32 protein-coding genes, 1 tRNA gene and 9 pseudogenes are annotated in these 40790 nt (G+C 59.8%); 10 read left to right on the plus strand and 32 right to left on the minus strand.

Going from position 1 to position 40790, the window contains the following annotated elements:
• Positions 1–105: 105 nt before the first annotated feature.
• The 12 genes and pseudogenes from fghA to QN224_RS31685 all read right to left on the minus strand — a co-directional run.
• Positions 106–702 (minus strand): annotated as a pseudogene (gene fghA, locus QN224_RS31630) (S-formylglutathione hydrolase); the annotation flags it as partial.
• Between the two features lie 84 nt (positions 703–786).
• Entirely contained in the window at positions 787–1914 is a 1128-nt protein-coding gene (locus tag QN224_RS31635) for an S-(hydroxymethyl)glutathione dehydrogenase/class III alcohol dehydrogenase (protein ID WP_283979891.1), read from the minus strand.
• Positions 1915–2062: 148 nt separating this feature from the next.
• Entirely contained in the window at positions 2063–3265 is a 1203-nt protein-coding gene (locus QN224_RS31640; RefSeq protein ID WP_283979892.1) for an FAD-dependent oxidoreductase, read from the minus strand.
• A gap of 10 nt (positions 3266–3275) precedes the next feature.
• Entirely contained in the window at positions 3276–3587 is a 312-nt protein-coding gene (locus QN224_RS31645) for a MocE family 2Fe-2S type ferredoxin (protein ID WP_283979893.1), read from the minus strand.
• A 67-nt stretch (positions 3588–3654) separates the two neighbouring features.
• The gene (locus QN224_RS31650; RefSeq protein ID WP_283979894.1) at positions 3655–4671 is read right to left on the minus strand and encodes a sterol desaturase family protein; all 1017 of its coding nucleotides are present in this window, start codon (positions 4669–4671) and stop codon (positions 3655–3657) included.
• Between the two features lie 355 nt (positions 4672–5026).
• Positions 5027–6382 carry a Glu/Leu/Phe/Val dehydrogenase gene (locus QN224_RS31655; protein ID WP_283979920.1) on the minus strand — a complete coding sequence of 452 codons (1356 nt, stop codon included), beginning with the start codon at positions 6380–6382 and terminating at the stop codon, positions 5027–5029.
• A 142-nt stretch (positions 6383–6524) separates the two neighbouring features.
• A pseudogene (locus QN224_RS31660) lies at positions 6525–7015 on the minus strand (UPF0262 family protein).
• A gap of 255 nt (positions 7016–7270) precedes the next feature.
• Positions 7271–10734: pseudogene (gene pyc / locus QN224_RS31665) on the minus strand (pyruvate carboxylase).
• A 21-nt stretch (positions 10735–10755) separates the two neighbouring features.
• Positions 10756–12417, minus strand: a complete 1662-nt coding sequence (locus tag QN224_RS31670; protein WP_283979895.1) for an electron transfer flavoprotein-ubiquinone oxidoreductase — start codon at positions 12415–12417, stop codon at positions 10756–10758.
• Between the two features lie 9 nt (positions 12418–12426).
• Complete coding sequence (locus QN224_RS31675; RefSeq protein ID WP_283979896.1) at positions 12427–12999, minus strand: hypothetical protein; 573 nt, start codon at positions 12997–12999, stop codon at positions 12427–12429.
• A 64-nt stretch (positions 13000–13063) separates the two neighbouring features.
• Positions 13064–13945 (minus strand): ribokinase, encoded by an 882-nt coding sequence (locus QN224_RS31680; protein WP_283979897.1) that lies wholly within the window; start codon positions 13943–13945, stop codon positions 13064–13066.
• A gap of 53 nt (positions 13946–13998) precedes the next feature.
• Positions 13999–14931, minus strand: a complete 933-nt coding sequence (locus tag QN224_RS31685; protein ID WP_283979898.1) for a dihydrodipicolinate synthase family protein — start codon at positions 14929–14931, stop codon at positions 13999–14001.
• Between the two features lie 181 nt (positions 14932–15112).
• Between QN224_RS31685 and QN224_RS31690 the strand changes: the two genes are divergently transcribed.
• Both QN224_RS31690 and QN224_RS31695 read left to right on the plus strand, forming a co-directional pair.
• Positions 15113–15514, plus strand: coding sequence for a hypothetical protein (locus QN224_RS31690; protein WP_283979899.1), 402 nt, complete (start codon positions 15113–15115; stop codon positions 15512–15514).
• Positions 15515–15648: 134 nt separating this feature from the next.
• Positions 15649–16176, plus strand: a pseudogene (locus QN224_RS31695) (transposase); the annotation flags it as partial.
• Between the two features lie 241 nt (positions 16177–16417).
• Here the strand turns inward: QN224_RS31695 and QN224_RS31700 are convergent.
• From QN224_RS31700 to QN224_RS31715, 4 genes are read right to left on the minus strand one after another with little or no spacing between them, the layout of a single operon-like run.
• A complete protein-coding gene (locus QN224_RS31700) occupies positions 16418–16870 on the minus strand; it encodes a hypothetical protein (protein ID WP_283979900.1) in 453 nt (150 codons plus the stop codon).
• The gene (locus QN224_RS31705; protein WP_283979901.1) at positions 16867–18804 is read right to left on the minus strand and encodes an AAA family ATPase; all 1938 of its coding nucleotides are present in this window, start codon (positions 18802–18804) and stop codon (positions 16867–16869) included. The genes QN224_RS31700 and QN224_RS31705 overlap by 4 nt, the downstream gene beginning before the upstream one ends.
• A gap of 3 nt (positions 18805–18807) precedes the next feature.
• On the minus strand, positions 18808–18996 hold the full coding sequence (locus QN224_RS31710) for a hypothetical protein (protein WP_283979902.1): 189 nt from the start codon (positions 18994–18996) through the stop codon (positions 18808–18810).
• Positions 18993–20963, minus strand: coding sequence for a DEAD/DEAH box helicase family protein (locus tag QN224_RS31715; RefSeq protein ID WP_283979903.1), 1971 nt, complete (start codon positions 20961–20963; stop codon positions 18993–18995). The genes QN224_RS31710 and QN224_RS31715 overlap by 4 nt, the downstream gene beginning before the upstream one ends.
• An 88-nt stretch (positions 20964–21051) precedes the next feature.
• On the opposite strand from QN224_RS31715, the gene QN224_RS31720 reads away from it, so the two are divergent.
• Positions 21052–21357: a hypothetical protein gene (locus QN224_RS31720; RefSeq protein ID WP_283979904.1), complete on the plus strand. Its 306-nt coding sequence runs from the start codon at positions 21052–21054 to the stop codon at positions 21355–21357.
• A 174-nt stretch (positions 21358–21531) separates the two neighbouring features.
• On the opposite strand, the pseudogene QN224_RS31725 reads toward QN224_RS31720, so the two are convergent.
• The 7 genes and pseudogenes from QN224_RS31725 to QN224_RS31755 all read right to left on the minus strand — a co-directional run.
• Positions 21532–21869, minus strand: a pseudogene (locus QN224_RS31725) (transposase); the annotation flags it as partial.
• Positions 21870–21902: 33 nt separating this feature from the next.
• Positions 21903–22442 (minus strand): annotated as a pseudogene (locus QN224_RS31730) (tannase/feruloyl esterase family alpha/beta hydrolase); the annotation flags it as partial.
• A gap of 45 nt (positions 22443–22487) precedes the next feature.
• On the minus strand, positions 22488–22862 hold the full coding sequence (locus QN224_RS31735; protein WP_283979905.1) for a tannase/feruloyl esterase family alpha/beta hydrolase: 375 nt from the start codon (positions 22860–22862) through the stop codon (positions 22488–22490).
• Positions 22837–23250 (minus strand): tannase/feruloyl esterase family alpha/beta hydrolase, encoded by a 414-nt coding sequence (locus QN224_RS31740; RefSeq protein ID WP_336621140.1) that lies wholly within the window; start codon positions 23248–23250, stop codon positions 22837–22839. The genes QN224_RS31735 and QN224_RS31740 overlap by 26 nt, the downstream gene beginning before the upstream one ends.
• Before the next feature lie 231 nt (positions 23251–23481).
• A complete protein-coding gene (locus QN224_RS31745) occupies positions 23482–25011 on the minus strand; it encodes an AMP-binding protein (RefSeq protein ID WP_283979906.1) in 1530 nt (509 codons plus the stop codon).
• Between the two features lie 30 nt (positions 25012–25041).
• Positions 25042–25872 carry a p-hydroxycinnamoyl CoA hydratase/lyase gene (locus tag QN224_RS31750; RefSeq protein ID WP_283979907.1) on the minus strand — a complete coding sequence of 277 codons (831 nt, stop codon included), beginning with the start codon at positions 25870–25872 and terminating at the stop codon, positions 25042–25044.
• A 70-nt stretch (positions 25873–25942) separates the two neighbouring features.
• Positions 25943–27394: an aldehyde dehydrogenase gene (locus tag QN224_RS31755; RefSeq protein ID WP_283979908.1), complete on the minus strand. Its 1452-nt coding sequence runs from the start codon at positions 27392–27394 to the stop codon at positions 25943–25945.
• Positions 27395–27523: 129 nt separating this feature from the next.
• Here QN224_RS31755 and QN224_RS31760 point away from each other — a divergent pair, with 129 nt between their 5' ends.
• From QN224_RS31760 to QN224_RS31770, 4 genes and pseudogenes are all read left to right on the plus strand, one after another.
• A complete protein-coding gene (locus QN224_RS31760) occupies positions 27524–28006 on the plus strand; it encodes a MarR family transcriptional regulator (protein ID WP_283979909.1) in 483 nt (160 codons plus the stop codon).
• Between the two features lie 47 nt (positions 28007–28053).
• Complete coding sequence (locus QN224_RS31765; protein ID WP_283979910.1) at positions 28054–28311, plus strand: hypothetical protein; 258 nt, start codon at positions 28054–28056, stop codon at positions 28309–28311.
• Positions 28308–28364: pseudogene (locus QN224_RS34175) on the plus strand (hypothetical protein); the annotation flags it as partial. The gene QN224_RS31765 and the pseudogene QN224_RS34175, both read left to right, overlap by 4 nt.
• A gap of 41 nt (positions 28365–28405) precedes the next feature.
• Positions 28406–29170: an MFS transporter gene (locus QN224_RS31770; RefSeq protein ID WP_283979911.1), complete on the plus strand. Its 765-nt coding sequence runs from the start codon at positions 28406–28408 to the stop codon at positions 29168–29170.
• A 176-nt stretch (positions 29171–29346) separates the two neighbouring features.
• Here QN224_RS31770 and QN224_RS31775 read toward each other — a convergent pair whose 3' ends face one another.
• Both QN224_RS31775 and QN224_RS31780 read right to left on the minus strand, forming a co-directional pair.
• Positions 29347–30114, minus strand: a complete 768-nt coding sequence (locus QN224_RS31775) for a coniferyl-alcohol dehydrogenase (RefSeq protein ID WP_283979912.1) — start codon at positions 30112–30114, stop codon at positions 29347–29349.
• An 82-nt stretch (positions 30115–30196) separates the two neighbouring features.
• Entirely contained in the window at positions 30197–31669 is a 1473-nt protein-coding gene (locus tag QN224_RS31780; RefSeq protein WP_283979913.1) for a benzaldehyde dehydrogenase, read from the minus strand.
• Between the two features lie 324 nt (positions 31670–31993).
• On the opposite strand from QN224_RS31780, the gene QN224_RS31785 reads away from it, so the two are divergent.
• The gene (locus QN224_RS31785) at positions 31994–33793 is read left to right on the plus strand and encodes a sigma-54-dependent Fis family transcriptional regulator (protein ID WP_283979914.1); all 1800 of its coding nucleotides are present in this window, start codon (positions 31994–31996) and stop codon (positions 33791–33793) included.
• Here QN224_RS31785 and QN224_RS31790 read toward each other — a convergent pair.
• From QN224_RS31790 to QN224_RS31795, 3 genes are all read right to left on the minus strand, one after another.
• The gene (locus QN224_RS31790) at positions 33782–34078 is read right to left on the minus strand and encodes a hypothetical protein (protein ID WP_283979915.1); all 297 of its coding nucleotides are present in this window, start codon (positions 34076–34078) and stop codon (positions 33782–33784) included. The two genes, QN224_RS31785 and QN224_RS31790, sit on opposite strands and share 12 nt — an antisense overlap.
• Before the next feature lie 250 nt (positions 34079–34328).
• Complete coding sequence (locus QN224_RS34180; RefSeq protein ID WP_369292626.1) at positions 34329–34439, minus strand: BBE domain-containing protein; 111 nt, start codon at positions 34437–34439, stop codon at positions 34329–34331.
• 10 nt (positions 34440–34449) lie between these two features.
• A complete protein-coding gene (locus QN224_RS31795) occupies positions 34450–34692 on the minus strand; it encodes a hypothetical protein (protein WP_283979916.1) in 243 nt (80 codons plus the stop codon).
• 197 nt (positions 34693–34889) lie between these two features.
• Between QN224_RS31795 and QN224_RS31800 the strand changes: the two are divergent.
• A pseudogene (locus tag QN224_RS31800) lies at positions 34890–35177 on the plus strand (substrate-binding domain-containing protein); the annotation flags it as partial.
• A 546-nt stretch (positions 35178–35723) separates the two neighbouring features.
• Here the strand turns inward: QN224_RS31800 and QN224_RS31805 are convergent.
• From QN224_RS31805 to QN224_RS31820, 4 genes and pseudogenes are all read right to left on the minus strand, one after another.
• Positions 35724–36917 (minus strand): IS91 family transposase, encoded by a 1194-nt coding sequence (locus QN224_RS31805; protein ID WP_283979917.1) that lies wholly within the window; start codon positions 36915–36917, stop codon positions 35724–35726.
• Positions 36918–36920: 3 nt separating this feature from the next.
• Positions 36921–37824: pseudogene (locus QN224_RS31810) on the minus strand (tyrosine-type recombinase/integrase).
• Positions 37825–38118: 294 nt separating this feature from the next.
• Positions 38119–38194, minus strand: a tRNA-Ile gene (locus QN224_RS31815).
• Between the two features lie 152 nt (positions 38195–38346).
• A complete protein-coding gene (locus tag QN224_RS31820; RefSeq protein WP_283979918.1) occupies positions 38347–39642 on the minus strand; it encodes a PAN domain-containing protein in 1296 nt (431 codons plus the stop codon).
• 186 nt (positions 39643–39828) lie between these two features.
• Between QN224_RS31820 and QN224_RS31825 the strand changes: the two genes are divergently transcribed.
• Positions 39829–40272, plus strand: coding sequence for a hypothetical protein (locus QN224_RS31825; RefSeq protein WP_283979919.1), 444 nt, complete (start codon positions 39829–39831; stop codon positions 40270–40272).
• The last annotated feature ends 518 nt before the right edge of the window (positions 40273–40790 follow it).

Consider the following 40790-nt stretch of genomic DNA (forward strand, 5'->3'; position numbering starts at 1 on the left):
GATCATCTTCTTCCATCACAAGGTGTCCACCTATTTTGGTGGACACCTCATGCATCAGAGCACTCAACAGCAAAAGGTGCGGGGAAATTCGCGCTTACGCTCGTTCGGACGGAGCCCATCTTCCAGGAAGCTGTCAGTCGTCCCCTGATCGACGAGCATTTCCGGAAATCTGCGTCCGTCCTCTATGAGCGCGCAGGCATCGTACTCGCGCCTCCGAGATACTTCTCCAATGCCGGCTTCGACCATCCGGAGACGCTCGGGCGGCTAATCGGGGCGAAGGCCGAGCAGCTTCGGTAACGATCCGGATTCTTGAGAGCGATGGTGATCGCCCCGTGTCCGCCCATCGAATGGCCGAAAATCCCTTGCCGCTCCATGTCGGCGTTGAACTCCTCAGCCACCAAGGCCGGCAGCTCCTGGGTGATGTAGGTGTACATCTGATAGTTCTCGGCCCATGGCTCCTGCGTCGCGTCGAGATAGAAGCCGGCGCCCTTGCCCATCTGGCAGTTTTCGGGCTCCCGGCACCGCATCGCCTCTGGGACTTGTGTCAGGGCAGACGATGATGATGCCGAGATGTGCCGCAAGCCGCCTGGACTCTCCCTTATCCATGACGTTTGCGTGCGTGCAAGTGAGGCCGGAGAGATACCAGAGGACTGGACATGCGCGTTCGGCGGCCTGCGGTGCGACGTAGACGGCGAACGTCATCTCGCACCCGCACGCTTGCGACGGGTGTGAGTAGACGCCCTGTGTTCCGCCAAAAGACCTTTCCGTCGAGATCGTCTTCGTGCGTCAGTAGACCACCATGCCGCGGATGGACTTGCCCGCATGCATCAGCTCGAAGCCCTTGTTGATGTCGTCGAGCGGCATGGTGTGGGTGATCATCGGGTCGATCTGGATCTTGCCCTGCATGTACCAGTCGACAATCTTCGGCACGTCGGTGCGGCCACGCGCACCGCCAAAGGCCGTGCCCATCCAGTTGCGGCCGGTGACGAGCTGGAACGGACGCGTCGAAATCTCCTGACCAGCGCCGGCAACGCCGATGATGATCGATTTGCCCCAGCCGCGATGCGACGATTCCAGCGCCTGGCGCATCACCTTGGTGTTGCCGGTGCAGTCGAAGGTGTAATCGGCGCCACCGATGAGGTCGCCATTGCGCTTCGTCAGATTGACGAGATAGGGAACGATGTCGTCGCCGACCTCCTTCGGATTGACGAAATGCGTCATGCCGAATTTCTCGCCCCAGGCCTTGCGGTCGTTGTTGATGTCGACACCGATGATCATGTCGGCGCCGGCAAGGCGCAGGCCCTGCAGGACGTTGAGGCCGATGCCGCCGAGACCAAAGACGATTGCCGTCGAACCGATCTCCACCTTGGCGGTGTTGATGACCGCGCCGATGCCGGTGGTCACCCCGCAGCCGATATAGCAGATCTTGTCGAAGGGAGCGTCGGGATTGACCTTGGCGAGGGCGATTTCCGGCAGCACGGTGAAATTGGCGAAGGTCGAGCAGCCCATATAGTGATGGATCTTGTCCTTGCCGATCGAAAAACGCGAGGTGCCGTCCGGCATCAGGCCTTGCCCCTGCGTCGAGCGGATGGCGGTGCAGAGATTGGTCTTGCGCGACAGGCAGGAATAACATTCGCGGCATTCGGGCGTATAAAGCGGAATGACGTGATCGCCCTTCTTCACCGAGGTCACCCCCGGGCCGACATCGACGACGATGCCGGCGCCCTCATGGCCGAGGATCGCCGGGAAGAGACCTTCCGGATCCGCGCCCGACAGGGTGAAATCGTCGGTGTGGCAGATGCCGGTCGCCTTGACCTCGATCAGCACTTCGCCGGCCTTGGGGCCGTCCAGCTGCACGGTCATCAATTCGAGCGGTTTTCCGGCCTGAACGGCTACGGCGGCGCGAACGTCCATGTCGAATTCCTTTCAACTTATTACGCGATAGATGATGGGCTTGTGGCTTAGAGTTGCTATCGCGATCATCTTTAGAGTAGTTCGATTTTTGATTGCCGCTTTGTCGTGCAGCCATTTAGTTGACCACGGCTATTTCGGCACATCCACTTCAAGCAAGCTGCGTCCGTTTCAGAAACGATTTAAGGCTTACAGTTGGATCAGCGAGAAGCTTCGTATCCAAGCTTACCTGTGTATCAATAAGCATTTCCGCTAACCGAATGTCTTTGGCGATAGCGCCGCCAGTACCGAGGCCCGCAGCAGCCGCCAGGCGTCCGTGCTCGTCAAGGAAGAAAACAATCTCGGCACCATCAACCAGATGACGGGTTATGTTTACATGGTCCCTTGATGGCAGCCCGACGACCTGCAGCCCGAGCTCATATTGATCGGACCAGAACCAAGGCTGGGTAGTGATCGGTTGCGCTCCGCCAGCCATATTGCGCGCGGCGATCTCCCCTTGTACGCGTGCGTTACGCCACGTTTCGTAGCGCGCGGTTTTCCCTGCACCAAGATCGAGGCGGGCGCAGTCACCAGCCGCAAAGATATCGGAGACAGAAGTACGAAGAAAAGCGTCTACGAGAACGCCGTCTTGAGTAGAAACTCCCGAAGCTTTGGCAAGGGAAATGTTGGGAGCAACGCCGATCGCGGTTATGACGACATCCGCCGCGACAAGGCTTTTATCTGTTAGACGCACCCCAAATTTGTCGATCTCTTCGACGATTGCATCAAATCGGAATTTGACGCCTTCCTCCACATGCCTTTCGTGAAGACGTCGCGCCAGTACATCTGGCACCGCCCTTCCGAGCGGACGCGTTGCCACATCGATCACGGTTACATCGATGCCAAGTTTTTTGAGACAAGCTGCCAGTTCCATTCCGATTAGGCCGGCTCCGATGATAGCGAAACGAGCGCCGGTGGAAGCCATCTCGTAGAGCCGCTTCGCATCTTCCAGCGTCCGTAGAACGTGAGTGAGTTCTCCGCCGGGGCAGGTTAGTCTGCGCGGCGTTGCGCCGGTTGCTAATAGGAGGCGCTCGTAGGGAAGATGGCCTTGTTTGTCTAGGGAAATAACCTTTCTAGCCGAATCAAGCGACGTCACTCGTGTACCCGGCAGGTAGGTTATTCCAGCAGCTTCCAACTGGGCGGTATCGCAGATCAACTTATGCTCTATGCCCCTGTTCGAAGGTTTTGACAGCGGTGGCCGCTCATAGGGCAAGCTTGCCTCGTCGCCGATCAAGGTCACCGGTCCGTTGTATCCGGCTTCGCGTAGTGCGTACGCTGCTCGGGTTCCACACTCGCCAGCGCCGACGATGACCATTCCTGCCCGTTCAAATCTCAATCCAAACACGGCCGTCCTCGATTTTGGCTTGATAGGTTTTGAGATCGACGCACGGCGGCATGCGCAGCGCCTCGCCGGTTTTGTAGTCGAATACCCCGTCATGTTTGGGACATTCGATCGTGTTGTCCATCACCAGACCATCCGCGAGGTGAACCTTCTCATGCGTGCATAAGCCGTCCGTGCAGAAATATTCATCTTCAGGACTGCGAAAGATAGCAAAGGTGCGCCCGCCGAAATCAAAGCGGATCACCTCCTCCTTCTCAATTGCTTCTGTAGAGCAAGCTTCCACCCACTGTGCCATTCTAATTCCTCGGATTCTAATGTTCTGAACGAGGAGCGGTATTCCCCCTCCTTTGACCGGCGTGAGTTCAAATTGGTTTGGATAATTTCTTGTTTACGCGCTCTTTTTTCTTTTGATAGCGAGCGTGCATTCGCGCATCAGCTTCCTTGCTGCCGTCATGGTAAGTTCCAAACCACTGATCGAAAGGGATCAACCCGCCGCCGTAGTTCACCTCAAAAAACTTGTGGTGGAGGTAGTGGACGTAGTCGTCGCCATCCACGAGGATGTCATCGGCAACTTCGATTTTGTTAAAGCCCACGTGCCCTACGATTGCGCCGAACCCTGTGTAGTGCAATTGGTAAAGAGCGAGAATGGGATTAGAGGGAATTGCGAGATGCCAAAGGGCTTCCCCGAAGTAACCCAGCTGCTCTATCGGGTGCATCGATAGAGACGACCACGGTGATGGGTTAACCGAGTTGTGATGTACCGAATGAATCCATTTATATAACGGGCCCCAATGGAGAAGTCGGTGCAGCAGATAGAAATGCGTAGAATGAATAAGAGGCACTGCCAGGCCCACTGCCAAAAGATACCACGGATGTTCCGTAAAAGTCATCCAAGGTGCATATCCCCAAGCATAAGCGTATAGGATCACAACCTCGATCGCGGTCCAAATGGGCAAGCCGGTGCCGAAGGTGCGGATCATGTTGTCTATATTTTGCCGTCCGAAGAAAAAGGCTTCGCTTCGTTGCTCGGCGGGAAATTTGCTGTTGTACTTGAACCTGTTCTCCTGGCGGCGCAAAATGTAAAGCCGCAGTTCAAAGGCGCCGTAAAACAGAAACACGGCTACACAATTGACAACGAATAGGCGCAGAATCCAAGACCTCGCCAGAGTCTTTGTCACCTCAGGATCGGGCACTACGAAATGCCAATATGCCACTGCGGAAGCCGCGAAAAGCAGGTTCCACGGCAAGAAATAATGCGGCAACCACTTTAGGAATGCGATCGGCCGTGGCGGCAGTGCGAACAGTGGTGCGGGTTGCGCATTGGCGTTTGGAGCCCAGTCCCCGCGCTTGTTACGGGTACCGTATTTGAGATCGTCCATGACTTCCTCCACAGCCGTACATCCCTCACGCATGAAGCATGAGCGAACGAGATAGTTGATAAGCGGCTCCATGATGGTCCGTCCTGCCGCGTAAAGGAAAGGTCCACTTGCTGCCTTAGAAAAGATCCACTATCGGGCCGCCTTTCAAAAGGTGCTAAGCCCTACCTAATGCTGGTCGACAACGCCAACGCGATGGCTGGGCGAGGTGCGAAAAACGGAGTCGCGTTTGCAAATGAAAGTCGTACTCTCAGCCATTTGCGTCGCAGCCCCTCCCGACCTGTATTGAATAAGATGAGCTTATACGCACATGTATGCCGCGACACAGACTGATAATGCTGTGTGAGAGCAACTCCAATCAAATGCCTATCGCTTCGTAGGCATCGGCGATCTGCTGGATGGATGCGACATAAGCGGCAGTCCGGTAGTCGCCGAGTTCCGGTTGCTGTTCGATCAGATCGGCAATGCGCGCCCAGGTGCTGCGCATGACGTCTTCAAGACCTGAGCGCACCAGGTCGATCTCGGCGCCGCCTTCGAGGAACTCGTCGCGCATGTCGGCGGGGAATTCCTTGCCCGTCATCCGCTCGAGGACGGTGGCGATGGCATGGTTGCGCCGCTCACGCCGACGCCGCTCCATCAGGCCGAACGGAATGTGCGTCAGGTTCTTCACCCACTCGAAGTAGCTGACGACCACGCCACCGGCGTTGACGTAGAGATCGGGAAGGATCGTCACGCCGCGGGCGCGCAGGATCTTGTCCGCATCGAAGGTGATCGGCCCGTTGGCAGCTTCGACGACGAGATGCGCCTTGATGCGCTCGGCGTTCTCCGCATGGATGGCATTTTCCATCGCGGCCGGGATCAGCACATCGCACGGCTGTTCGATGCCCGTCATGTCGCCGGCGAACGAGGTGCCACCGTCGAAGCCGAGGACGCTGCCGGTCTTGATCTGATGCTGCTTCAGCGCCTCAATCGCGAGGCCGTCAGGATTGGTGACATAGCCGTCCCGTTCGGCGACGACGGTAATACGTGCACCATCCTCTTCCGACAGGAACTTGGCAGCGTGGTAGCCGACATTGCCGAAGCCCTGAACAATCACCGCGGCGCCCTTGAGATCGCGCTTGCCGTTCAGGCCGACGGTCCTGGAGTCGCGCAGGAAACTCTGGATCGCGAACTGGACACCGCGGCCGGTTGCCTCGGTGCGTCCTGCAATACCACCCTTCGACAGCGGCTTGCCGGTGACGCAGGCGCGCGCATTGACGACGTCGGTCGGATTGGCGCGGCGGAACTCGTCCATCATCCAGGCCATTTCCCGCTCGCCAGTGCCGATATCGGGGGCTGGAACGTTAACGCCGGGGCCGATCAGGCCGCGCTTGTTGAGCTCCTGCGTGAAGCGGCGAGTGATGCGCTCGAGCTCCTGCGGCGTCCATTCGCGCGGATCGATCTTGAGCGCGCCCTTGGAGCCACCGAAGGGAACGTCGACAAGCGAGCACTTGAGGGTCATCAGAGCTGCAAGCGCTTCCACCTCTTCGGCATCGGCATTGGCAGCATAGCGAATGCCACCCTTCACCGGTTCGCAGTGCTCGCTGTGCACCGATCGCCAGCCGATGAAGCTATACATGCGGCCGCGCAGTCGCACGCCGAAGCGAACCGTGTACGTCGAGTTGCACTGGACGATGCGTTCAGCCAGTCCGTCCGGCAGATCGAGGAATGACATGGCATGGCGGAAGTTCTGGTCGACGCATTCCAGAAACCCAGCCGAAGCTGTCTGGCTCGCCTGGATTTCCGATTTCGAGATTGCATTCACCTGGTGGTTCTCCTTGTTCGAAGCTCTAAGTCGGCTGAATGCTTGTTTCAGCTCAGCAGATCTGATGCGGGGAATTGCGCGCCAGAAGCGCGTAAATCAGCGTGAACAGCCGGCGCGCCGTGTCGTTGTCGATAGCACCTTCGTCGAGAGACGCTCTCTCAACAGTTCGGCGGCCTCGTTGTGGATGCCGCGACGTCCCATGTCGATCGCCTCCAGACGCTCGGGTCCGGGGCGCCTGATCGCGTCGTAGTAGCTGTCGCAAATGCGGGTGTAGTCTTTTACGAGTCGACGAAATGGAATGAGAGACAACTCATGGCTTGCGACGTCTGCACCACAGTCCGTTGTAATCCTCAGCTTAAGGTCTGAGCTGCTAAGGGCGAGCTTGAGGCAATATGGTCTCCCGACATGTCCGACCGGTATGAAACTGTTAGTTTCGATTAAATTTCGAAAAGCGATATCTCGCTCGCGTACAACGCGCCCGTCATGATTGAGCAGCGAGCGATCCACCAAAACATCATAAAGCCGAAACTCACCGGCGGGCACGTTCTCTTCCCTCCGCGCGCTTCAGGCGCGTGCGCGTGGCGCAGCCCGTTTCTGCACAGACCCGCAACCACTTGAGCAGCTGAAAAGAGAACGAAGCTTCCTTCAACATCAGTATTGTTCCGAGAACCTCAGCTGTCCTTCAGCGACGATTTACCTTGAACCCTCCCCAGCGCGATTTCACTTTGGGTCACGAAGTGGTTAGTTGAGAGATCCCCTTGCCGTTCGCTGGGAGGGCCACTAACGAGCCCTTCAAAGTTATTTTGACCCGTAAACAACGAGCAGGTCCTTGGCGTCGATCTGGTCGCCGGCGCGCACGAGCACCTCGGCGATCACGCCATCCTTCTCGGCGTGCAAAGCCGTCTCCATCTTCATCGCCTCGATGGAGAGCAGCACGTCGCCGGCCTTGACCGACTGGCCGGGGTGAACCGCCACGGTCGAGATGACGCCTGGCATAGGCGCGCCGAGATGGGCGGCGTTACCGGCTTCCGCCTTGCGCCGGATCGCCGCGGAGGCGCCGCGGTTGCGGTCCGGAACCTTGATCGAGCGCGGCTGGCCGTTCAGTTCGAAGAACATCTTGACCATGCCCTTCTCATCGATCTCGCCCTGCGCCTGATTGAGGATGACCAGCGTCTTGCCCTTCTCGATATCGGCGAAGAGCTCCTCGCCCGGCGCCATGCCATAGAAATAGGCCGGCGTCGGCAGGACGCTGACGGGCCCGTAGGTCTCGGCGGCCAGCGCGTAATCGGTGAAGACCTTCGGATACATCAGGTAGGAGGCGAATTCGAAGTCGGTGACCTCGCGGCCGAGCTTCTCTTCGATGCTTTTGCGCTCTGCGTCGAGATCGGCAGGCGGCAGCAGCGAGCCCGGCACCGCCGTGTACGGCTCTTCGCCTTTCAGCGCCTTCTTCTGCAGCGCTTCCGGCCAGCCGCCCGGGGGCTGGCCGAGATCGCCCTTGAGCATCGAGATGACCGATTCGGGGAAGGCGATATCCTTCGCCGGGTTCTCGACGTCGGCCACGGTCAGGTCCTGGGAAACCATCATCAGCGCCATGTCGCCGACGACCTTGGAGGACGGTGTAACCTTGACGATGTCGCCGAACATCTGGTTGGCGTCGGCATAGGCCTGCGCCACCTCGTGCCAGCGGGTCTCGAGTCCGAGCGAGCGGGCCTGCTCCTTCAGATTGGTGAACTGCCCGCCTGGCATTTCGTGCAGATAGACTTCCGAAGCCGGACCCTTGAGGTCGCTTTCGAAGGCCGCGTATGGTGGCGCACCGCCTCCCAGTAGAAGGACATGCGGCGGATCCATTCCGGATTAAGGCCCGGATCACGCTCGGAACCGGCAAGCGCCTCGACGATCGAGCCAAGGCAGGGCTGCGAGGTGTTGCCGGACAACGCGTCCATCGCCGCATCGACCGCGTCGACGCCGGCATCGACCGCGGCGAGAACCGTCGCCGCTGCAATGCCCGAGGTGTCGTGCGTGTGGAAGTGGATCGGCAGGCTGGTCGCATCGCGCAGCGCCTTGAACAGCAACTTGGCGGCAGCCGGCTTCAGTAGGCCCGCCATGTCCTTCAGCGCGATGATATGCGCGCCGGCCTTCTCCAGTTCGGCGGCAAGTGCGGTGTAATACTTGAGATCGTACTTCGGCCGGGCGGAATTTAGAATGTCGCCGGTATAGCAGATCGCCGCCTCGCAGATCTTGTCCTCCGCAGCCACCGCGTCCATCGCGACGCGCATGTTCTCGACCCAGTTCAGGCAGTCGAAGACGCGGAAGACGTCGATGCCTCCGGCAGCAGCCTGCCGGACGAAGTATTTGACGACGTTGTCAGGGTAATTCTTGTAGCCGACGCCGTTTGCCCCACGCAGCAGCATCTGCAAAAGCAGGTTAGGCGCGGCTTCGCGCACGAGCGACAGACGTTCCCATGGATCTTCCGTCAGGAAGCGCATCGAAACGTCAAACGTCGCGCCGCCCCAGCATTCGAGCGATAGCAGGTTCGGCAAAGCGTGCGCATAGGTGCCGGCGATCCGGGCGATGTCATAGGTGCGCATGCGCGTTGCCAGCAGTGACTGGTGGCCGTCACGCATCGTCGTGTCGGTCATCAGCACGCGCTTTTCGTTGCACATCCACTCGCCGAACTTCTTCGGGCCCAAACGGTCCAAGAGTTGTTTCGTCCCGTCTGGCACCTTCGAACCGTTCTTGTAGGGAACGATCGGCTTGGCGAGACCGGCTGGTGGCTTGGGCCGCTCCCTGGCCTCCGGGTGGCCATTGATCGTGACGTCCGCGAGATAGGTCAGAAGCTTCGTTGCGCGATCCTTCCGCTTGACCTGCTGGAAGAGCTCCGGTGTCGAGTCGATGAAGCGGGTGGTATAGCTGTTATCCCGGAACTTCGGATGTGTGATGATCGCTTCCAGGAAGGTCAGGTTGGTCGCAACACCACGGATACGGAACTCGCGCAACGCGCGGTCCATGCGCGAAATGGCCTCGTCAGAAGTTGGTGCCCAAGCGGTCACCTTTTCAAGCAATGGATCGTAGTAACGTGTCACGACACCGCCAGCGTATGCAGTCCCTCCATCAAGACGGAGTCCGAAGCCGGATGCCTGGCGATAGGCGGTGATGCGGCCATAATCCGGAATGAAGTTGTGCTCCGGATCCTCGGTCGTGATGCGGCACTGCAGGGCATGGCCGTTGAGGCGAATGTCCTTCTGCTCCGGCACGCCCGATTCTGGCATGCCGATCGCAAAGCCGTCGAGGATATGAATCTGCGCCTTGACGATATCGATACCGGTGACGACTTCGGTGACGGTGTGCTCCACCTGGATGCGCGGATTGACTTCGATGAAGTAGAATTTGCCGGTGTCGGCATCCATCAGATACTCGACGGTGCCGGCGCCGATGTAATTTGTGGCGCCTGCGATCTTCAGCGAGTAGGCCGCTAGTTCCTGGCGCTGCGCCTCGCTAAGGTAAGGTGCCGGCGCTCGCTCGACGACCTTCTGGTTGCGGCGTTGGATCGAGCAGTCACGCTCGAAAAGATGCACGACATTGCCGTGCGTATCGCCGAGGATCTGGCTTTCGACGTGACGGGCGCGCTCGACGAGCTTTTCCAGATAGACTTCGTCCTTCCCAAAGGCGGCCATGGCCTCGCGCTTGGCTTCGGTCACCTCGCGGGCCAGATCGGCCTCGGCGCGGATGACGCGCATGCCGCGTCCGCCGCCACCCCACGAGGCCTTCAGCATCACGGGATAACCGATCGCCGCAGCCATCTTGGCGACCTCAGACATATCATCGGGCAGCGGCTCGGTGGCCGGCACGACGGGGACGCCGACGGAGATTGCCAGATTGCGCGCGGCGACCTTGTTGCCGAGCTGGCGCATGGTATCGGCCGTCGGGCCGATGAAGATGATACCGGCCTTATTGCAGGCGTCGACGAATTCCGGGCTTTCCGAAAGCAGACCGTAACCCGGATGGATCGCATCGGCGCTGGAAAGCTTGGCGACGCGGATCACCTCATCGATCGCCAGATAGCTCTCGATCGGCCCGAGGTCGCGGGCAAGATGCGGGCCGCGGCCGACCTGATAGCTTTCGTCTGCCTTGAACCTGTGCAGCGCCAGTTTGTCTTCTTCCGCCCATATCGCGACCGTTTTTATGCCGAGCTCGTTGGCCGCGCGAAACACGCGGATGGCAATTTCCGAACGGTTTGCAACAAGTATCTTGGATATGGGCACAGGTTATTCTCGCTAGAGTTATTACATATTCGGATAGACCGGCCCCTCACCACCCTGTGGCGGAACCCAGTTGATGTTCTGATTCGGGTCTTTGATGTCGCAGGTTTTGCAGTGGACGCAGTTCTGGGCGTTGATGGCAAAGGTGTCCTTGCCATCCTTTTCCACCCATTCGTAGACGCCGGCCGGACAGTAGCGCGTCGAGGGACCGGCATAGATGTCGTGCTCGGACGACTTCTGCAGCGCCATGTCCTTCACCTGCAGATGCACCGGCTGGTCTTCCTCGTGGTTGGTGTTCGACAGGAACACCGAGGACAGACGGTCGAAGGTGAGAACGCCGTCGGGTTTCGGATAGGCGATCGGCTTGTGCCTGGAAGCCGGCTCCAGCGAAGCCGCATCCGTCTTGCCGTGCCTGAGCGTACCGAAGATCGAAAGGCCGAAGAGCTGGTTCGTCCACATGTCGAAACCGCCGAGCGCCACGCCGATTGCCGTGCCGAACTTCGACCACAGCGGCTTGACGTTGCGCACCCTCTTCAGGTCCTTGCCGACGTCACTTGAGCGCCAGTCGTTCTCGATCTCGACCACTTCGTCATTGGCACGGCCTGATGCAATCGCCGCTGCGATCCGCTCGGCGGCCATCATGCCCGAGAGTACGGCATTGTGGCTGCCCTTGATGCGCGGCACGTTGACGAAGCCCGCCGAACAGCCGATCAGGGCACCGCCGGGGAAGGAAAGCTTCGGCACGGACTGCCAGCCGCCCTCAGTGATCGCGCGCGCACCATAGGAGAGGCGCTTGCCGCCCTCGAAGGTGCCGCGGATCGCCGGATGCGTCTTGAAGCGCTGGAACTCCTCGAAGGGGTAGAGATAGGTGTTCTTGTAGTTCAGATGGATGACGAAGCCGACGGCGACGAGATTGTCTTCCAGATGGTAGAGGAAGGAGCCGCCGCCGGTCGACATGCCGAGCGGCCAGCCGAAGGAATGCTGCACGAGACCCTGCTTGTGGTTCTCGGGCTTGACCTGCCAGAGTTCCTTGATGCCGATGCCGAATTTCTGCGGCTCGCTGTCCCTCGACAGGTCGAACTTGGCGATCAGCTGCTTGGCGAGCGAACCGCGCACGCCCTCGCCGATCAGCACATATTTGCCCATGAGCGCCATGCCGCGGGTGTAGTTCGGACCGGGCTCGCCGTTCTTCTCGATGCCCATGTCGCCGGTCGCCACGCCGACGACGGCACCCTCGTCGTTGTAGAGCACCTCGGTCGCGGCAAAGCCCGGATAGATCTCGACGCCGAGTTCTTCCGCCTTTGTGGCGAGCCAGCGACAGACGTTGCCAAGCGAAACGATGTAGTTGCCGTGGTTGCTCATCAGCGGCGGCATCATGAAATTCGGCAGACGCACGGAGCCAGCAGGACCGAGCACCAGGAAGTGGTCGTCCGTCACCTCGGTCTTGAACGGATGGTCGGCCTCGTCGCACCAGCCAGGCAGCAGGCGGTCGATGCCGATGGGATCGACAACGGCACCAGAGAGGATGTGCGCGCCGACTTCAGCCCCCTTCTCGAGCACGACGACTGACAATTCAGGATTGACTTGCTTCAGCCGGATCGCAGCCGAAAACCCTGCAGGACCGCCACCGACGATCACAACGTCGAATTCCATGCTTTCGCGTTCGGGAGCTGCTACGTTTTCCATGTTTTTTCCCTAGCTGCGAATGATGCCGAGGATGAGTGTCGTCGCAACGATTGCAAGCCATACTGAGGAGACGCGCTGGATCAGAAGCAGACGCGTTTGCGTCTTCTGGCTTCCCAAAAGAGCGCCCAATCCGCCCCAGGCAATCGCCATTGAGACTGCCAGGAGAACGAAGATACCGAGCTTCGGCAGAAACCGTTCATCCGTGGGCGGAGGCAGGAGGACGAGGGCGAAAACCAAGGCCTTCGGATTCAATAAGGTGGTAAAGTAAACACGCCGAATTGTGATCTCGTCATAACGCCCAACATAGGCGCCAATCGTCCAGAGTTTGACCGCGAGATATAGGACCCAGCTTGCTGCGGCGGCCTTGACTAGCACCGAAACCGCCGGCCATTTTGAGATAATCTCGGCTCCAAGCAAGGTTAAAGGTAGTATCGTTGTAAAATATCCCCCCAGCTCAGCTGGTAGCAATTGAACAGTAGACCGAAGGCCTTTGCGTAAGGCAGCTAATCCCACCAGCGTATTTGTGGGTCCGGGTGTCGCAAGCAATGCAAGAACAGCGAACACGTAAGCAGAATAGGTCATAGGTAAATCTTGATGCGGCCATCTGGATGAAAACGACTGGATCGAGCCCTGTGCTGGGCCGAAATCATAGGGTCCTCCAATTGTCAGTTTCGGACGCGAAGGGAATGCTTGACTGACTGCCTGGGCGTGAGCAGGCTATTGCCGCCGCCTTCGAAGCTCGTCGCATTGCGTCCTCGAGAGAAAAGCCGCGATCTAAAGCCGCCGCAAGGACGCCGACGAAACAATCGCCGGCCGCGGTGGTGTCCTTCACATCGACTGCCATCGCCGAAACCCTGATCTCCTTGCCGTTCGTGACCGCTTCCGCACCCTCGCCCCCCAAGGTCCTTAGAACTCCCGTATTCAATCGCTTTGACAATGATCGAGCGGAGGGCTCGCATCCAAGCCACACCGCCAGCGTTTCGGCCTCGTCTTCGTTAACGACAATGAGATCGCAAAGGGACAGAATTTGAGGATCTAGCGGAAATGCGGGTGCAAGATTCAAGATCGATTGCGCGCTTGTTTCCTTGGCCCGCCGAACAAGTTTCGCGATTTGAGAAACGTCATTTTCCATCTGCATGAGGACAATCGACGCCTGCTGAAGAAGAGACTCATCAATGACATCGGAAGACGCGATCAAATTCGCACTCGCTGCGACGGCGATCATGTTTCGGCCCCCAGCGTCGATCAGAATTGAAGCACAGCCGGTAGGCTCGCGTACCCGCTGTACTCGGGTAACATCTGCCGTATCTTGCAGGTTTCGCAAAGCGATTGCGGCCATAGCATCATCGCCCACGGCCCCCACCATCACAACCGTGGCGCCATCACGGGCAGCAGCGACGGCTTGATTTGCGCCCTTGCCGCCCGCTTCTGTTCGAAAGTCTTTCGCTAGAAGCGTCTGGCCGGCTTGAGGTATCTCGCTCATCGAAAAGACGAGATCGACATTGATGGAACCAAATGTGATGATCATGGGTACATTCTTCGTGGGAACGCGATGCTCCGGTGCTACATCGCTCAAGATTGTTATCCGCGTTTGGCGATCGACTGCCTAAAGCGCTCGGTTCCTTCATGAATATGGTCGAGTAGCGTCACCACGGCCCAGTGCCGCTCTGCGATGTCGTAATCCGTCACGCGAGAGCGTGCGCTGGCGAACGTGCCAATCCGCGTGTGATAGGTTTTGGCAAGGCCAGGATACCCCATTGGCTCCGCCATAGCAGACAATGCCAGAAAGATTTCCAGATCTCGGCGCAGGTCACTATCTTCCGCCGCATGGCGATAGAGCCAAGCATAAAGATCTGGGTGAAAATTGGTAAAGACGCCTGAGAAGCCTTTCGAACCGGCACGCATTGCAGCCGCGGCGATGGCTGCGTTCGCGTTCACAACCGCAAGATCGGAGCCCTCGGCGAGAGCCACGCGACGCTTCACCGTCTCAATATCGCAAGAGACGTCTTTCAATGTCACAAAGCGGCCAGTGTCCCGGCAAAGCTTGAACTCGTCATCGCTGAGAAGTCGGCGGTACGGCGCAGGGCATTCATAGAGGCCAAGCTGCAAATCACCTGGCACCCAGCTCAGCACGGCATCGATGCTGGAACGAAAAGCCTCTGATCCGGCATTGGCGGTATCCAGCCGATTGGTAACGAGCACAAGCGCGTCGATACCGGTGTCGGCCATGGCCTTCAATTCGGCTCTCTGATCTTCCGTATTTTCACTTACATGGCCTGAAGCAATAACCGGAACGCGTCCTCGCACAAGGGATACTACCCTCGTCGAGAGCGCTACGCGCTCTTCAAGCGACAACCTTTGCATCTCGCTCGATTGGCACACGGCAAAGAGCGCGTCCGCTCCCAGTGCTATGTACCACTCTACAAGCCTTTCAAGCCCGCCCCAATCTATGCGGTTGTCAATCGTAAGCGGGGTGAGCATCACCGGAACGATGCCGTGAGCGTTTTTGGTCATCTTCGTACTTTCCAATGGAATTGTAAGTCGATTTCGTTTTGGAATTGAATTCCAATCTAGCGCGAAGCAGGGAGTAATGCAAGTGAGCGTGAAAAGATAGGAGGATGATGCGATAGTCTGGCATGGCCCCGACTACGGTTCGGAAGCACTGCAATATCATCCGAACGTGAAGTCGGCCGCGGTGGCAGGTCGCATTATCACATGCGTCGAGGTCGTCGACTGGAGCGGCAACGGAACACGAGACCTTCTCCTATCCGCTTGGGACCCCTGCTATGACGGTCGTGTGCTCTTACGCCGCCAAATTGGTACGAATGAAGATGGCAGCCCGATCCTCGGCAAGGAAGAACTCGTCGAAGGCGTCAGGGGTTATGTTACGGCCGTTCGCGACGGTGACGTTTTTCATTTGGTTTCAGCATCGCGTATGCGCAAACAAATCTATATCTTTCCCAACGTCGGGAAGAAGGGCGCCCCGCAGTTTGCAGACCCCGTGCGGCTTGATCTCGACGCTGACTGGGTCAAGGCAACGAGTATTTCCACATGGCCCGCTTCCACGACGTCGATGGCGACGGCGTCGCCGAATTGATTGTCGGCAGCGATTATTGGGATGATTACTGGCCGAACGGGCTAGAATGGAACGACGAAGGATATCGCGCATATGACGATGCCGGACTATGGCTGGGCGGCCCGTTGCGCGGCTTCCTCTATGCGTTCAAGAACAAACCCGGCGGGCCGCCGGAGCAGGCGCTCCGGTTCTTCGAACAGCTCTACCGGGTTGAAAGACAGGCGCGGGACAAAAAGCCGGAGGATGGCGAGACGCGGGCCGACAGCATTCGCCGCTTTCGCCAGTAACGGCCCACCCTGGCCGCTCTCAAGACATGGCTCGACGAAATCGCCCCGAAGGTCTTGCCGGACAGCAAGCTCGGCGATGCCGTCTCCTATACCCTGAACCAATGGGAATATCTGACGCGCTACACCGAAGACGGCAGCATGCCGATCGACAACAACCTTCTCGAACGCGATATCAGAGTTTTTGCCACCGGCAGGAAGAGTTGGCTCTTCAGCGATACCGCCGATGGAGCCAAGGCCAGCGCCGTCATTTATAGCCTCATGCTGACCTGCCGCGCCTCACGCGTCGAGCCATTAGCGTGGTTGCGCCACGTCCTCACCGAATTGCCTCAACGCACCGAAGATGCAGATATCACCGACCTGCTGCCCTTCAACTTCGCCAAAGCCTCACCGGCCTGATCAAGCCGGATGCCTTCCCATTCGAACACATTCCGTCGAAATCGCGGGCGTCAACGTGCAGAGAAATGAGCGTTTACGCTCCTCCTCAACTGGTTGAGGATGCTTGTGTGGCTGCTGCTGGCCTGGCGGCACAGCGAACCAAAACCGCGCGACGCTTAACGCCGGTCATTCTTCACGGTCGACAAAATCCTCAGGACGAGTTCTCCATGGAGGTTCCCGAGCCGGCCTTGATCAAGGTCGGCTATTGCGTGGTCGACTGCCAGTATCCATGGAAGGCTACTAGGAACTCCTCGACACTGGAGGGCGGCATCATCCGCTCCTGAATGAGGGCGAAACCTGCTAGGGCGTACTGATTGAGCAATTTGTTGCCATCAGCGCTCAACCGTGTTGCCGAAGTCGGATCGAGGAGCTTTATGATCTGCTGCTCGATGCCTGTGCGATCTTCTTCGCGGATCCCCTTGCGGTCGAGTTCAGCGTCGATCAATAGTCCTGCGAGGATGTCGGCCTGACCTTTGAAGTCGTTCGGATATTCGTTCAAGAACGGTTCGGCATCGAGTTCCTCGGAAGCGCCTACCTTGCGGGCATCGAGGCCTGCCATCAGACAGCAGTAATAAGCATCGAACATCAAGAATTTTGGCGGAGCGATGATCGATCGAAAGAAGATTCTGCCAGCTTGATTGAGGACGAAGCTCATATTCCCGCCTCCAGCTGGTGAAACGAGCGGAAGTCGTGCAATCCATCCTGCACTTGCGTTGTCTCCTCGTCCAGGCGACGTAGCGTCAAATACCGTACGCCTTCGCGATGATAGAAGGCATCCGCAAAACCCTCCCGTTCGCTAGATATGACGAACATGATCATCTGATCGAACAGATCAGGTATCAGTTCACCCACCTCCCGTCTGACGGCGGTGTCGAGTGACACTGCGGGACTGTCAACGATGAAGGGAAGTTTGTAGGGAGCTTCGCTGAGCAAGGATGTCAAAAACGCGTAAGCGACGGCGAGACTTTGACCCTCACTGACGCTCGACTTACTCACAAGTCCGCCGGATGTGAGCTCCAGAGATCCCCCGATGCGCGAGACGCGCAAGCTCTCGCTTGGGACGAATTTCGAAAGCTTGTCGTTGGTTGCGATTCGCACGCGCTCACGCAGTTTGTCGAGCGCGACTTTCGAAATCGCCAAGATCAGGCCTTTCATCCGCTCCGCCTGCGTGACGAACCGCAAGGTATCAGTGGCTGTTGCGAGCTTGTCTCGGCATCGGTTCACCTCTGCGTCGCAGAGAGGGATATTGTGCTCGTGGGTGAGTCCGAGTTGTTGCTGACGCAAACTGTCGCGCGTCGTCAGCTTCTCAATGCCGCTTTCGGCGCTCTCCAAATCTCGATCGGCCTGGCGTGCCTCGTTGCGCAGGCGCTCCATCTCCGTGTCACCGGCCTCAACCCGCTCGGTTTCAAGTTGGTCGTGCTGCATACGATTGCGATCGCGATCGCGCAGATGGGTACTTAGAGCTCGGATGACGGTGTTAAATTCCGTTGCGTCAGCACTGCTTTCTCGCAGGACCAGCTTCATTTTGTTGATAACGAGAATCTGGTCTTCCGCGAGATAGTTATCGGCACGCGCGAGGATTTTGGTTCGAATGTCGGGAGTGATGTGACTGCCGCAAACACATTCCTCCTGATCGGCGAGCTCTTTGAAGAATTCGGCCGAAATTGTCTTTGGCAGTTTGAGATGAGTCAGTTTTGTGCCAAGGCCCTGCAGGCGGGCCAAGATACGGCGATGGAGTTTGGCAGGCGTGCGAAGAATTCCCAAGCTCTGTGATGAGGTGTCTAAAACCGCAAGATCGATCTCCACGCGCTTCTCGTCGAGCAGTTCCTTGCGCTTTTTCAGGGCACTATCCTGCTCGATGCGCTCATTCATCTGCAATTGCAATTTTTCGCGGCGAGTGGTCGCCTCCTTCTTCTTCCCCTGCAGCTCTCGCAGCTGCGTGGCGAGGAGGGCGCGGCGTGCGCTGGCTGCATCGAAGGCGCGCTGCCATTGTGTTACGCCCTTGCGTTTCGTCGTTGTAGAAACAGCTGCCGCCCGTTGCTGTTGATCCTCCACCAGGCGCTTGATCTGAGGGAAGAGGTTGTCGAGCTGGTCGAGCCGGTAGAGCGTGCTGATCGCCGCGGCAGCGCGGTCTTTTCCAACGGCCCTTATTTCTTTGGCGAGTTCGCCGTCGAAGACGAATAGTCGGGTGAACTCGGGCGTGAACAGCCGCTTAAGCTCTTCGGGCAGAGATAGCCCGTCCGTCATCCCGCCGCCACGCTCTTCCGCACGTGCCGTTCGATACTGATAGGTTCCTCGGATGAAATCCAGCTTGAGTTGGATGCGATAGCGCTTTTTGTCGCTGCTGAGGGAGATTTCGAACAATCCGGCCTCGACATCGTCGGAGGCGCGTAGATCCCGCACGAAACTCTCGCTCAAGGGTTCGCCGGAAAAGACCGCTCGGAAAAGTGCCATTGTGGTCGTCTTGCCGGTGCCGTTCGGCATTTGGATCAGTGCCCAACGGCTTGAGTGGCTTTCAAGATGGATCGTCACGTTCCTAAGCCCGCCGCGCAGATTTTCGTAGCGCCATCCGAGGACACGCAACTCCATGAGCTATTCTTCCTCCGTAAGGGAAACGGAAATCAGACCAATGACCTCGCGAACATCGTCGTCGGTCAGGTTCCCGATCGTCGCATTTTCGACGAGCTTGCGCAGGCGGCGCTTGAACTCGTCGCTCTGATCGGTTGCCGACGCCAGCACTTCGGTAACGGCGGTCTCGATATCCTGATGCATTTCTGTCATGATGATTCGCCCTCTGGTTGATCGTTAGAGAAAAGGCGCCTATTTGCAATGGGGGTAGAAGGGCTGACGGCGGCGATATCGCGGAACCAGTCGCGACGGTCTTCGTCTGCGCTGAGTTCCCCCGTGTGGTCGTCGCCGGCGTCATCCTCAACCCGAATGAAATCGATGACGGTGGCGCGCTTGCCGGGGTTGGCGGGATCCGTGCGCAGGCATCGGCCGAGCCTTTGGACCGTCTCAAGTCTTGCGCGCGCTGACGCAAACAGCACGATCGTGTTGACTGACTGGATATCAATACCTTCGGAGATCCGGTGGCAGGTGATCAGGCAATCGAGCTCACCATTGGCAAATCGCACCAGGTTGCTTCGCTCGTCATCGCCATAATAGGTGTGATAGTCGATATGCAGCTCCATAAGGATGTTCTGCACGTAAAGCCCGTATTCGGCCGTTTCCACGAAGATCAGGGATCGCTGCAACGAGTTTCGATGGGCATGCGCATAGGTATCGAAGGGCGGAAGTTTTTCCTTCGACAGTTTTCGGATGCGGGCGATATCTTGATAAAGCGCCTCGATCGCCGGTGCATCCCCGGCACTCACCTTGGCGTGATAGCGCCGCACCGCCTGACGGATTGCGGCCCTGTCTTCATCTGAAAAATCATATGGGAGTTCGATATAGTCGAAGCCGCAAAGTATGCCTTCGCGAATGGCGTCCTTCAGTCCGAACTCAAAGATCACCGGGCCAATTTCGTCTTCAATGAAGCGGTTGCCGTCCTGATCATATTCCCGATCGGGTGTCGCGCTCAGTCCAAGCCGGTAAGCGAATGGCTGCAGCTTGCCGCTCAACGACGCAACGAGCGCGGGTGATCCGAGTCCGTGTACTTCGTCGCATACGATAAGCGCCTTCTCAAAACATGGCGTGCGCAATCGTGGCAGCACCGCTGCGAGGTGCTGCCGCGAGATCAATAGAATAGAACCGTCGGGGTGATTGAGATAGGATTGCGCCTCGTGATACTTTTCGTAAGCGCGGTAGACTGGGAGCACGCCCTGCTTGACGAGTTGCCGGTGCCATTGATCGAGCAGGTCGGTGCCGTGGGCGGTGACGACGACCGTGTTGATCAGATCGCGTTCCAACAACTCGTCCGAAATCGCGAGTGCGGTGCGGGTCTTGCCCGTACCTGTCGCCATTTCGAGGATGCCGTGCTTCGCTTTCAGAAAGCTTGCCATCGCCTCATGCTGATGGCGCCAACGGCTGTCTCCGCCCTGTTTCTTTGAAACGGGATGGTCGTAAGGACATTCTGTCCGGCCGGCAAATTCGATGAAGTTCCGGCGGACTGCGTCGGGCAGCTCGTAGATCCGAACATTGGCATCCCGGTTGTTCCAAAGAAGATCGAAGCGTGCCTGTTCCGCTTCGACCCGTTGCGCCTCGCGCCCATCCACCCAGGTATAATAGACGCTGATTGACTCGTAGTTGCGGAACGCTTTGGCGCTGTCGTTCGGCGATCCGTGAAACGCAACAGCATCGCCCACGGCATCGCGGAAAATACCGAACTTGTCGTGGAAATCGCCGTCGAGCTCGAGGGTTGGGATTGCGATGCGGAAATCGAGTAGACCATCGGCAGTCATCCATGCGAGCGCGGATAAAGTATTGTCGGAAAGATCGCGCTCGAGATCGGCAATCGCCAGTTCGAGCGCCTGGCGAAGCGCCGGATCATTGCGGGCATCGGCTCCTTCATTGAGTGCAGCGCTGTCTTCCCGATTTAGGATAGGGCTGGCAATCATCCGCACCTTGCCACCATTTCTCGCGAGAGCGGCAATGCCAGATGCAGCCATCTTCAACCAGTTGGACGTGAAGTAGCCGACGCCGCGGTCATAGGAAATCGCGCGCTCCAGAGCCGGGATGTACAACGCGTCGAGCAGCTTGTGTGTGGACGTTGAGAAGTGGGGCGTTGTCGGCAGGCTACGGAGGGTCATCTTTTGCTTTACCTTGCATGACACTAGAGCGAATCGAAGTAATACTAATAAATTCGCTCACCCATAGCTAAACGTGTGAGATCACTTGATGCAACGTCGAAAACCTGAAGATGCACCGGATAGGCAGTCGCCGCGGGTGGGCAGTAGCGATTTCGAGAGGCTACGATCTTTTTTGCTCGGCGTCATGTCGATGAGTCACGTCTACCAGCCGCTGATGATACGCACTATCTTGGCGGGAGGCGGCGCTGCGACCCGTCGACAGATCGCCGCAGCCTTTCTTGGAGCCGATCTCAGCCAGCTGGAATATTATGAACAGATCACCAAAGGATACCCGACACAAACGCTACGCAGCATGGCATCATTACGCATGACAGAGGTATTTATCGGCTCGTAACATCGGACGGTGGGCTTGGAGAGTGGGAGCGGGCCTCGCTGATCGCTTTGTGCGATGCAAAACTTGCAGATTATGTGGCCTCGCGTCAGGAGGCAATCTGGCGTCATCGCGCCCAAAACTTCGAGCCCGTCCCGGAACGGTCCGCTATGAAGTTATTATACCAACGTGCGCTGATCATGACCTGTGGGCCCATTCGCGCATTCCGATCGACATTATCTTCCACGGCTGACCGATGAGCTTGTTCCAAGCGCGGCAGCAGTGATCGACGATATCGTCGTAGTCCTTAAGACGCGGTTCGACAACCAGTTGTCCCTCATGAACTGCCAGAGGTTCTCGACCGGGTTCAATTCCGGCGACCGCGGCGGCAGAAACATCAAGGTGATGTTGTCCGGCACCTTCAGCTTCGGCGTGACGTGCCAGCCTGCCTGGTCGAGGATGAGCACCGCATGGGCTCCGGGATCGACGGCGTTACTGATTTCGGCAAGGTGCTCCTGCATCGCCTCGGTGTCGCAGTATCGCAGACGAAACTGTCTGCCGATTTTTTTATTTCCGCCAGCATAGCGTGCAACATGAGGATAGGGGCAAAGCTTGCGCGTGATACCCTGAAGATCTTCAGCCTCCTCGTTCTTTGGACTTACGCCCGCGACGACGGCGCCTGGTGCTTTGCCCTTCTCCACCCAATCCACAAGTGGAGAGAACATGTCGAAGTCATCTGTCGTTGGGCCGCGCGCGCCATGGTTCATTCCCGGTATCCAGTAGAACATGGCAAAACTTCTTGCGTTTCCGCCATTATTCGCATCCAACCTCTAGTACCACTTGGTCGTGTCGACGACCGAAAATACTGGATCGCTTACGCCGTGAAATACAATCATTTTGCCGCCGGCCTCCTTAAAACTCTTCAGATCAGGATCTTGCGTCCCGGTTGGTGTCATGAAGTCCATAGCCGATTCCGGGAAGGTGCCGTCGGTCGTGAAGATCTTCCCTGCGTCGGCGTCGAAATAATATCTGCGCCAGGGAAGGCGCGCCGAGGACGACCATTCGCGGCATTCCCCCCCCACTCCGGAACGCCGCTTTCCAGCTTCCACAACCGCCAGTTTGATCCGGCGACCCCACTATCCCAGTCCCAGGTGCTAAAGCTGCTCGCCGGCGGAATCTTGCGGCCCCATTGCGATCGTTTTCAGCGCTTTGACCTGCGCGGCCGACAGGCATGCAGACTGCCGGGTCGAAGTGCACTGCAACTTCGTCAGGTCGAAAGATGTTTGGCATCCGTCCACATCGGCGACGACTCCATCTTTCAGGCCGTCAAGATCGTCACAGCTCTCTAGGACCTTAGCGCCGACGAGGCCCATGTCCTCCTTGGAAAAGGCCTTCCGGATATCGGCGTTAACCGCCTTGAAAGCTTTGACGTCCCACGCATGCTGAATGGCCGCCTTGGGCAGATTGAACCCTGCATAGCCAACTATCAGCCCGTTAAATTCGCTAGGAATTCGCGCTGCAGCCACCATGGCATGCCGGCCGCCGTTCGACCCCCCGGCCGCCATAGGTAAACTCGACCTTGCGGCCATAGTAGGCCTCGGTCATCGCCTTCGCCACTGGCTGCAATATCTTCACCGCGCCATAGCCGTAGTGGCGACGCGCCTCCGGGTCAAAGCCAAACCGTGCGCTACCTACCATCCCCGCATCAGGATGGGCGCTGCCGTCATGACCTGCGTCACTCGACACTACGGCATACCCTCTTCCCAGAGCTGTGTCCCTACGATTCCCCCCAAGCAGCGGTCCAAAAGCTTCCTCGACTGAACCGTCATTTCCGCCGTTAAATTGGTGAACGAAGCGGCCGTTCCATTCATCCGGCAAACGCAGCTCGAAACGGATCTCATAGCGTTCTCCGTCCAATCCTGTCCGGCTGGCCGTTTGGCCACGTACCAGCAGTGATCGATAGGACTTTCCTCTCCTTTCGCGGCATGCGTGATCGAGGTTATTTCAATCTCGCGTATGCTGGCTGAGACACTGCGCTGGCCAAACAAAAGGTAAGAGATCCGTTTATGACAAATGCAATACTTGATACGGAATTAGTCATTGTACTCCTCCCTTTGGAATCCATCGTAATTGTGATGCCGCGGACGCCTACCGCCTGAAATCACTGCCGGGCTTCGAGCCGCACTCCTCCAGCGCCTCCTTGCGCAGTACATGTTTGATCACTTTTCCGGATCCGGTTCTTGGAAGCTCGTCGACAAAGCGGAATTCTTTTGGAACCTTGTAGCGGGCAATCAACGACTGGCAGTGATGGGCGAGTTGGTCACTGTCGAGGTCCTGCCCCGGCGCGGCAACGACGTAGGCGCGACCGACCTCGCCCCATCGCTCGTCGGGAATACCGACCACAGCTACCTCGCGCACACCGGGATGTTCCGAAAGCGCGGCCTCAACCTCGACGGGATAGATGTTCTCGCCGCCGGAAATGAACATGTACTTGCGGCGGTCGACAATCGTGATGTAGCCTTCTTCGTCGCGCCGCCCAATGTCTCCGGTGCGGATCCAGCCGTCCTCGGTGAAGCTGCGTTTACGTTCCTCCGGCCGGTTCCAGTATCCGCCGATCACGTTCGGACCGAAGACCAGGATCTCGCCCGGCGTGCCGTCAGTCACGTCTCGGTCATCCTCGTCCACCAGCCGCACCGCCGTCAGTGGCCCAGGAACGCCCGCGGCTCCCGCTTTGCTGCGCAGCAGGTCGCGCGAGAGTGGCATGCCAAGCGTGGTGCCGGTTTCGGTCATGCCGTAGCCATCCACCATCCGCACGCCACGGTCGAGCCACCAGCGGATGTGCGCCGCCGGATTGGGCGCGCCGCCGGTGAACAGCGCCTTGAGCTTCGTCCAGCGTTCGGGTGCGAAGTTTGGCGTCTGGCGCAGCGCCTCGGCCATTTGCGGCACGCAGAAATAGTGCGTGACGCCGAAGTCAGGGTTGCCGAGCCGGTCGTTGGTCTTTTCCGCGTCGAAGCCGGGAGAGACAATGAACGTGCCGCCGCGCAGCAAGGGCGGCCAGATCTGTGCGACGATGCCGATCACATGGAACATCGGGGTGTCGCACAGAAATATGCAGCCGGTGTCGACTTCCCCGAGCACGTTGAAATTTACCGCCGTGGCCAGAAGAAATCGGGCAGTGAGCAGCGCTCCCTTCGGAACCCCTGAAGTGCCGGAGGTGTAGAGAATGATGCAGGTGTCGCAGCCCGAATGCTGGGGACAGCGCGGCGCTGGATCGAAGGCAGACATTTCGGAAGCGAAGTAGGAGAAGCTGTAGCTCCGGCAACCCGGTGGCAGGACGGGAATCTCATCGTCGGTATAGAGAATGGCTGGGGTGCAGTCCTCCAGCAGGAGCCCCAATTCCTGCTGCGACAGCCGCCAGTTCAGTGGCACGAAAATCGCGCCGAGCCGCATCAACGCCTGTTGCAGGATGATCTGGTATACGCTGTTGCGAGCAAGGACGGCGATCCGGTCGCCTTTACCGATGCCCTCGTGATGCAATAGGGCGACTGCACGTTGGATATCCGCATCGAGTTCGCGGTAGTTCCAACGGCGATCGCTTGCAAGGTCAGTGCAGGCAAGCGAATCCGGTCGAAGGCGCACGTGCAGCGCTGCCGGATCGGGGCAAAAAAACTCCTTCATCTTTCTCCTCCTCCTGCCCTCCTCAGGGCGTCAGCGGGTCTGGCGATCCTTGTCGTAAGCGCCGAGACCCGGCCTGTAGGACTTCTCGTCGATGAACTGACGAATGCCCTCCTTGCGCCCTTCATCATCGAACGAGTTGGCGGCCTCCTGGGCGCGGACGAGGTAGTCCTCCGCCTCATCGTAGGTCATCACGCCGACGCGGCGCACGGCGTCCTTGGTGGCTTTCAGCGCCACAGGGTTCTTCTCGAGCAGCACCTTCGCGACCTCGGTAACCCGGCCCTTGAGCGCCGCGAGCGGCAAGCTCTCGTTGACGAGACCCCAATGCGCCGCGGTTCTCCCGTCGATCGGCTCGCCCGTGAGCGCATGGTACATGGCCTTGCGGAAGGACAGGAGCTCGACCGCGACCTTGGTCGCGCCGCCGCCCGGCAGGATACCCCAGTTGATTTCCGAAAGGCCAAACTTTGCTTCATGCGCCGCGAAGGCGAGATCGCAGGCGAAGAGCGGACCGTAGCCGCCGCCGAAGCACCAGCCATTGATCATGGCGATGGTCGGCTTCTGGTACCAGCGCAGCCGGCGCCACCAGCCGTAACTCTCGCGCTGCGACTTGCGGACGCCCTTGAGACCCTCCGCCTCCGTCTCGCGGAAATATTCCTTGAGGTCCATGCCGGCCGTCCAGGCGGCGCCTTCGCCGGTGAGTACCAGGACTCCCACATCTTCCCGGAACTCGAGTTCGTCGAGCACCTCCATCATCGCGCGATTGAGCGTCGGGCTCATTGCGTTGCGCTTGTCGGGCCGGTTGAAGCGCACCCAGGCGATGCGGTCGACGACATCATAGGCGACGGTGTCTATATCGTTGGCCATAGGGCCCTCCTTGCATGTGCATAGCCTCGGCCGGTCGGCCGGAACGGTTTCTACGAATCTGTTCGGCCGTTCAGAGCGGAAAGCGACCGGGCTCGGTCTCGATGGTGATCCAGCGCAACTCGGTGAACTCGGCGATGCCGGCTTTGCCGCCGAAGCGCCCGTAACCCGAGGCCTTGGTGCCGCCGAAGGGCATCTGCGCCTCGTCGTGAACCGTCGGGCCATTGATATGGCAGATGCCGGAACGGATGCGACGCGCCACCGACAGTGCCCGCGCCGCGTCGCGGCTGAACACCGCCGCGGACAGGCCGTACTCACTGTCATTTGCGAGGCTGACTGCGTCCTCCTCGTCTTTCGCGCGCAGGATGGCGACGACCGGGCCGAAGCTTTCCTCGGAATAGAGGCGCATGTCGGAGGTCACCTTGTCGACCACCTGGGCCGGCATGAGCACCCCTTCCGTAACGCCGGCCCCGGTCACCGTTGCGCCCTTGGCCACGGCGTCTGCGATCAGCGCCTCTACCTTGTCGACCGTGCGCACATCGACGACGGCGCCGAGCGGGGTCGCTCCCTTGCGCGGGTCGCCAGCCTTCAAGGCCCTGGCGCGTTCGGTGAACTTCGTCACGAACTCCTCGGCCACCTTGGGAACGACGATGATCCGTTCGGTCGACATGCAGATCTGGCCCTGGTTGAAGAAGGCGCCGAAGATCGCGGCCTTCACCGCCTCGTCGACGTCGGCGTCCTTTAAGACGAGGAGCGGCGCCTTTCCGCCGAGTTCCAGGAGCACCGGCTTCAACTGTCGGGCCGCACGTTCGGCGATGATGCGGCCGACCTTGGTGGAGCCGGTGAAGTTGATGCGACGGACGGCCGGATGGTCGATCAGCGCCCCGACGACGTCACCCGCATCCTCCGACGCGTTGGTTACGAGGCTGACCACCCCGCCGGGCAAGCCGCCCTCCTCGAGCGCCTCTACGATCAGCGCGTGGGTGCGAGGGCAGATCTCCGACGCCTTGAAGACGACGCCGTTGCCGCAGGCAAGCGGTGTCGCCAGCGCTCGCGCGCCGAGAATAACCGGCGCATTCCAGGGGGCAATGCCGAGCACCACGCCAGCGGGCTCGCGGACCGCCATGGCGAGGCAGCCCGGCTTGTCAGAGGGAACCACTTCGCCGGCGACCTGCGTCGTCAGCGCGGCCGCCTCGCGCAGCATGGACGAGGCGAGCATGACGTTGAAGCGAGCCCAGGCCTCGGTTGCGCCAATCTCGGAGGCCATTGCGGCGACGAAGGCGTCCCCCTTAGCGGCGAGCGCGTCTGCTGCTTTCAGGAGCACGGCGCGGCGAGCATTGGGCCCGAGCGCGGCCCAGGAGGGGAAGGCGGTCGCCGCCGCGTCGACTGCAGCGACCGCATCGGCAACGGTGGCCGCGGCGGCTTCGCTCGCCACCTCGCCGGTTACCGGATTCTGTCGTCGGAATGTCCGGCCGGTAGAGGCGGCATGTTCCGCCCCGGCAATACGCATCGACACGAAAGTCATTTGTCTCCTCCCAATGACGGTCGGCGAGGCTCGAAAGCTGCCGGCGAAGAACCGCTATGTCATATAGCGGATTGACTGTTATGTGACATAGCATTATGCAGAATGCAAGAGCCAATGAGAGACGTCGTCATGCCTTTAGAAAAGAAGCAGCCCGCGCAGGATCCCGAAGACGCAAAGATTTGCCGGCTGCAAGACCTGGTGGGCTACCATCTACGCCGTGCCTCGGTTTTCGACCTGCAAGGGGCCGTTTCGGCGCTCGAGCCTGCGAACACACGGCCTGTGCCGATGAGCGTGTTGCTCAGTATCATCGAGACACCCGGCATCAGCTCGGCGGAGATCTGCCGTGCGCTCGGCATGCAGAGGGCAAACATCGTACCGATCCTGGCGGAGCTCGAGGAACGGGGGCTTTTTCTGCGCGAGGCGGACGAGTCCGACCAGCGCATCCAGCGGCTCTTCCCGACCCGTCGGGGCGAGGAGGCGGCGGCGGCGTGGCTGGCACTCGTTTCCGAACATGAACGCAGCATGCTCCGTCGCCTGACGGCGGAGGAACAGACGGAGCTTCGTCGGCTATTGGCGAAGATCTGGCAGGAGGATGGGCCGAAGCAGGGCTAGGCCTGCAACCAGCGGGGAGGTAGGAACCCGCTTTCTGGGAGGACGAAATGCAGATTACCATCGACCACCGCTCCGGCGGGCGGCGAGCGCTCTTGCTCGCATTCATGGCAGCCGTCATCGAAGGCTTCGACCTTCAGGCGGCTGGCGTCGCGGTGCCCAAGCTGGCGCCGGCGTTTGGGCTCACGCCCCAACAGATCGGACTTTTCTTCTCGTCGGCGACGGTCGGCCTGATCTTCGGGCGCTCGCCGGCGGACGGGTTGCCGATGCTTGGGGTAGGCGCTCCGGACTCGTGCTTTCGCTGGTGACCTTCGGGATATTCTCGGCCGCCACCGCCTATGTCACCAGCTTCGAACAGCTCGTCGTCATGCGCTTCCTGACCGGGGTCGGTCTCGGCGGCGCTTGCCGAACCTCGTCAACATCGCCGCGGAACCGACAGATCCAAGCCGCCGGGGGCGCGCTGTCTCGATCATGTATGCCGGCGTCCCCCTGGGCGGCGCCGTGGCAAGCGGCGTCGCCATTCTCGGCCTGCACGGCGGCGACTGGCACTCGATCTTCCTCGTGGGCGGCATCATGCCGTTGCTGCTCGCGCCGGCCATCCACATCCTGCTGCCGCCGCTCGGCGTGGTGAAGAGCGAGGCGAAATCCACCTCGGGAGCTCTTTCGCGCATTCTGGCGCCGCAGACGCTGCTTACGACGGTGGCTCTCTGGGTGTCGTTCTTTCTCGGGCTGCTCGTCGTCTATCTGCTCTTGAACTGGATGCCGCAGCTTCTTGTCTCCCGCGGCCTTGCCCGTGAGGAGGCCTCTTTCGTCCAGATCCTGTTCAACCTGGGCGGCGCGGCAGGTAGCCTCGTCGGCGGTCGGATGCTCGACCAGAGGAACCCGGTAATGCCGGTCGCGCTCGGCTTCGCGGCCGCGCCCCCCCGCAGCTTTGCTCATGCTCAGCCTGCTGCCCGCACATCTCGGGCTCACCCTCATGGCTGGAGCGCTGGTGGGCGGTGCTATCCTTTGCGTGCAGGCAATCCTCTACGGCGTGGCGCCTCAATGCTATCCCTTCGAAATTCGTGGCACCGGTGTCGGCGTGGCGGTGGCCGTCGGCCGGCTCGGTTCCATCGCTTGACCATTGCTGGCGGGTTTTCTCGTCGCCGGCGGCAGCAGCCCGTCTGACGTCATCTTCGCGCTTGTTCCGATCACGCTTCTGGCGGGGTTGACCACCGTTCTGCTGCTGGCGCGACGGGAACGTGCCTTGCAGGCGGCCTGACGCGGGGATCAGCGCAGGAACAGCAATGAGGAGGCTACCGAGGCGGCCTTCTCAAATGCCTGCTTGCACGTCGGTCTTCGGTTCAACTGTAGACGGCAGCAAGCCCGCCATCGATCGGTAAGTTAACGCCCACGACCCAACGGGCGTCGTCCGAGCAGAGGAAGAGGACAGGACCCGCGATCTCGTCGGCGAAAGCCGGACGCTTCATCAGATCCGCGTCCTGTTCGACGCGCTCCTGGCCGAGCATGGTGATGAAATCCCCGATGATCGGCGTGAACACGGGGCCCGGGGCTACCGAGTTCATGCGAATGTCGTGGCGCATGAAGAGCTCGAAGCTGCGCTTGTGCGACCAGACGATCAACGCCTCTTTGAAATACTGGTAGCAGGTTTCCTGTTGGACCGGATTCTCCTCGAGCCAGGCCAGGCCTTCGGCGAAGCTGGCGGTAGCGGCCAAGGCCTTGTGGGCTTCGGCGCGCTTTGGCCATTCGGCGCCGAGAATGGAGGCGAAATTGACGATCGAGGCGCCCCGCGGCATGCGATGGACCATGGCTTCCGTCAAGTGGCGCAAGCCGAGATAGTTGACTTTGGCGACGATGTCGCGGTCGACAGTCCCCGGAACGCCTGCGGCATTGACCAGAGCGTCGATCTGCTCCGGCAGTTGGGCCACGGCCGCGTCGATTGCCTCAGGATCGCTGAGATCGGCCTTGACGAAACCGTCGAGGGTCAGCATTGGGTCGTTGCGGTCGATGCCGACGACGCGGGCGCCGTGGAAGCGGGCGAGGCGGGCGACTTCGCCGCCAATCCCTGAAGAGGCGCCGGTGATGACGATGGTTTTTCCGTTAAGGGTCATGCCTTGTTCCTGTCCATGTAGAGTCAACGCGTGCCGAGCGGACTGCCTTGCGTGTTCTAATTCTGCGTTCGTTCGGGCTCGGTCAAAACGGATAGGGCGTCGCGTTGTCCTTCACCGACACCCATTGCCACTGGGTGAATTCCTCGATGTCGGCGGGGCCGCCGACGCGCGTGCCGTTGCCCGACTTGCCGCGGCCACCGAAGGGGGCGTAGGGTCCGCCGTTCACTGTCTGGTCGTTGATGTGCAACTGGCCGACGTTGAGCTGGTCGCCGACGGCCATGGCGCGACCGAGATTGGCGGAAATCACGCCGGCCGCCAGCCCGTATTCGGAGCTGTTGGTGAGTTCTATCGCTCCCTCATCAGTCTTGAACGAGACGATGCAGGCGACGGGTCCGAAGATTTCCTCTTCGAAGGCGACCATGCCCGGCTGGACGCCGGCAAGCACGGTCGCGGCATAAAAGCGGCCGTCATGCGTGCCGCCTGCGAGCAGTCTGGCTCCCTTGGCGACGGCATCGTCAACGATCCTCTGGATGTTCGCGACCTGCGCATCAGAAATGATCGGGCCGAGAGCGACCTGGTCGCTTGAGGGATCGCCCGCTGGCAGATGCCGCGCTTTCGCGACGAGACGCTCTGTGATTGCCTGCTCGATCTTCTCATCGACCAGCACCAGGCCGGTAGCCATGCAGATCTGGCCCTGGTGCAGGAAGGCGCCCCAGGAAGCGTTGGAGGCGGCGATATCGAGGTCGGCATCGTCGAGGACGATCAGCGCATTCTTGCCGCCGAGTTCGAGTTGGACGCGCTTCAGGTGACGGCCGCACACCTCGCCGACCCGGGCGCCGCCGCGGGCAGATCCGGTAAAGGAGATCATCGCCACGTTCGGGTCGCTGCACAGCGCCTCACCAGCATCGGCGCCGCCAGGCACGATGTTGAGAACGCCCTTTGGCAGACCGGCTTCCTCGAAGATCCGGGCGATGATGATGCCGCCGGAGATCGGCGTGCGCGGATCGGGTTTATGGACGACGGCGTTGCCGAGCGCCAGCGCTGCCGCAATCGATCGGACCGAAAGCACCAGCGGGAAGTTGAAGGGCGAGATCACGCCGACGACGCCGTGCGGCACGCGACGCGCATAGTTGGCGCGCGCGTCCATCCCGGGCAGGAACATGCCCGTCGGCGTGATGGCGAGCGTTGCCGCATGACGGATGAAGAGGACGCCGTGTTCGATCTCGATTATCGCCTTGGGGTGGATGGAGCCAGACTCCTTCATGATCCACTGGGCGAGCTCGCCGCCGTTTTCCTCGAGCAGATCGGCCGCTTTGTTCAGGATCCTGGCGCGTTCGACCGGAAGCGTCTTGGCCCAGCTCTTCTGGGCGGCACGGGCTTCGCCTGCCGCTTGCGCGACGTCCTCCGGGCCGCCGAAGCCGACCGAGGCGAGTACAGTGCCGTTGGCGGGATTGGTCACGTCGATCGTGCCGCCGCGTGTTTCAGCCCATTCGGATATGAAGGCGCGGCCGGTCCAACGGCCCGCGTCGAGAAAGTTCCGGTTATGCATGTTCATTGGTCGAAGTCCTCCGCGGTCTAGTTGGATGGAAGAAGACCTGGCTTCGCCGCTCCCGAGGCGAGGGTGATTTCGCCACGTTTCCGGGCTGTCGCTGGTGCAATCCTCCGGGCCGCATCCTCCGGCGGCCTCCCAAGGCAGCGCAAGGAGCATGCCAGTTTCAGCGCCCATCCTTGCAGCACCGTCATTTTCCGGCGATGGACCTGAAACAATTGCATTTTTGCAGCTTGCATGGTGGGCCGGCACTGGCGCCAGGAGAACTTGCCCTTCTTCAGGAAATAATGCAAGGTTTCATCATTTTCAGAATTTCATGAAAGGCGCTTGATGCATAACAGCGAACGTCCCCCGCAGCTCATCTCCCTCGCCGACGCGTCGAAGACGACGGGCAAGATGCTGTCGAGGGGCGCCTTCAGTGAGCTCGAGACCGGTGCGTCGCCCACCTTGACCGAACTCACGGAAGCCCTGCATTTCGCCCTCGGCGACGGCCGTATCTGGCTCAACGACCAGCGCATGGTGCTGATGCAGTCCCAGGTGCTCGGTCGGCTGCGACAGGAGATCATCGAGGCTTTTGGCGTGGAGACGGCCAAGGGCATCTTCATGCGTGTCGGCTACATGCAGGGCGTCCGCGACGCCGAGCTCGTTCGCAAGCGCTTCCCCAACCAGGATCTGACGCATGCATTGGCGGCAGGGCCGCGCGTCCATACACTCGAGGGCTTCGTGAAGGTCACGACCAGGCACTTCGAGTTTGACAGCGTCAAAGGCACCTATCTCGGCGAATTCCAGTGGGACGATTCCTCCGAAGCCGCCGAGCATATCGCCCATCATGGCCTTGCGAGCGAACCGGTATGCTGGATGCAGAGCGGCTATCCGACCGGCTATACCAGCACCTTGTTCGGACGGCCGGTCATTTTCCGGGAGACCGAGTGCGTCGCGATGGGGGCGCCGCGCTGCGTGGTGGTCGGCCGGAACGCCGAGGAGTGGGGCGAAGATGCACCGGAGCGGGCCTATCTCGGGCTCGAATGGAAGCGTACACGGCGCCCCCCGCGGCTAAAGGTCGAGCCCGTCCAATCGGCGGCGGAGTGCCCTCCGACAGGCAAGGACGAAACGCGGCGCGTCCACGACCAGATCGTCGGCGTTTCTGCCAGCTTTCTGCGCGCCAAGCTGATGGTGGAGAAGGTCGCCGACACTGAGGCGACGGTTCTGCTGATCGGCGAGTCCGGCGTCGGCAAGGAGATCTTCTCTCAACAGCTCCATCGGCTGAGCGCCCGCGCCAGACGACCTTTCGTGCCGATCAACTGCGCCGCGATACCCGAGGGTCTGGTGGAGTCGGAGCTGTTCGGCGTCGAAAAGGGCGCCTTCACCGGAGCGGTCGCTTCGCGGCCGGGCTACTTCGAGCGAGCCGGCGGCGGCACCATCTTTCTCGATGAGATCGCTTCACTCGGCTATGCCGCCCAGGGCAAGCTGCTGCGGGCGATCCAGGAGCGCCAGATCGAGCGGGTCGGGGGTACGCGCACCATCCCCGCCGATGTCCGCGTCATCGCCGCATCCAACGTCGATCTTGCCGACGAGGTGCGCGCCGGTCGCTTCCGTCAGGACCTCTATTTCCGTCTCTGCGTCTTTCCGATCGTCATTCCGCCGCTGAAAGAGCGGCGTGACGATATCCCGCTGCTCGTCGACCACTTTCTACGCCTGTTCCGTGAACGCCATCGCCGAGATGTCGCCGGCCTGTCCCGCCGGGCGATGGACGCGCTCCTGGCTTATGATTTCCCCGGCAACATCCGGGAATTGCAGAACCTGATGGAGCGGGGTGTTATTTGCGCGGAGCGAGGCGGTCAGATCGACGTTCAGCATCTCTTCATAGCCGGCGAGGTCTCGCCCGTTTTCCCACAAGCACTTAGTCGGGAAGGAAAGGTCACGGCAAAGCCGTCACGCCCGACTACTTCCGACCCAGCCACAATCCCCGCGCGGATTTCCTCTGCGGGGGATCTCGCTACAGCCGAGAGCGCTCTTTACGAAGACGCCCTGCGGCGCGCCGGGGGCAACGTCTCGGCTGCCGCGCGAAGTCTCGGCTTGACCCGCGCCAAACTAGAATACCGGCTGCGAAAAATGGGCCTAATCGGCTGAGAAGCTCGGCAAAGCGGGCACACACGACGCCGCCGAACGATGCGGCGCGTACCCCAACTTCTTGACGGCATGATAATAGTCGATGAAGCCCAATCGAACCATTTCTTCGGGCACAGGCAGCAGTCTCTGTGACTGTACGTTTTTCAACCGTCGAATGCCGTTGGTGCGAAGGATGATGATGTAACCCTTATCGTCCTTTGCAATGTCGTCGACTGCCAACCCCGCAAACTCTTTACGTCTGGCCCCAAGATAGGCGAACAGGATCGGCAGATAGTGACCTGCCACTGAACTTTCATCCAGCGGCGATTAGAGCCTCGGCGGTTTTCGATACGCCACTTGGCGCGGTGGGAGCAACCGGCGGAACGCGTAGCCTTCATCAGCGTCGCGGGTGGGTCGATCTTTCCGGTTCCCATCCGTCGCGAAAGGGTGGGATGCGGTCATTCGCTCCGTTTTGACCGGCGACAGCGTCGCGCCGAGGGGAGACACTGTGCGGCTAGAACTGGGTGGCAATCATCAATGACGCATTCCGCCGACCTCATTGCGGCAGAATGTTCTGGTTCATGTGGAAGAGATTGTCTGGATCGTAGTCGCGCTTGACCTTCTGAAGTCTTGCGTAGGTTTCTGCACCGAACGCGCCGCGAACCAGATTCTCACCTTCACCAAATCCGGAAGTTCAGATACAGGCGACCGGTGGAATAGGGCTGCATGCCCCGCCAAACGTCGCGAACCCACCCGATGTTGGGGTCGTCGTTGGCCGGATCGGACCAGATTGCATCGAGGCTCAGCATGATAGGCATGGAGCGGTCGCCAAAGGCGGTGGCATCGGCGGCAACGCGCTGTACCGCACCGCCAAACTTCCAGATCGAGGCAAACGTCTTCTCGGACGGGCGTTTCGCCATCCGCGTGGCGATATCGGCGATAGCGCCGTTGTCGAGGCCAGCGAGGTAGGTTGACTTCCAGTAGCAGCGGTCCGGCCCGTGGGAAACAAGCCGTCGTAGATGGACTGCAGTGCACGGTATGGCATGCGGCCGCTGAAATCGAGCAACGGTTCACCAAAGCCGCGCAGGGGCCGCGTCACACGCAGCCCTTCTTCAGCCGGATGGTGGGCATAGCAGGAGGGCAGACAGCGCTGGCTGTAGCCCGCGGGGAAGCCGAGTTGGCGGTCCTTCCCGTGACCTCAATTCTCGCCGCCGCTCCCGACGTCATGCTTGTCGGGCGGTTTCCGTCGGAACTCCAAAGTTACATCGACTTCGCCATTGGCATCAGCGCTGATCCAAAGGACACAGAAGCTGCCAAGCAACTGTCGGAATTTCTGATGTCGGCTGACGTCGATGGCACCTTGGCAACAAAGGGCATCGAGCGCGGCAAAGGGCATGCTACATAAGCAGCGATCGGCTCACGACCACCGGCTGATGGGCATCGCGGTGGCAATCTCGTGCTGGTGCCCAAGAGTCGGCTCTGGGGCCAAAACCAGGATCTCCAGACCGTATCCACGTGCGGCCGCAACGGGTCGAACCCATCCCTACCAGCCGCTCCGAACGTCTTGAAAGTCCGCCTTGGTGACCTTGGAAATCTAAAACCCCAGCGTCCGCTTTCAGGGCGTGCATCCAAGACCGTGCAAGTCCCAAATGGTGAAGGGTTTCGGGTGCCGTCAGGCGTACGAAAGCCTCTCATGCAGGAACCCGCGGTCGGCATTCTGTGAGCTATGGGGTTTTGTTTATCGGATCTTCCGGCGGGCCGCTGCTCGCAGCGTCGCTTGTCGGTCCCAGCGGGTGAAGATTGGTGTTTTCGGGTGTGACCGCCGACAGTTTCGTGGTGATTGGGAGAGCGTTTGGCCGGCTGGAAGCCAGCGCCGTTCGGACTGGCGCAGGCCCTCCCGTTGGCCGGCTCTGTTTTGAGTGGACCATATGAATGGATCTGCCATGCCGGGTCATGACGCACTCTCCCGGTTCGTTATTGCCTTATCTGGCGGTCCGCGCGGTTGCCGCCAGCGTTCGAACACCTTGATGACGATCATACGTCCGCCGCAGCATGGGCATGGCGGGCGGATATCGTTCGGCTCATCGGCTGCGTCGTCAGCGGGCGGCGGGACAGCGTTCAGGAGGTCGCGGGCGCGAGCGATGCTGATCTTTCGGGAGCTGCCGGCGAGCAGACCGTAATGCCGGATGCGGTGGAACCCGCGCGGCAGGACATGGAGCAGGAAGCGGCGAATGAACTCGACGGTCGCGAGCGTCATGATTTGCTGCCGGTCGCGGCCGTCGCGGCGGTAGTCCTTGTAGCGGAAGGTGACACCGGTCTCGTCGAACGAGATCAGACGACTGTTCGAGATGGCCACCCGGTGCGTATATCGTGACAGATAGGCAAGAACCGCCTCAGGTCCCGCGAAGGGCGGCTTGGCATAAACGACCCAACGCTTCTTTCGCACCGGCGACAGGTGCCGTACGAATGCCCGGCGGTCAGTGAGATGCGCAGCCGAACCGAAGAAGGTGAGCCGCCCGGCATCGTGGAGTTGGAGCAGTCTCGTGAGGAACAAGCGCCGGAAGAGCTTGCCTAGCACACGCACCGGCAAGAGGAATGCAGGACGTGACGATATCCAGCGTGACCCATCAAGGGAGATGCCGCCGCTTGGCACGATCATGTGAACATGGGGATGATGGGTCATGGCTGATCCCCATGTGTGCAGCACGGCGGTCATGCCGATGCGCGCGCCGAGATGCTTCGGATCGGCGGCGATCGTCAGCATCGTTTCCGATGCGGCCTTGAACAGAAGGTCGTAGACGAGCGCCTTGTTGTAGAAGGCGATCGCGGCGATCTCGGTAGGCAGCGTGAAGACGACATGGAAGTATCCGACCGGCAAGAGATCAGCCTCGCGCTCGGCGAGCCATGTGCGTGCGGCGGCGCCCTGGCACTTCGGGCAGTGCCGGTTCCGGCAGGAATTGTAGGCAATGCGCCACTCTCCGCAATCCTCGCAGGCCTCAACATGGCCGCCCAATGCAGCGGTGCGGCAGTGCTCGACCGCCGACATCACCTTGAACTGGGCCAAGCTGAGGTGTCCCCCATGGGCTTTCCGATAGGTCGGCCCGGCAACACGGAAGATATCGGCGACCTCGATCGAGGTGCGCATGGCTCAGCCGTCGGGCGTTTTGCCTTCCATCAACGCCATCAGCCGGTCGAGGGGCCCTGCGACCGCGTGAATAGTCCGGGTGGAGACCTTGGCATAGAGCGCGGTCGTCTCCAGCTTGCTATGTCCGAGCAGAACCTGGATGACGCGGATATTGGTGCCATCCTCCAGAAGGTGGGTAGCAAAGCTGTGCCGTAGGGTATGCGGGCTGACGCGCTTGTGAATGCCGGCGACATCCGCGGCTTCCTGAACCGCGCGATGCAGCTGCCGCGACGAGATCGGGTCGGTGCGGCTGCGCCCCGGAAACAGCCAGCCATGAGGCAGCATCACGCCGCGCCGCTTTCCTTCGCGCCACCACAGTCGCAGCAGTTCAAGGAGTTGCGGAGAAAGCATGGCATTGCGATCCTTGCGTCCCTTGCCTTGTTCAACGCGGATCAGCATGCGCGTCGAGTCGATGTCATCGACCTTGAGATGCGCGACCTGGAGACGCGCAAGCCCGCGCCATAGGCCACGCCAAGCGCCGCTTTGTATTTGATGCCTGGCGCCGCCTCGAGCAACCGCGCAGCTTCCTCCATGCTCAGCACGTCGGGTAGCTTGCGTGGATTGCGGGTTATCACCAGCGCTCGCGCCAGATCCCGCCGCTTTAGCGTCACCGCAAACAGAAAGCGTAGCGCCGAAACCGTGCTGTTGATCGTGGCCGGACCACACCGTTCTCATGCTGATACAACTGGAAATGTCGTATGTCCTCGACCGTTGCGGTGTCAGGGGTACGCCCAAGAAACCTAGCGAAGCGCCGGACATGACGGATGTAGTCCTGCTGAGTGTGAGATCCCAACCCTCGCATCACCATGTCTTCCTGCATGCGCTGGCGAAGCGGTGTGGTCGGGGCATCATTGGAGAAGCTGGCCATTGAACGTTCCTCTCGTTGAAGGGAACTCAATGGTCAGGCAACACCAACAGCCTGCCTAGAACTTCGGATAATCACACCAACCTCACCGCGCACGCCCTCCCGCGAAGCGGGTTCGTGCATGAGGGCGCAATGCTGCCGTTCACAGACTTAGGCGTGGACGTCGCGAAGAAGCGTGCTCCCACGAGCCCTGCACGGCTCGTTGCTGTGATGTTCACTTTTTGGGCCAACGAGATCGCCTAATGTATAGACTGGCATTTGAACCGATTGGCCACGTCTCGCGACCGTGTGGTGGTATGGTAGGCCCGGCAGGACTCGAACCTGCAACCAATCGGTTATGAGCCGACGGCTCTAACCATTGAGCTACAGTCCCCACCAGAAAGGTTTCTAGGGACAGCAAACCGATTGATCAAGCTCGGGGCGCAATGGATTTCGCGAACTCTGGCGCTACCAGGGAAGCAGCCCAGCTTCCCGCACGCCCGCCTGTTCGTATCCCTTCAAGGCGTGAAGATCGCCGGCAGATGGTCAGTCGAGTCCGATGACCTTCGCCGGTGCGAATGTTTGAAAACTCTTCACCCCGGAAATCATGCCGGTTTTGAAGAGCGGTGTCCCAACGGCACCTTTCATCCAGCACTCCCGCTTCTTTTTGATATAGGTGAAGGCAACGCACCGGTCATTGTCGATGCAAGCGAGTCGGCACTGAAGAGGGGTTGCGTTCGAGATCGACGCACGAACGCCGAGATCGCCCCCAGGTAGATCCACATCCTCGAACAGCGCCTTCTTTGGGTCGATCGTGCCCATGCTAAATGACGTTGGATCTGGATCCGCGCTCGCCAGGAATTTTCCCGAGATCGCGACCGAGTTGCCATCGGCGCGACCTTCGTTTGCTTTCAGGAAACAGTTCGGTCCACGCACAATCTTCGGATTGGCATTGAAGGTGAACGCCTTGCAAGCGCCATTCATCTCCAGACAGCTCGTGGCGCATTCGGCGACGTCGGCCGTCCTTTTCGAGGTGAGATCATCGCCAAACAGGTCAAGGCCAGTGTAGACGGCGATACGCGTCGGTTTACGAGCAAACTCCTCGATCGCCGACAGTTTCTCGCTTTGACCGTGGCCTATAGGCGATGCAGCGCCAACTTGGCTGTTTGACTCAGATGAGGCAGCCGCAATCGAGTTTGCCGTTGAAGGTGGCGCACCCTCGGACGTGACGATCGGAGTTGTGGACACCTGTTCGTTCGATGTCGTCGCCGTGCCCTTGCGGTTAAGTTTGTAGCGGCCAATTTCCTCGCGTGAGAACACATGCATCTGTGACGGAGGCGTCTTGAACATCGTGGTCATGACCTCCGGCGGAGTGTCGAAGCGAGCGAGCATGTCAATGATATCGGAGATTGACAGCTGTGCGCTTACCAGGTCGTTCGATTCACTAGAGATCTGGTGGACGCCAAGCTCACCGTCCACCTGCCGTTCGACACCCGCCATAAAAACGAAGGCGCAAGCCGAGTAGCAACCTTTCCCTTTTGGGATAAAGGTGGAGAGGCGCCTTTCGTGCACGTCGTCCGCAATCAACAGCGCCATCTGAACAGCGCCACCGACGCTATCTAGCACCAGCAATCTAGCTTTCTGCGAAGCGTGAAGCGCCCGCCTGAAGTTCAGAGCGGAATAGAGGTCGATTTCGCCGCTGAGTGTGATGACGCTTGGGTCGCTCTCCTCGAACGAAAAAGGGCCAAATTTCTTTGTCCCGGCCAATGCCGGATCATACCCAAGCGAAATGGCCAAGCAGAAGGCCAGCATGCGGACGAGGCCGAACTTAAAACTCGGCATATTTGTGCTCCCAGGCTTTGTTTATATTCAGTGAACATTGATCAAGTTCAAGTTGCAACACAAAAAAACCATAACGGTTAATAGTGCGGTGCACCTCACGGACAAGTCGACCCGCGTTTCAACCGCGCCCCGACTCCCCCGGGATCGGACAAGTATCAATGTGGGCTTGCTGTCTTGGGAAAAGCGTTGAATGATACAACCCAGGGCGGGGATCTCATGCGGCAATTTCTTGTTGGCGCGGCCGTAGTTGTAACAATCATCTATTGGATCGGTTCGATTGGTGACGAACGGGCCGCAGTCGACGAAACGCGGCTATCTTCAGGAACCGTTGCTCGAGAGCAGAAATCCTCGGCCGACGGTCGCACCCAAGTCTCTACAGCGACGTTTCAGCAAGACCAGTTCTCTGTACTGTCTGATAGAGCAGACATGGAGAAAGTGGTCGCAACGGTTTTCGTGCGCGGCAAGCGCGTCGCCTTACGAGAAGGACCTGGGAAGAAGTTTTCGATCCTTGATCGGTATGATGCGAGTCGATCGGTCCGCTTGCTTTCGGTCGATGGAGAGTGGTCGCGCGTCCAAGAACCTCACGCGGCGGGAGGGTTGGATCGCATCGCATCTCCTAAGTACCGATAACCCACGGTCAGAGCCAAAGAGCGATACACCCGCATCTGTAGAGTCATCTCCTAAAGAGCCAATCAAGGTTCCGCAGATATCCGATTCCATGATCGTACAGCGCATCATCGCTGAGTCGATCTCCGGCTATAGCGGATCGTGCCCTTGCCCGGAAAGTCGCGAACGGGCCGGACGACGCTGCGGGCGCAGGAGCGCATATTCGAGACTCGGGGGTGCTGCCCCAATCTGCTATCCCGGCGATGTCTCAAGGGCAATGATCGATGCGTTTCGCTCGCGATTGTGACGCGTTGGGACATTGATGCGGATTGGGGCATTCGGCCCATGATGACGGGTAAGCCGAGAGAGCAAAGAAATCGATGCGGTATCAGCCTGTCACTGCGCGTTCGCGGACGAACGTCATTTGGCTTGGAGCAGATCGTTCCACCTTATCCTCAACAGAGGCTTCGTCGTTTTGGGAAGCTTCGAGCGATCAACCATTCGCGACGAGACTTCAAAGTCGGCGTTGATCTTCACGACGA

Source organism: Sinorhizobium sp. 7-81 (assembly GCF_030124405.1).
Classification (GTDB): Bacteria; Pseudomonadota; Alphaproteobacteria; order Rhizobiales; family Rhizobiaceae; genus Sinorhizobium; species Sinorhizobium psoraleae.

Excerpts from the sequence above, each read along its gene's own strand:
- QN224_RS31745 (WP_283979906.1), bottom strand. The coding sequence starts at position 25,011 with ATGAAGGAGTTTTTTTGCCCCGATCCGGCAGCGCTGCACGTGCGCCTT.
- QN224_RS31710 (WP_283979902.1), bottom strand. The coding sequence starts at position 18,996 with ATGACAGAAATGCATCAGGATATCGAGACCGCCGTTACCGAAGTGCTG.
- QN224_RS31805 (WP_283979917.1), bottom strand. The coding sequence starts at position 36,917 with ATGCGCACCTCGATCGAGGTCGCCGATATCTTCCGTGTTGCCGGGCCG.
- QN224_RS31755 (WP_283979908.1), bottom strand. The coding sequence starts at position 27,394 with ATGACTTTCGTGTCGATGCGTATTGCCGGGGCGGAACATGCCGCCTCT.
- QN224_RS31760 (WP_283979909.1), top strand. The coding sequence starts at position 27,524 with ATGCCTTTAGAAAAGAAGCAGCCCGCGCAGGATCCCGAAGACGCAAAG.
- QN224_RS31670 (WP_283979895.1), bottom strand. The coding sequence starts at position 12,417 with ATGGAAAACGTAGCAGCTCCCGAACGCGAAAGCATGGAATTCGACGTT.
- QN224_RS31775 (WP_283979912.1), bottom strand. The coding sequence starts at position 30,114 with ATGACCCTTAACGGAAAAACCATCGTCATCACCGGCGCCTCTTCAGGG.
- QN224_RS31675 (WP_283979896.1), bottom strand. The coding sequence starts at position 12,999 with ATGACCTATTCTGCTTACGTGTTCGCTGTTCTTGCATTGCTTGCGACA.
- QN224_RS31685 (WP_283979898.1), bottom strand. The coding sequence starts at position 14,931 with ATGACCAAAAACGCTCACGGCATCGTTCCGGTGATGCTCACCCCGCTT.
- QN224_RS31780 (WP_283979913.1), bottom strand. The coding sequence starts at position 31,669 with ATGAACATGCATAACCGGAACTTTCTCGACGCGGGCCGTTGGACCGGC.
- QN224_RS31720 (WP_283979904.1), top strand. The coding sequence starts at position 21,052 with ATGCAACGTCGAAAACCTGAAGATGCACCGGATAGGCAGTCGCCGCGG.
- QN224_RS31705 (WP_283979901.1), bottom strand. The coding sequence starts at position 18,804 with ATGGAGTTGCGTGTCCTCGGATGGCGCTACGAAAATCTGCGCGGCGGG.
- QN224_RS31655 (WP_283979920.1), bottom strand. The coding sequence starts at position 6,382 with ATGTCATTCCTCGATCTGCCGGACGGACTGGCTGAACGCATCGTCCAG.
- QN224_RS31650 (WP_283979894.1), bottom strand. The coding sequence starts at position 4,671 with ATGGACGATCTCAAATACGGTACCCGTAACAAGCGCGGGGACTGGGCT.
- QN224_RS31715 (WP_283979903.1), bottom strand. The coding sequence starts at position 20,963 with ATGACCCTCCGTAGCCTGCCGACAACGCCCCACTTCTCAACGTCCACA.
- QN224_RS31750 (WP_283979907.1), bottom strand. The coding sequence starts at position 25,872 with ATGGCCAACGATATAGACACCGTCGCCTATGATGTCGTCGACCGCATC.
- QN224_RS31765 (WP_283979910.1), top strand. The coding sequence starts at position 28,054 with ATGCAGATTACCATCGACCACCGCTCCGGCGGGCGGCGAGCGCTCTTG.
- QN224_RS31795 (WP_283979916.1), bottom strand. The coding sequence starts at position 34,692 with ATGGCGAAACGCCCGTCCGAGAAGACGTTTGCCTCGATCTGGAAGTTT.
- QN224_RS31645 (WP_283979893.1), bottom strand. The coding sequence starts at position 3,587 with ATGGCACAGTGGGTGGAAGCTTGCTCTACAGAAGCAATTGAGAAGGAG.
- QN224_RS31735 (WP_283979905.1), bottom strand. The coding sequence starts at position 22,862 with ATGGTGGCTGCAGCGCGAATTCCTAGCGAATTTAACGGGCTGATAGTT.
- QN224_RS31680 (WP_283979897.1), bottom strand. The coding sequence starts at position 13,945 with ATGATCATCACATTTGGTTCCATCAATGTCGATCTCGTCTTTTCGATG.
- QN224_RS31640 (WP_283979892.1), bottom strand. The coding sequence starts at position 3,265 with ATGGTCATCGTCGGCGCTGGCGAGTGTGGAACCCGAGCAGCGTACGCA.
- QN224_RS31700 (WP_283979900.1), bottom strand. The coding sequence starts at position 16,870 with ATGAGCTTCGTCCTCAATCAAGCTGGCAGAATCTTCTTTCGATCGATC.
- QN224_RS31785 (WP_283979914.1), top strand. The coding sequence starts at position 31,994 with ATGCATAACAGCGAACGTCCCCCGCAGCTCATCTCCCTCGCCGACGCG.
- QN224_RS31635 (WP_283979891.1), bottom strand. The coding sequence starts at position 1,914 with ATGGACGTTCGCGCCGCCGTAGCCGTTCAGGCCGGAAAACCGCTCGAA.
- QN224_RS31820 (WP_283979918.1), bottom strand. The coding sequence starts at position 39,642 with ATGCCGAGTTTTAAGTTCGGCCTCGTCCGCATGCTGGCCTTCTGCTTG.